The organism is Cryptosporangium japonicum (genome assembly GCF_039524755.1).
Taxonomy (GTDB): Bacteria; Actinomycetota; Actinomycetes; order Mycobacteriales; family Cryptosporangiaceae; genus Cryptosporangium; species Cryptosporangium japonicum.
Genome location: NZ_BAAAGX010000003.1, coordinates 114883 through 172222, shown reverse-complemented (window position 1 = coordinate 172222; position 57340 = coordinate 114883). Strand labels below are relative to the sequence as shown.

The window sequence follows — 57340 nt, the reverse complement described above, 5'->3', positions numbered from 1 at the left end:
GTTCCGGTTCCTGCGGACGCTCTACAACCTCGGCCCGGCCCCGGAGCCGAACCTCACCGTGCTCTGGTCGCCCGCGCTGCCCGAGGGCTTCAAGCGCTACTGCGCGCAGACCTCGATCGACACCAGCGCGATCCAGTACGAGAGCGACGATCTGCTACGCACCCGCTTCGGCGACGACACCGCGATCGCGTGCTGTGTCTCGGCGACCCAGGTCGGCAAGAGCATGCAGTTCTTCGGCGCGCGGGTGAACGTCGCCAAGGCTCTGCTGTACGCGCTCAACGGCGGCCGCGACGAGATGTCCGGTGAGCAGGTGGGGCCGGAGTCCGAACCGGTGGCCGGGCACGTCCTGGACTACGACGACGTGCGCGCCCGGTTCGACCGGATGCTCGACTGGCTGGCCGAGACCTACGTCGACGCGCTCAACGTCATCCACTACATGCACGACAAGTACGCCTACGAACGGCTCGAGATGGCGCTGCACGACCATCCGGTGAAGCGCACGATGGCGTGCGGCATCGCCGGGTTGTCGGTGGCCGTCGACTCGCTGTCGGCCATCCGGTACGCGACGGTGCGCCCGGTCCGCGACGAGACCGGGCTGATCGTCGACTACGTCACCGAAGGGGCGTTCCCGGCCTACGGCAACGACGACGACCGCGCGGACGCCATCGCCACCGAGCTGGTGCACGCGTTCATGCAGAAACTGCGCCGCCAGGCGACCTACCGAGGCGCGCTGCACACCCAGTCGGTCCTGACGATCACGTCGAACGTGGTCTACGGCAAGCACACCGGCAACACGCCGGACGGCCGGCGGGCCGGGGAACCGTTCGCGCCCGGTGCGAACCCGATGAACGGCCGTGACCGGCACGGCCTGACCGCGGCCGCGCTCAGCGTCGCCAAGATCCCGTACGACGACGCCCGCGACGGAATCTCGCTGACCGCCTCCACGGTGCCGGCCGGGCTGGGCCGGGCACCCGAGGAGCGGGTGCGCAATCTCGTCGGCGTGCTCGACGGCTACACCGACGCCGGTGGCTTCCACCTCAACGTCAACGTCCTGAACCGGGAGACGCTGCTCGACGCGATGGACCACCCGGAGAAGTACCCGAACCTCACGATCCGGGTCTCCGGCTACGCGGTGAACTTCGTCAAGCTCACCCGCGAACAGCAGCGTGACGTCGTCAACCGGACGTTCCACCAGAAGGTGTGAGATGACCACCGGTTCGGTCCACTCCTGGGACCTCTCGATCGGCGTCGACGGACCCGGCACCCGGCTGGTGCTGTTCCTGGCCGGGTGCCCGCTGCGCTGCCAGTACTGCGAGAACCCGGACACCTGGCACCGGCGCAACGGTGTCCCGACCTCGGTGGAGGACGTGATGGCGAAGGTGCGCCGCCACCGGCGGCTGTTCGACGTGACCGGAGGCGGCGTCACGATCACCGGCGGGGAGCCGCTCTTGCAGGCGCGGTTCACCGGCGAGGTGCTCGCGGCCTGCGCGGCCGAGGGCATCCACACCGCGCTGGACACGTCCGGCTACCTCGGGGTCCGGGCCCCGGACGAGATGCTGGCCGACGTCGGGCTGGTGCTGCTGGACATCAAGTCCTGGGACCCGGCCACCTATCGGAAGGTGACCGGGCGGGAACTGGTGCCGACGCTCGTGTTCGCCGAGCGGCTCGCGAAGCTCAGCCGACCGACGTGGATCCGGTTCGTGCTGGTGCCCGGCCTCACCGACGCCCCCGAGAACGTGGAGGGCCTCGCCGACCACATCGCGACGCTGCCGAACGTCGAGCGGGTCGACGTGGTGGCCTATCACCGGTTCGGCGTGCCCAAGTACGCCGAGCTCGGGATCCCCTACCGGCTGGAGGGCGTGCCGGAGCCGACCGACGAACAGCTCGAGCACGCACGCCGCACGTTCGCGTCCCGCGGGTTGATCGTCACCTGAGCGCGCCCGGCCGGAACCCCGGCCGAAAGTCCCGGCGGGCCGGGGCCGGCGCCTCTGCCTGCGCGGACGCCGGGGCTCTAGGAAGGAAGGTGGGCGGCGATCGCCGACACCTCGATCCGTTCAAGGAGGAACGATGTCCATCCGCATCGGAATCAACGGCTTCGGTCGCGTGGGACGCTGCTTCTACCGCATCGCCAGGGCCCGAGGCCTGGAGGTCGTCGCGGTCAACGACCTGACCGCACCGGCGACACTCGCCCACCTGCTGACCTACGACTCGACATTCGGCCGCCTGGACACCGAAGCGACCATGGCCGACCACGGCATCACGGTCGGCGACACCGGATTCGCGGTGACCGCCGAGCGCGACCCGGCCGCCCTGGACTGGGGCGCGTACGGGGTCGACCTCGTCATCGAGTCCACCGGCCGTTTCCGCACCCGTGACGACGCGGCCGTGCACCTCAAGTCCGGGCCGAAGAAGGTGCTGATCAGCGCCCCGGGCAAGAACGTCGACGCCACCCTGGTGCTCGGTGTCAACGAGGAGACGTACGACCCGGCACGCCACGACGTGATCTCCAACGCGTCCTGCACGACCAACTGCGTCGCCCCGATGGCCAAGGTGCTCAACGACGCCTTCGGCGTCGAACGCGGTCTGATGACGACGATCCACGCCTACACGAACGACCAGTCGCTGCTGGACGCCCCGCACAAGGACCTGCGGCGGGCCCGGTCGGCCGCGAGCAGCATGATTCCGACCAGCACGGGTGCCGCGAAGGCCGTCGGCCTCGTCGTGCCGGAGCTGGCCGGCAAGCTCGGGGGCGTCGCGGTGCGGGTGCCGATCGAGGACGGCTCGCTGACCGACCTCACGGTCGAGCTGCGCCGGGACGTGACCGTCGACGAGGTCAACCAGGCGTTCGCGGACGCGGCGGCCGGCCGGCTGAACGGCTACCTGCGCTACAGCACGGCGCCGATCGTGTCGCGCGACATCGTCGGCGACCCGTCGTCCTGCGTCTTCGACGCGCCGCTCACGCAGGCCGACGGCACGCTGGTGAAGGTGTTCGGCTGGTACGACAACGAGTGGGGCTACTCCGCCCGCCTCGTCGACCTGGCCGAGTACGTGGCCGCGCGGTTCTGACCGATCCAGTGGTGGGGAGGTCCCCATGTCGGACCGCGAACGGCTCCCGGCCGGACCGGAGAAGGCCGCCCTGCCGTGGTGGACGACGGGGGTCCGCTGGTGGTGATCCCCGCGGCGATGATCGCGTTGTTCTGGTTCATCGGCTGGAACGACTCCGCGCACGCCGTCTGTGCTGGCCGGAGCCGAGCCGATCACGACGGCGTGGAACCGGATGCGTGCCCGCGGCGAGGTGGCCCTGGTGATGGACGGGGCCGAGCACGTCGTCGGTCTGCTGGGCCTGCGGGAGGTGTCGGAGTGCTGGCCGGCCCGGCTACCGCTGCACGACGAGCCCACCGCCGGGGACGCGGTGCGGGCGTGCGGACGTGCCGCATCGCCCGCGAGCACGACGATCCGAGATGCCATTCGCGCCCTGATCACCGATCAGCGCGCCGCCGCGCCGGTGGTCACGACGGACGGCCGGGCACTCGGCGTGGTGACCGTTCTGACCTGCTGACCGCGCTCGGCCGCCCGGCCTGGCCCGGCGGTGCGAGCTCACCCGGAAGCCCGGCTCCGCCCCCCGGCCGGGGCCGGGTTCACGGTAGGCGGTGGGCGCTCAGCAGGTGGGCCCACCAGGGCCGTGAAACCTCATGAGGACGGGGTGCGCGCGTACCGCGGACGCTGAGCCAGCCGCCGGGACCCATCGACACCGGCCCCACGGCCGGTGTGCGGTGCAGGGCGCTGCCGAGCACCACCGCCGCGCCGGCCACGGCGACGACTCCGAGAACGAGTCGTTCGACGTCGACGGCGGGCCGGTAGCGGATCGTGCCGCCGTCGCGGACGTAGGCGCCGATCGTGCGCGTTCCGCGGCGGCTCGGCCGGTCGACGGGCAGCAGCACGGGTTCGTCCATGGTGACCTCCTCGAGTCCCTCCAGCCTGCGGGAGACCACGCGCACCGGGGGAGAGGCGGAGGCCCCCCAGGTCGGGACCTTCGACCGTTTCCGCTCCTCACCCGCCGTTCTAGCGTCGGAAGTACGAGGACAACCGAGGGAGGTGCGCACGTCATGACGTACGCAGCGGGAGCCCCGGTCACCGTTGGCGTGGACGGCTCCCCGGCCAGTCTGGACGCCGTGGCCTGGGCCGCGAACGAAGCCGGTCGGCGCGGGCGGGCGGTGAAGCTGGTCTACGTCAACAGCTGGCCGGCCTACACGTACGCGATGTGGCCCGCCTGGGGTCCGCCGGAGAGCCGCGACGGCAGGGAGGCCGGGCGGCTGGTCGTCGCGGACGCCGCACGCCACGCCGCGGTGTCGGCCCCGGCGACCCAGGTCGTGACGGAGGTCGTGGACGGGGGCCCGGCGAGCGTTCTCCTCGACCGCGCCGAACACTCGGCGCTGCTGGTCGTCGGTCGGCGTGGCGTCGGAGGCTTCCCGCAACTGGTGCTCGGTTCGGTGGCGTCGCAGGTGGCGATCTACGCCGGCTGCCCGGTGGCGATCGTGCCCGAGCACCCGGTCCCGCCGGCCGACGACGGTCCCGGCATCGTGCTGGGGGTCGACGGCAGCGACCAGTGTCAGGCGGCGATCGAGTACGCGTTCACCGAGGCGTCGCTGCGCGGCCGGAAACTCACCGCCGTGCGGTCCTGGTACTGGCCCGCCGACGACCCGGCCATCGTCGAACCCGCCCCGCTGCCGGCGCACCACCTTCTCGAGCAGCAACGGTTGCTCAGCGAGGCGCTGGCCGGATGGGCGGAGAAGTACCCCGACGTCGAGGTGCGCACCGTGATCGCGCACCACCGTCCGGCGCGGGCACTGCTGGACGCCACCGCGGGCGCGGAGGTGCTGGTGGTCGGCGCCCGGGGAAGCGGCGGATTCCGAGCCCTGCTGCTGGGATCCGTCGGGGAGACAGTGGCACGCCACGCGCACTGCCCGGTCGTGATCGCTCGAGCGTGACGAACCGTCGCCGGACGGGAAAATTGCCCTTCCGTCCGGCGGCCTCCTCTGTCTCACGGGGATGGCTCCCAGCGCACTCCCGGCGACGCCGTGCCTGGCTGATCGGCATGCCCGCGGTGCGGCGCGTGCCACCGGGTTCCTACCGCTCGTCGTCCGTCGCGGTCGGGTGAAACTCGACCGGGAACAGGACCTTCGCCCCTGTGCGCTTCGCGTGTGACGGACGAGGCTGGAAGTGCTTAAGGAGGTCCTGCGATGATCGCTCACCACACCACCTCGTCCGACCGCCCCGTCGTGGCCGCGCCGGAGGACGTGCTCTCGGCGCTCGCCGTCGAGGTGACTACCGACGGACATTTCGCGCCCGACGTTCCGGACCACGCCCGGCGTAGGGTGCGCGCCGCGCTCCGCCACAGCACCGTCCCGATCCTGCGGGCGTCGGTGCGGCTGGTGCGCCATCAGGATCCCGCACTGGCCGAACCGGTCGTGATCAGTGCGCTGCTCAGCGTCAGCGGGCGGCTCGTGCGGGTCAAGACCAGTGCGGTCTCCGCGCGGATCGGTCTGGACTCGTTGCAGCACGTGCTGCGCACCGCGGTCGAGCGACTGGACCGCCATCGCGACCGGCGCGGGCACCGCGGGCACCACGTCCGCGCGGGCGAGGGCCTGGACGAGGAGCACGAGATCCACCCGCACGGCACCTACGCTCCGACGTCGAGCACGGTGGACGAGGCGATCGCCGACCTGGACGTGCTCGAGCGCGAGTTCCACCTGTTCCACGACGTGGAGTCCGACGAGGACTCGCTGGTGTCCCGGGGTGGTCCGACGGGGTATCGGCTGGCCCGGGCGCGGAAAGGCCCGCTGGTCACGCCGCCGGCGACGCCGGTCGTCCTCGATCCGGACGACGCCCCGACGCTGAGCGTCGAAGCGGCGGCCGAGCGGCTGGCGTGCGGCGGAGAGCCGTACGTGTTCTTCGCTGACCCAGCCACCGGTCGCGGTGCGGTACTGCACGTCGAACGCAACGGCGACTACGGACTGGTCACGCTCGACTGAGCGATCGGCTGTGGCGGCAACGCGAAACCGGGTACCGGTGTCGCGGACCCTCCTCGGCCGGTCGTGTCGTGAACTGCTGCCGCACGACCGTGCCGAGGAGGCGGACCTCGATTCTCGCCAAGACTCCCGGTGGTGCCGCCTCCCAGGAAGAAGAAGCAGCCTTCGGTCTCGTCCCCGAACCGCGCCGCTAAGACGGCTCGGCGGCGCGGTGCGCGGCCACGAGAACCGGCCGGTGGGCGTGGTGCAGGGTGGCCATCGCGACGCTGCCGAGGAGCATCTCCCGCACCGGGGAACGCCCCCGGGATCCGACCACGATCAGGGCCGCACCTGACGCGCGGGCCGCGTCGCTGAGGGCTTCGGCGACGACTCGGCCGTGCGGCCCGATCGTGCCGGGGACCTCGAGTGTGGTCACCTTCGTGCCCTCCGGTAGGGCCGGAGCATCGGCGTCGACGTCGCCGACGGACACCAGGACGAACGGGCGGGAGGGAAAGAGCTCCCGGGCCGCGGCGAGCGCGTCAGCGGCACCGGGCGAGCCGTCCCAGCCGACGACGACGGCTCCGTCGGGGAGCGCGTCGTACTCGGCGGAGAGCAGCGGCTGCGGGATCACGAGCACCGGGCGGGGCGAGTAGTGCACGACCATGTCGGACACGCTGCCGAGGAAAGCCCGGGTCCCGCCCAGACCGCGCGAGCCGACGACGACCAGGTCGGCGTCGATCTCTCCGGCGAGCTGAGCGAGTTCGAGGCCGTTGCCGCCGTAGGCCGCCTCGAGGCGGGGCTCGGCGTCCCAGCCGGCGGCACGCGCCAGCTGGATCCCGGCCGCGATCAGCCGGGTGGCTTCCCGCGTGCCCTCCTGCTCGACCGCGGCTCGGAAAGCGTCGATGTTCTTCGCCCCGGCCCACAGCCGATTGCGGATCTCCTCGCTGGCGAACGGCGGTGTCCAGAGGTAGGCCAGCGTCGCTTTCGCCGCCGGGAACAGGCGCGCGCCGGCGTCGATGGCCGCGTTCGCGGCCGGCGAACCGTCGTAACCCAGCAGTAGGTGGGGGGCGGCGGGATCACTCATCGAGACTCCATTCGTCGGACTACTAGGGGTGTACCAGGATCTTGACCGCGGTGTCGTTGCGGTTGACCAGCGTGTCGATGCCTTCGTCGAGCAGGTCGTCCAGGGCGATCCGCGCGGTGATGAACGGCGCGAGGTCGACTTTGCCGTCCTGGACGAGCTTGATCGTCGCGGGATGGTCGTTGACGTAGGCGATCGTGCCGCGCAGGTCGATCTCCTTGAGGACGACCTTCTGCATGTCGATCGTGGCGGGTGCGCCCCAGATCGAGACGTTGACGACGACACCGGCCGGTTTCACGGCGTCGAGAAGCTGGTCGAGGACCGCGTTGACGCTGGTGCATTCGAACGCGACGTCGGCGCCGGCTCCGCCGGTGAGCTCGCGGACGCGGGCCACGACGTCGTCCGTGGCCGGGTCGAGGACGTGGTCGGCGACCCCGGTGGTGCGCGCCATGGTCTTCCGGGCGACGCTGGGCTCGGAGATGATCACGGTCAGGCCCTCGGCCTTGAGGACGGCGGCGAGGAGCAGTCCGATCGGCCCGGCACCGCCGACGAAGGCGACGTCGCCGGCTCGGGCGCCGCTGCGGACGAACGCGTGGTGGCCTACCGCCAGCGGCTCGATGAGGGCGGCCTGGTCGAGCGGGATGTCACCGACGGGGTGGACCCAGCGCTGGTCGACGACGACCTTCTCGCTCAGGCCGCCACCTCCACCGGCCAGACCGATGAAGCCCATCCGGGTGCAGAGGTTGTAGTTGCCGGCCGCGCAGAGTTCGCAGTCGCCACAGACGACGTAGGGCTCGACGACGACGCCGTCGCCGACGTTCAGGTCGGTGACGCCGGCGCCGAGGGCGGTGACCGTGCCGGAGAACTCGTGTCCCATCGTGACGGGCTGGGCTTCGCCGGTCAGCGGGTGCGGGTGACCGGTGGAGGGGATGAAGATCGGACCCTCCAGGTACTCGTGGAGGTCCGTGCCGCAGATGCCGCACCAGGCGACGTCGATGGCGACCGCGCCGGGACGCAGCTCCGGCGCGGGAACGTCGTCGATGGTGATGTTCTTGCGGTCGTGGAAGATCGCTGCCTTCACGGTGGTGCCCTCCGGAGGAGTGATGGAGTCGGCGAACATTCACCCCGGACGCTAGATCGATGGAGGCAGCGGCAGTAGGGACCTTGGACCCTGGGGCTACGGGGCTGCTGGACGGGCGACGACACGGCCGATGATCACCAGCCAGACAGCGAAGGTCGCCTCCGTGAGCGCGGTCAGCACCGGACCGACGATCCACGGATACGCGCCGATGATCTGAGCCGTCCCGGCGACGACTCCGGCGATCGCCCCGGCCGCCGGGCGCCGAACCGCCGACCCGAGGACGACGAGCGCCGCCCCGATGAGCAGTGACACCAGGTGTGCTCCTCCGTGGTACAGCGAGATCGTCAGCGCCACGGTCGCGGGGGCGTCGAGTTCGAGACCGAAGACGGGGTAGACGAGCCGCCCGTGAACGACGGCGAGAACCAGGATGACCGGCACCGCGGTGGCGAGAGCTCCGCACCCGAAGCCGACCCACGGCCTGGTGGCGCCACCCAGACGCTGGTAAAGGGCGAGCACTAACGGGATGAGCAGGACCGCCCCGAGGGCCATCGTCTCGTTGGTCAGCGCGAGCAACAGGTGATGGGAGTCCACCCAAGCCGGCAGGCGCGCCTGATCGGAGGGTGGCTGCCCGACGAGAAGATCGAGCCCGGCCTTGCTCAGGAACAACGCGCCGCAGATCGCGCCGACAGCTCTGGTCACCGCAGGCTCACCTCGGTGGCCGGGCGCCGGGGGGAGCGACGTGCGGCGCGTTCCGGGTAACCGATCCGGACCGTGGCCAGCACCTCGAGTTCCGGTCGCCCGACGATCGAGGCGAGTCGGGTTCCGAACCGCGACGACGGGCCCTCCCGGTCGATGCGTTCGGTGATCTGGTTCATGTGCTGCAGGCCGAGCCCGGCGACGGTGGCCGCCAAATGGAGCCGCTGCAGGAGTCGCCCGCCGGTCAGCTGGTGGACCGCGTCACGCGGGTCGGGCACGAGCACCAGCCCGTACGCGGCCGCGGTGCGGGTGTGCACCTCGCGCGTCTGCTCGACCCAGAACGCGTCGCCGTCGGCGCGTGACGTGGCCGGCATCAGCTTCGCCGCCGTGAGCATCACCGGCGACAACCCCTGGCCGTCGAGGGTCAGGCCGTCCCGATGGGCCTCGATCGCGTCCGCGTCGCCGCGGAACCACGCGAATCCGTCCCGGGACATCGCGTCGTCGGCGACGACGGCCTCGGCGGCGTCGACCATCAGATCACCGAGCTGCGCGCGGACGCGGGCGTCGGTGATCCACACCAGCGTGGCGGGGGCGAGTTCGCCGGTGACGGCAGTGAGCCGCTGGAGCCCAGACTCGTGCGCTGTTCCCGCCGATACGGGTCCACGCTGCGCATCACCCGCTCCGGGTCGGCCCAGAGCTCGATCCGTGAAGCGGACGCCCGGAACAGCCACGGCTGGGTGTTGTGCGGGCTCGCGGCGAGCACCGCGGCGGCGATCGTGCCGCGCGGGCCGTCGTCGTCACGCCACCGTCGCCACGCGTCGAACGCGGTGCCGCCGTCGGGGTCGAACACGCCGTTGTCGTAGGCGCGCCAACCGAGCGTGCCGCTGCCGACGACGGCGAGGCCGAGCGCCCCGCCCCCGGCCGTACGGAGCACGCGTCGCCGTGACCACCGCGGTGCCGCCGGGCGGTGGGGCCGCGGCACGGCCCCACCGTGCACGTGGGTAGCCATCACGCGTCCCCGCCGCCGAACTCCGGCCGGGCGGCTCCCGCGGCGGCTCCTGCTCGAACCGTCGTCCCGGCCTCACCACGCAGGATGGCGACGGCGTCCTCCACCGCCCCGATCGCCGACGGATTCCCGGTGGCGGCAGTGAAGACGCCGCAGGCGTCGATCTTCGGCCCCATCGATCCGGCGGGGAGGCCGAGCGCGGCCAGGTCCGCCACGTCGAGCGACGCGATCGGACGTGGGGACGGCGCCCCGAAGTCGCGCATCACCGCGGCCACGTCGGTCAGGATCAGCAGCCGGTCGGCGTGCAGGTCGACGGCGAGGAGCGCGGCGGTCAGGTCCTTGTCGACGACGGCCTCCACACCGGCCAGCCGGCCGTCATCGCACTCGACGACCGGAACACCTCCGCCGCCGCCGCAGACCACGACCGACCCGGCGCGCAACAACTCGTCGATCGTGTCCTTCTCGACGATGCGCCGCGGTCGCGGCGAGGGGACCACCCGGCGCCAGCGGGGTCCGTCGGGCGCGATCTGCCAGCCGCGTTCGGCGGCCAGCCGCTCGGCCTCCTCCCGGCGGTACACCGGCCCGACGAACTTCGTCGGTGCGGCGAAGGCCGGGTCGGCGGCGTCGACCACGGTGCGGGTCACCACGGCGAGCGCCGGTCGGCGCAGCCCGGCGTTCCCGAGCTCCTGGACCAGCCAGTAGCCGATCATCCCCTGGGTCTCGGCGTCGAGTACGTCGAGTGGGTAGGGGCGCGACAGCGCCGGGTCGGCGGCGCTCTCCAACGCGAGCAGCCCCACCTGCGGGCCGTTGCCGTGGCAGACGACCAGTTCGTGACCGGCGGACAGGCGAACGAGCGCGTCCGCGGCCCGCCGCACGTGCCGGCGCTGGACGGCGGCGTCGGGCTTCTCACCCCGTTCGAGCAGCGCGTTGCCGCCCAGCGCGACGACGATCCTCATGTCAGCGCTCCAGCGCCGCGACGAGAACGGCTTTGATCGTGTGCATGCGGTTCTCCGCCTGGTCGAACACGATCGTGCGGTCGGAGGTGAACACGTCGTCGGCGATCTCGGCGCCGGACAGGCCGAACCGGTCACGCAGCCGGCGCCCGACCGACGTCTCCGCGTCGTGCAGCGCCGGCAGGCAGTGCAGGATCTTCGTCGTGGGTTTCCCGGTGGCGGTCACCAGGTCGGTCGTCACCCGGTAGGGGAGCAGCCGGGGGACGCGGGTGTCCCACACGTCGTCGGGCTCGCCCATGCTCACCCAGACGTCGGTGTAGAGGAAGTCCGCGCCGCGAACCGCGGTGGTGGCATCGTCGGTCATCAGGAGCCGGGCGCCGGAGCCGGTCGCGGCCCAGCGCGCGGCGGACACCACGTCCGGCGGCGGCTGCAGCGTGAGCGGCGCGGCGATCCGGACGTCCATCCCGAGCAGCGCCCCGGTCACCAGCAGCGACCGGGCCACGTTGTTCCGGCCGTCGCCCAGGTAGCAGACGCTGATGTCCTCGATCGGTCCCGGGTGGTGCTCGATCATCGTGAGGACGTCGGCGAGCATCTGCGTCGGGTGCCACTGGTCGGTGAGGCCGTTCCAGACCGGCACGCCGGCGTAGCGCTCCAGCTCCTCCACGACCGACTGGTCGAAGCCGCGGTACTCGATGCCGTCGTAGAGCCGGCCGAGCACCCGGGCGGTGTCGCGGACCGATTCCTTGTGGCCCAGGTGGGAGCCGTCGGGACCGAGGTAGGTGACGTGGGCGCCCTGGTCGTACGCGGCGACCTCGAACGCGCACCGGGTTCGGGTCGAGGCCTTCTCGAAGATCAGCGCGATGTTCTTCCCGGTCAGGCGAGGTCCCTCGGTGCCCAGCCGCTTCTCCCGCTTCAGTTCCGCGGCGAGGCCGACCAGGTCCAGGAACTCCTTCTTCGTGAGGTCGAGTTCCTTCAGCAGGCTGCCGGTGGTCATGTCAGATCCCTTCTCGTTCGATCGGTCAGCTCATGCAGCGGGCGCCGCCGCGGCCGCGGCCGAGTTCCCCGCTCGGGATGGGCAGCACCTTGATGCCGTTCTCGGCGAGCATCGAGTTGGTGACCGTGTTGCGCTCGTAGCCCACGACGACGCCCGGTTCTAGAGCCAGCACGTTGTCGGCGTCGTCCCACTGCTCGCGGGCGGCCGCGCGGCGGTCCGTGTCCACGCACAGGACGCGGGGCCGGTCCGTGCCGAGCGCTTCGGCGATCGTGCCGAACAGGTCGTCGCGCGGGCGGACCGCGAGCCCGCCGTGGTCGGATTCGAGAATCTCGTCGAGCGACGCGGGGACGATCGACCAGTGCCGCAGGGCCTCCGGAGCGAGCCCCGGGTAGCGCAGGAACGTGTCGGTGTCGACCATCGTCAGCACCGTGTCCAGGTGCATGAGCGCGTGCGACTTCGGCAGCTCGACCGCGATCACCCGCGACGCCTGACCGGTGCGGAACAGCGACCGGGAGAGGATCTCGACGCCCTGCGGCGTCGTGCGCTCGCCCATGCCGATCAGGACGACGCCGCGGCCCAGGACGTGGATGTCCCCGCCTTCCAGCGTCGCGGGCTGGTGGTCGGCGTCGTCGTCGCCGTAGTAGATCGGGAACGTCGCCTCCCGGAACAGCGGGTGGTACCGGTAGACGGCCCGGCTGTGGACGGACTCCCGGCGGCGCGCCGCCATCGCCATCGGGTTGATCGTGACGCCGCTGTAGATCCAGGCCGAGTTGTCGCGCTGGAACAGCGTGTTGGGCAGCGGGGGCAGGACGAAGTCGTCCGGTCCGAGCGTCTGCCACCGCAGGCCGCCCGCCTTCAACCCCGACAGGTCGACGCGGGTGATGCCGCCGATGAGCAGCTCGGCGAGCCGTTCGGGCGGCAGGTCTTCGGCCAGCGCGCGCACCGACGCCGCCAGTGCCGCACCGAGGCGCGGCACGGTGCACACGCGCTCCAGGACGAACGCCCGCGCCTCGGCGGAGTGCAGGGTCTGGGCGAGCAGGTCGCCGAACAGGTGGACGGTGACCCCGTGTTCGCGCAGCACCCGCACGAACGCGTGGTGCTCGGTGCGTGCCTTGGCCGGCCAGAGCACGTCGTCGAACAGCAGGTCGTCGCAGTTGTCGGGGGTGAGACGGTCGAGTTCGAGCGCCGGGGTGTGGAGGATCGCCTGGTGCAGGCGGCCCACCTCGGAGTGGACGCCGAACGGGGTGCGGGTCATCGCGTCGCTCCGTGGGTGTGGTCGGTGATGGCGGCCGGGGTGTCGGGAACCGGCACGATCGGCACCAGTGGTTCGTCGCCCGTGTCCGCCGGCGCGGGAACAGCGTGGAGCTGCTCGCGGCGTGTCTTGAGGTAGGCGTAGATCGGGACCCCGAGCAGGAGCGCGATCATGGTCTGGTAGACGGCGGCGTAGCCGGCCGCGGCGGTCACCCACAGCGAGAACAGCCCGCTCGCGACGACGATCGCCAGGTCGCGGGCGAGGGCCCAGCCGGTGACGCGACGGCGCCGCGAGACCAGGTAGGCCAGCTGCGCGCAGGCCGAGAAGAAGTACGGGATCGCGACCGTGACGACCGACAGGCTGACCAGGTAGGTGAACACGGTCAGGCCGGTGTTGCCGCTGTAGGCGAACCCCATCAGCGCGGACGCCAGCGCGGTCGACACGACGATGCCGAACCAGGGCGCCCCGTCGTGGTTCTCCTTCGCGAACTGCGGCGGGAACAGGTCGTCCTTGGCCGCGGCCCAGGGCATCTCGGCGGTCACGAGCGTCCACCCGTTGAGCGCGCCGAGCCCGGAGATCACCGCGGTGGCCGCGACGAGCTTGCCGACCCAGGCGGCGTCACCGAAGATCGCCTCGAACGCGTTCACGAACGGGGCCCCGTTGTCGACCAGCGCACCGTGCGACACCAGCCCCATCACCGCGGCGGTGACCACGAGGTAGAGCAGTGCGCTCGCGGCGGTGCCGAGCACGGAGGCGCGCCCGACGTTGCGTTGCGGATCCTTGACCCGGCCCGCGGCGATCGCCGCGCACTCGACGCCGATGAACGAGAACAGCGCGACGCCGGCGGCGATGCTGATCCCGTCGTAGAGGCTGCCGCCGGTCGCGTTGAACGGGCCGAAGTTGGCCGTCTCGACGAAGAACCAGCCGACGATCCCCACGATCAGCAGCGGGATGAACTTCAGGACCACGGTGACGTTCTGCAGCCACGCGGTCTGCTTGACCCCGACGAGGTTGACGGCGGCCGGGATCCACAGCCCGACCAGCGCGATCCCGAAGTTCGTCCACGCGCCCGGGTTCTCGATGCCGAACAGCGACTCGACGTAGAGCACCCAGGACGAGACGATCGCGGCGTTGCCCGCCCAGGCGGTGATCCAGTAGCACCAGGCGGTCAGGTAGCCGGCGAAGTCGCCGAACTCGTGGCGGGCGTAGGCGTAGACGCCCCCGTCGCTGTGGGGGACGCGCTTGGTCAGCTGCCCGAAGAGCACACCGAGCAGGAGTGCACCGGCGGAGACGACGGCGAGGACGAGCAGTGAGCTGGTGCCGGCGCCGGCCAGCACGGCCGGCATCGTGAACACGCCGGTGCCGACGATGCTGCCGATCACCAGCGTGGTCGCGGAGAGCGGTCCTAACGCTCTGGTTCGGGGCGTGGTCATGGCGATCTCCTTTGATCCCGTACCGACACCTCGAGACTCCGTCCGTCCCACCTGTCCCCGGCAGGGCCATGGGGTGCGGTGTGTCCGGGCCGAAGGTCCCGAGGTGGTGACCTTCGGATCTACGACGCGCCGCCGATCGGTGCTGCGCTGGAACGATGGAGAGGTTGCGAGCGGCAGACGTGATCAACCTGGCGGCGGAGGCCCCCGGGGTGCCGATGCACATGACCGTGGTGGCGGTCCTCGACGGTGCCCCGCTGTGCGATCCGGCCGGGCGGTTCCGGCTGGACGCGATCCGGCGCACGGTGTCGGCCGGAGTCGGGTCGGTACCGCGCCTCCGGCAGGTGCTGCACGAGCCCGGCCCGTTCGCCGGGCGGCCGCTCTGGGTCGACGCCGCGAGTTTCGACGTCTCGAAGCACGTCGGCCGGATCGTGGTGCCGGCGCCGGCCGGCGAGGACGCGCTGCTGGAGCTGGCGGCCCTGGTGATGGTCCGTCCGCTCGACCGTCGGCGTCCGCTGTGGCGGATGGTGTTCGTGACCGGTCTCGCGGAGCAGCGGATCGGGCTGATCATGCGCTGCGGCCGATGGTCTCGCCCACCCCTGGGTCGCGTCCGACGTCGCTGAATCGGCCGGTCGGCCCCGTCGCCGGATCGGTGTCGTCCGACTCGATCTCACGGAGGCCGAGCGCGTCGCCCACACCTCGGGCGGAACGGTCAACGATCTGGTCCTCCATCTCGCCACCGGCGGCCTCCGTGCGCTGCTGCAGAGCCGCGGCGAGCGCGTCGATGCCCTGGTCGTCACGGCGTCGGTTGCGGTCTCGCTCCGTGACCGCAGCCACGAGGTCGACGTCGGCAACCGCACCGGGGCCTACCTCGTGCACGTCGTCGAGAGCGATCTGACCGGCCCGGCCGCCCCGATCAGCGTGTTCGGTGCCAAGGTGCGCACGGTGATCCCGATCGGATCGCTGGCCGGGAACGTGCCTATCTCGGTGCTGGCGCTCTCCTACGCCGGTGAACTCGTCGTCGCGATCCAGACGGACGCCGACGCGGTCCCGGACGCCGAGATCCTGGTCGAGGGTGTCCGTGCGGAGTGGAAGGCCTGGCACGGGACGAACGACCCTAGGCGCGGCGCCGCCCCGGCGACACCCTGAGGCCAACCGTCCGAAGGAGGCGCTGGATGACGTCGTCCGATGTCGTCACCGAAGAAGCCGATGCCGAGCGGGTCGCGCCGCCGGTGCTCCGATGCCGTGATCTGCGGAAAAGCTTCGAGGGCACGGCGGCGGTGAATGGTCTCTCGTTCACGATCGCCCCGGGGGAGACGTACGGCCTGCTCGGCCCCAACGGAGCCGGAAAGAGCACGACCATCCTGATGGTCGCCGGGGTGCTGGCCGCCGACGCGGGGCAGATCGACGTCGGTGGGCGGGCGATGACGGTCCGGTCGGTCCGCGCCAAACGCGCGATCGGGTACGTCCCGCAGGAGACCGCGCTCTACCCGGAGCTCTCCGGCCGGGAGAACCTGCGGTTCTTCGCCGGCCTGTACGGCCTCGGTCGCGCCGAGGGCCGGGCCAGGGTCGAGGACGTGCTGGACATCGTCGGGCTGGCCGACAAAGCGAGCGCGACCGTCAAGACGTACTCCGGGGGGATGCAGCGTCGGCTCAACATCGCCGTCGGGCTGCTGCACCAGCCGGAACTGCTCATCCTCGACGAGCCGACGGTGGGCGTCGACCCGCAGAGCCGCAACGCGATCCTGGAGAGCATCGAAGCGCTCAGCGCCGCCGGGATGGCCGTGCTCTACACGACGCACTACATGGAGGAAGCCGAACGGCTCTGCGACCGCGTCGGCATCATCGACCGCGGCGCACTGGTGGCGGAGGGCACGACCCGCGAGCTGACCGGCCTGGTCGGCGAAGCGGACCACGTCCGGCTCGACGCCACCGGAGACCTCGCGGCCGCAGCGGAGGCACTCCGAGGGCTCCCGACGACCCGCACCGTCACCGTCGGACCGGACGGTCTCGACATCCTGGACGCCGACGCGCGCACCGCGCTGCCCGACCTGTTGGCCGTGGCGGCGGGCGCCGGTGCGGTGGTGCGGTCGGTCGCGGTCGAGGAACCCGACCTTGAAGCGGTCTTCCTGCACCTGACCGGCAGCCGGCTCCGGGACTGACGATGCGACCCGTGCTGCTGATCGTCGGCAAGGACCTGCGTGAGCGTCTCCGCGACCGCTCGCTGTTCCTGTTCGCACTCGTCGTCCCGCTGGTGCTGGCGTTCGTCTACAACCTGGTGCTCGGCAAGGCCTCCGACCCGGATCCGTTCCGCTACGCCCTCGTCGACCTCGACGGCGGACCGGTGGCGGCGGCCTTCGCCGACGACGTCCTGGGCCCCCTCGTCGGCGACGACGTCGTCACGATCCGCCGTGTCGCCACCGCCGAGGCCGCGCGGACGCTGGCTCGCGACGGCGACATCGACGCCGGATTCGTCCTACCCGCCGGCTTCAGCGCGTCGGTCGCGGCGGAGAAGCCGCTCGGGGTCGCGGTGATCGGCAACGTCGACGCGCCCACCGGTACCCAGGTCGCCACGGCGATCGCGGACGCCTACGCCGGGGAGCTGGACACGGTGCGGGTGACCGTCGCGGCAGGCGGGGACACGCGGGTTCTGGAACGGACCGCGCCGCTCACGGTGGCCGGCGCCCCGGCGTCGATGAGAGTGTTGGACCAGACCACGTACATGGCCGCCGCGATGGCGATCCTGTTCCTGTTCTTCACCGTCCAGGCCGGGCTGTCGTCGCTGATCGACGAACGGTCGGCCGGGACGCTGCGCCGGATCCTCGCGTTACCGGTGCCGCGCTGGACCGTGTTGGCCGCCAAGGCGGTGACCAGCGTCGTCATCGGCGTCGTCGGCACCGGCGTGCTCGTCGTCGCGTCCTCGCTCCTGATGGGAGCCGACTGGGGCGACCCGGTCGGGGTCGCGTCGCTGGTCGTCGGCGGTGTGCTGGCCGCGACCGGGGTCACCGCCGCGGTCGTCGCGACCGCCCGGACCGCCGAGCAGGCCGGGAGCCGTCAGGCCGTGGTCGCGATCCTGCTCGGCATGCTCGGCGGAGTGTTCTTCCCGATCAGCCAACTGGGTGGGGTGGTCACGACGGTGAGTCTGGTGACGCCGCACGCCTGGTTCCTGCGCGGCCTCGGGGAGCTGGCCGGGGGCGGCGGGGCGTCGGCGGCACTTCCGTCGGCCGCCGTGCTGGCCGCGTTCGGGTTGGTCACCGGCGCGATCGCGCTCGTCGGCCTGCGTCGGGAGGTGGCGTCGTGAAAGCGCTCGTGATCGCCGGGACGAACCTCCGCCGCATGTTCCGCGACCGGACGACGGTCTTCTTCGTCGGGGTGTTCCCGCTCCTGCTGATCCTCGTTCTGGGGTTGGCCTACGGCGGCGACAGCGAGCCGCGCGTGGGGGTGCACGTGGCCGGACGGACGCCCCTGGCGGCGGAGTTGGAGAAGCGGCTCCGTTCCGCCGACGGATTGGACGTCCGGACCGCCGACGAGTCCGACGCTGTGGTGCACGCGGTGGAACGTGGGCAGCTCGAGGCCGGTGTTCTCGTGCCGGCCGGCTACGAGCGGGACGTCGCGGCCGGGAAGAGCGTGACCGTGCGGGTGATCGTCCCGCCGGGCCTGGCCGGTCAGCAGACCCAGGCGTCGCTGCGCGCGCTGGTGGGCCTCGAATCCGACCGGCTGCGCGCGGCCCTGGCGCTGGACGCTCCGCTGCCCGTAGCCCTCGCGCGCGTCGACGCGGCCGGGCGGTCGGTGCCCGGTGTGCCGGTGCGGACCCGCACCGAGGGCGACGCCGACTTCGGCACCGGCACCGGCCGGTTCGACGTCGGAGCGAGCTCCCAGCTCGTGCTGTTCGTGTTCGTCACGTCGATGAACGGGGCGGCCGCCCTGATCGAGACCCGGCGGCTGGGCGTCTCCCGGCGCATGCTCACCACCGCGACGCCGGCCGGAACGATCGTGACCGGCGAGGCGCTCGGGCGGTTCGCGGTCGCCGCGACGCAGGGAGCGATCATCATGGCCGGCTCCGCGTTGCTGTTCGGCGTGCGCTGGGGTGATCCGGTCGCGTCGGTGGTGTTGATGCTGGTGTTCGCACTGTTCGCCGCCGCGGCCGGCATGCTGCTCGGCACCCTCGCGCGCAGCGTCCAGCAGGCCACCGCGGTCGGGCTGCTCGCCGGGCTCGGGCTCGCCGCGCTCGGCGGGGCGATGATGCCGCTGGAGTTCTTCTCCCCGGTGATGCGGCTGGTCGCGCACGCGACGCCGCACGGCTGGGCGGTCGAAGGCTTCGGCACGTTGCTCCGTCACGACGGCACGCTCGTCGACGTCCTGCCGCAGCTGGGCGTCCTGGCCGGCGGCGCCGCGGCGGCGTTCGCGCTCGCCGCGTGGCGGTTCCGCGCGGTTCTGACCCGTTGAGCGGAGACCCCGATGAGGCACCGTACGGTTGGACCGTCCAGGACAGAGATGTGCCGTTGGGTAAGGGCCGCGCGGAATCCGCCGCTTCTGGTGTCGGTCTTCTGGAGCGCGAAGATGCTGGTCGGGATGTGGCTGATCGTGTCGTCGAGGTAGTCCCACGGCCGGTAGCGCCAGGTCGGTGACGATCAGCTGGTTCGCGCGGAGCAGGCCGCGAGGGGAGAGCCTCGCGGCCCGATGGCTCACCGCGTGTCGGACGCCGTTCCGGTGACCGCGGCGCGGCCGGCCTCCAGCCGCGCGATCGGCACCCGGTACGGGGAGCAGGACACGTAGTCCAGCCCGGCGTCGTGGAAGAAGTGCACCGAGTCCGGGTCGCCCCCGTGCTCACCGCAGACCCCGATGTGCAGATCCGGACGGGTGGCCCGGCCCTCGTCGACCGCGATGCGGATCATCCGGCCGATGCCCTTCCGGTCGATCGACTCGAACGGCGACACCCCGAAGATGCCCAGTTCCAGGTAGCGGGAGAAGAACGCGCCCTCCACGTCGTCGCGGGAGAAGCCCCACCCCATCTGGGTCAGGTCGTTGGTGCCGAACGAGAAGAAGTCCGCGGCGTGCGCGATCTCGCCGGCGGTGAGCGCCGCGCGCGGAACCTCGATCATCGTGCCGATCTTCACCGGGAATCCGGCGGTCAGCTTCTCCGCCTCGGCGCGCACGGTCTCCAGCTCCTGCACGGTGCCGACCAGCGGCACCATGATCTCCGGCCGCGGATCGCCACCGGCCTCGCGGTGCGCGATCGCCGCCCGGACGATCGCACGGATCTGCATGGCGAACAGCCCCGGCACGACGAGCCCGAGACGCACACCGCGCAGCCCGAGCATCGGGTTGGCCTCGTGCATCCGCCGCACGGCCGCGAGCAGGGCCAGATCGGTGCCGGGGTCCTGTCCCAGCGCCTGGGCGACACCGACCTTCACCGCCAGCTCCTCCAGCGAGGGCAGGAATTCGTGCAGCGGCGGGTCGATCAGCCGGATCGTGACCGGCAGACCGTCCATCTCGCGGAACAGCTCCTCGAAGTCCGCCTGCTGCAGCGGCAACAACGCCGCGAGCGCGGCGTCGCGCGCCTGATCGTCGCCGGCCAGGATGAGCCGCTCGACGAGCGCCCGGCGGTCGCCGAGGAACATGTGTTCGGTGCGGCACAGCCCGACGCCCTCGGCCCCGAACCGGCGGGCCCGGGCGGCGTCCGGACCGGTGTCGGCGTTGGCGTGCACACCGAGCCGGCGGCGCTCGTCGGCGTGCCGGAGCAGCCGGTCGACGGCGGCGACCAGCCGGTCGGCGGTCGGGGCGAGAGAGCCCTCGAAGTACCGCACGACCGGCGACGGAACCACCGGGACCGCACCGAGGTAGACGTGCCCGGTGGTCCCCTCGATCGAGATCACCTCGCCCTCGGTGAGCACGCGCCCGTCGACGGTCAACTCGCGCCGCTCGACGTCCACCTGCAGGGCGTCCGCGCCGCAGACACAGGTCTTGCCCATGCCGCGGGCCACCACCGCGGCATGGGACGTCTTGCCGCCCCGGCTGGTCAGGATGCCGTGCGCGGCGATCATGCCGGGCAGGTCGTCGGGGTTGGTCTCCCGGCGGACCAGGATGACGTCCTCGCCCTCGGCGGCGAGCGCGGTGGCACGACGCGAATCGAAGACGATCCGCCCCACGGCGGCGCCGGGGGAGGCGCCGACACCGTGCGCGAGCGGGCGGGTGGCCGCCCCCACCTCGAACATCGGGAACATCAGGTGCGCGAGCTGCTCACCGCTGACCCGGGCCAGGGCCTCGTCGGCGTCGATCAGCCCCTCGTCGATCAGCTGGGACGCGATGACGAACGCGGCGGCGGCGGTGCGCTTGCCGACCCGCGTCTGCAGCATCCAGAGCTTGCCGTGCTCGATCGTGAACTCGATGTCGCAGAGGTCGCGGTAGTGCGCCTCGAGCGTCGCCATGTGCCCGAGCAGTTCGGTGTACGCGGCCGGGTCGATCCGCTCCAGGTCCTGCAGCGGCACGGTGTTGCGGATCCCGGCGACGACGTCCTCGCCCTGGGCGTCCTGGAGGTAGTCGCCGTAGACACCGCGGGCTCCGGTCGCCGGGTCGCGGGTGAACGCGACGCCGGTGCCGGAATCGGGTCCGAGGTTGCCGAACACCATCGCCATCACGTTCACCGCGGTACCGAGGTCGGCGGGGATGCGCTCCTGGCGGCGGTAGAGCACCGCGCGCTCGGCGTTCCACGACTCGAACACGGCCCGCACCGCGAGGTCGAGTTGCTCCCGCGGATCCTGCGGGAACGGCTGGCCGGTGTGCTCGGAGAAGATCTTCAGGTAGGCGGCGACGAGTTCCTTCGGATCGTCGAGCAGCAATTTCACCGAGTCGAAGTCCGCCGACGGGACACCGCACACCGTGCGGCCGAACATCTCGATCAGACGCCGGTAGGAGTCCCAGGCCGAGTGTTCGCTCTCGCCGCGCTGAGCCGCCAGTCCGACGACGCTCTCGTCGTTGAGACCGATGTCGAGGATGGTCTCCATCATCCCCGGCATCGAGAACGCGGCGCCGGAGCGCACCGAGACCAGCAGCGGGTCGGCGGGGTCGCCGAGGCGGCGGCCCATCCGGCGTTCCAGGTCGGCGAGTTTCTCGGTGATCTGAACGGCCAGTTCGGACGGCTCACGCCCGGTTCGCAGGTAGGCCCGGCAGGCCTCGGTGGTGATCGTGAAGCCGGGCGGCACCGGGAGACCGATGGCGGTCATCTCGGCCAGGTTCGCTCCCTTCCCGCCCAGCAGTTCCTTCATGTCCTTGTTGCCTTGGGTGAAGTCGTAGACGAACGTGGCCATCGGAGCATCTCCTTCAGGATTGGCCGGGGAACCCGAGCGCGTCCGAGTTCGGACGACGGGCCGTCCGGGGTGGCGCCGCCGTGTCGGCCGGAACGCCGATCCGCAGTGCGACCGCCGGGTGGTCGCTCCCGCCCAGCAGGGTGTGCAACGCACGCCGGGCCGAGGAGACCTCGACGACCTCGCTGATCGGCGACGCGACGAGCCCGTGGCCGGTCAGCGTCAGCCAGACGTCGGACAGGGCCTCGCCGGCCCGCAGCCAGGAGCGGCGGTCGTCGCGTTCGGTGAGCAGGACGCCGTAGACGGTGCCGCCGTCGGTGCCCGACCCCAGCGGCTCGCGGTCGCGGCGGAAGGTGCGCGTGGGCACCGTCCGCCAGGTGTCGGGCACGACGGTGCGGCCGGGCAGCCCGTCGCGCTCGTCGGCCGGGCGGGAGGTCCAGGTCCGCAGATCACGCAGGAGCGACGGCTCGGCGTGTTCGACGATGTCGGCCACCTCGGCGATGTCGGCGAACGACGGGAGTTCGTCCGGCGTCAGGAAGCGCAGCCGGACGTCGTGCCGCGCGGCGGCGGCACGCAGCGCGTCCAGGTCGGCGGTCGCGGGTGGCTTCTCCGCGAACGGCCGGCGATCGGTCTGGCGACGGTAGATCGCGTCGTGGTTGCGCGGGTCGGCCGCGCAGCGCGCACCGAGGCCCAGGCGGGCCACCAGATCCGGCCGGGTCTCGTCCGGCAGACGCTCGACGCTCCCGGCGTAGCCACCGGCGCGCAGCGCGGTCACCGCGTGATCGAGCGCGGTGCCGCAGCTGATCAGCAGCAGGCGACCGTCGGGATCGAGTGCGCGGAGCCGGCGGTCGGCGTCGAGCCGGAGCTCGGCGGTGTCGCCCAGGAAACTCCAGCGCCACGGCTGGGTGTTGAGGACCGACGGAGCGCGCAGCGCCGCCAGAGTCGCTTCGGTCAGCTGGTCGATTGCCGCACGGTCGGACATCGTCGGCTCCCTTCGTCGTTGACGGGTCCCTCTTCTACGGTCGTCGCCCCGGGCGGGCCGCAGTAGGGCCGGGAAGGCCCTGCGACTGCGACCAAAGACCCGGTTCCGGCCCCGGTCAGTCCGGGACGACGACGGCGCGGCCCGGCACGGTGCCGGCGGCGACCGCCGCGTACGCGTCGGTGGCGGCGCTCAACGGCCACGTGCGCACCTGCGCCCGCACGTCCCCGCGCGCGGCCAGCCGCAACACCTCGTGCAGCTCCGGGCGCGTCCCCCAGTAGGTCGGCGTCACCGAGACGCCGTAGGGCGTACCGAGCAGCGACACCGGAAGCACCCCGCCGCCGAGCCCGACGATCAGGATCTGACCGCCCTTCGCGACCGACTTCGCCGCGATCGCCAACGTCGCGTCCGAGCCGACGAGGTCGACGACGGCGGCGGCACCCGCGCCGCGGGTGAAGTTGCGGACGGCGTCCTCGGCGCAGGCACTGGCGTGCACCAGGTGGTCGGCACCGCAGGCCTTGGCCAACTCGAGCGCGTCGGGCTTCGCGTCGATCGCGATGACCTCGGCGTCGGTGGTCGCGCGCAGGATCTGCACGGCGAGGTGCCCGAGTCCGCCGATGCCGATCACCACCGCGGTGGCGCCCGGCGTGAGCAGGGGCCGCGCCTTGGCGATGGCGTGGTAGGGCGTGAGGGCCGCGTCGGTCAGTGGTGCGGCGTCCACGGGCGACACCCCGTCGGGTAGCGGAACGAGGAACCGGGCGGAGGGCACCAGAAGGTACTCCGCCATCCCGCCGTCGGCGCCGAGACCGGCGACGGTCCAGGTGCCGGGCACCGCGGCGCAGTAGTTCTCGGCGCCGGTGGCACAGGTGTGGCAGCTTCCGCAGCCCCACGGCCCGTACACCGCGACCGGTAGCCCGGGCTCGAGGTCGACCCCGGCGCCCACGGTGTGCACCCAGCCGGCGTTCTCGTGGCCGAGCGTGAACGGCACCGGCCAGTCCAGCAGACCGGGCGGGAAGTCGTGCAGCAGGTGCAGGTCGGAGTGGCAGACGCCGGCACCGCCCATGCGGACGAGGACCTGGCCCGGTCCCGGCTCCGGAACACCGACGTCGGCGAATTCGGGGTCGTGGTGCCAGTCGACGAGACGGAGCGCGCGCACGAGGATCTCCTCACGAAATCGGCCCGGCCCTCGAGGGCCGGGCCGTTGCGGGCAGGTGGGGTCGGGACCGGCTCACGTGAGCCAGGGGAACTTCTGGACCAGTGCGGTGCGGCGCCACCAGGTGCCCAGCCCGAAGTAGTTGCCGGCGCCGACGAGGGCGAGGGTGGCGACGATCAGGGCACCGAGAATGTGTTCGTCGGTGATCGGGTTGTTCTCCGGGGGCAGCGCGACGGTCCACATGAGCACGTAGAGCAGGCTGCCGCTGACTCCGGCGATGCGCATGCCGATGCCCAGCGTCATCGCGACGCCGATGCCGAGCAGACCGAGCATGAACGCCCAGTCGGCGAACGCGGTCCCCGCGAGGTCGTGGTAGAGGCCCTCGAACGGGCCCTTGGCGGCGTTGCCCAGGAAGCCCTGCGTCGGCGAGCCACCGTCGATCCAGCCCTTGCCGTCGGGCGTGGCGTAGCCGAGTCCGAACAGCTTGTCGATGAAAGCCCAGAGGAACGTCCAGCCGACGACGATCCGGGTGGCGGCCAGGACGGCGCGGGTGACGGTGGCGGTGCGGGTGTTCGGCGCGTCGAAGAGCGCGGCCGGGCTGTCGGGCGCGGTCAGGTGCAGCGAGTCGAGGATGTGGGGCCTGTGGGTGGTGGCCATCGTGAGTCACCTCATCGGTAGGGGGTGTGCTCCGTGCACGTTCAGATTCCGCCCGCGACGACACCGTCGGCAGAGGCAGAGGTCCCGGCCGGTCGGGCCGGTTCCCGGGACTTTGGTCCCGAGCCCGTGCGTCCACCGGCACTGCCTCGGCGCTCCGCGCGCGAGGAGCGTGAGCGTCGACGAACAACCGGAGAGGTGACGAGATGCTCGACACCGGGGCCACCGTGCTGTGGTTCGACGACCTGTCGGTGTCCGACGCCGCGATCGCGGGTAAGAAGGGCGCCAATCTGGGGGAGCTGACGCGAGCCGGTCTGCCGGTCCCGCCCGGCTTCGTCGTCAGCGCGCGGGCGTATCGGACGGCGATGGAAGCCGCGGGGGTGCGCGAAACGCTCGTGGCGACGAGGACGACTGACGATCCGCTCGCGGAGGGCCTGCGGAAGGAGATCGCGACCGCACCGCTGTCGCCGGCGATCGCCGACGAGACCCTCGCCGCCTACCACCGCCTCGGTGACGGCACTCCGGTCGCGGTCCGATCGTCGGCCATCACCACGGACGACCTGTCGTTCGCGGGCATGAACGAGACCTACACGAACGTCCGGGGCGACGAGCAGCTCATCACCGCGGTGCGTGCCTGCTGGTCGTCCCTCTACAGCGCCAGGGCGATCGCCTACCGGGCCGCGCGGGGCGTCACCGAGGAGCCGGCCATCGCCGTGGTCGTGCAGCGCATGGTGCGCGCCGATCGGGCAGGCGTGATGTTCTCCGCCGACCCGGCCTCCAACGACACGTCACGCGTCGTCGTCGAGGCGGCGTTCGGGCTCGGTGAGGTCGTGGTCAGCGGTCAGGTCATCCCGGACACCTACGTCGTGCACAAGAACGGTCCGACCGTGCTCGAGGTCGAGATCGGCCGCAAGACCCACCAGATCGTCACCGGGCCCGACGGAGCCGACCGGCGGGTCGACCTGGACCCGGCCCGGGCCGCGACCCGCGTGCTGGACGACGACGAGGTGCTGGCGCTGGCGAGGCTGGCGATCCGCGTCGAGCAGCACTACGGCTCGGCGCAGGACATGGAGTGGGCGATCGAGAACGGCCGGGTCTTCCTCGTCCAGACCCGGCCGATCACGACACTCCCGGCGAGAGCTCCGGCGTATCCCGGCGGTCGACGCTTGACCTCCGGGCAGGGATCGGCGCCCGGCCGGGTGTCCGGCCCGGTGCGGCTCCTGGGGTCGCCGACCGAAGCGCACCGGTTCGCCGCCGGTGACGTCCTCGTCGCCGCGTCGACGTCGGGGGAGTGGATGCCGATCCTCCGCCGGGCCGCCGCGCTGGTCACCGACGAGGGCGGCATGACCTGTCACGCCGCGATCGTCAGCCGCGAACTGCGCATCCCGAGCGTCGTCGGCACGCGGACGGCCACCGCGACGCTGCGCGACGGCGAGATGGTCACGGTCGACGGTCGGCTCGGAGCCGTGTTCGAAGGAGTGATCTGAGCCGTGAAGGTCATCGAGGAGGGCCACCCACCGGTGGTCGTCGGCGACCCGCGGGAGAACCTGCAGGCCTTGCTCCGCGACCTCCGGGCCCGCCCCGCGGGGTTGAGCGCGGAGGAGGCCGCCCGGCGACGCGCCCAGTACGGCCCGAACGCCCTTCCCACCACGGGCGGCCCGAGCTGGGTCAGCGCACTGACCCGGCAGCTGATCCACCCGCTGGCGCTGCTGCTCTGGGGAGCCGCGGTACTGGCCTGGCTGTCGGGAACTCCCACGCTGGCAATCGCGATCGTGGCCGTCGTGCTCTCAACGCCGCGCTGGCGTTCTGGCAGGAGCAGCAGGCCGAGCGATCGGTCGAGGCGCTGGCGGCCTTCCTCCCACCGCACGCCCAGGTGCTGCGCGACGGCCACGTCGTCGAGGTGGACGCCGTGGAGATCGTTCCCGGTGACGTCGTGCTGGTGGACGAGGGCGCGACCGTTCCGGCCGACGCCCGGCTGCTCGACGGGGCCGTCGAGGTCGACATGAGTGCGCTGACCGGCGAATCGGTTCCGGTGATCCGCACCGCGGGGGAGACCGACCCCGGAGCTCAGCTGCTGCACGTGCCCGACGCGGTCTTCCGCGGCACGCTCTGCACCGGTGGCGCCGGCCGCGCGGTGGTGTTCGCGACCGGCGCGGCGACGGAGATCGGGCGGATCGCGACGCTGTCGCACGGCGTCGAACGCAAGGACAGCCCGCTCGAACGTCAGGTGCGCCGGGTGGCCTGGCTGATCGCCGGCGTCGCGGTCGGCGTGGGCGTCGCGTTCCTTCCGCTGGGTCTGGTCGCGGGGCTGTCGCTGTCGGCGGCCCTGGTCTTCGCCGTCGGGCTGCTCGTGGCGAACGTCCCCGAAGGACTTCTTCCGACGATCACGCTGGCGCTCGCGGTGGGTGTCCGGTCCCTGGCGAGAGCCGGAGCGGTGGTCAAGCGGCTCTCCGCCGTCGAGACCCTGGGGTCGACGACCGTCATCTGCACCGACAAGACCGGCACGCTGACCGCCAACCGGATGCAGGTCCACCAGCTGTGGACACCGCACGCCGACCTCCGCGACGCCGCGGACATCCCGGCCGGGGACGGTCACGTCGCGGCCCTGGCCGAGGTGCTCGCCCGGTGCACCGAGGCGACCCTGGACGGTGACCACGGCACCGGTGACCCGACCGAACTGGCGTTGCTCCGGTTCGCCCGGGAGCACGTTCCGGCCCGGGGGGCCCTGCGCATCACCGTGCACCGCTTCGATCCGCGGCTGCGCCGGATGTCGACCGTCGACCGGGGCACCGAGCGTCGCGAGGTCTCCTGCAAGGGTGCGCCCGAGGCGGTGCTCCCGCTGTGCCGGCTGGGCGACGCCGAGCGCGCGACCGCCGAGAGCGTCGTCGCGCAGCTGGCCGGTCGCGGGCTGCGTGTCCTCGCGGTCGCCCACCGGCCCCTGGGTGAGAGCGTGCCGGCCGACCGGGACGCCGTCGAACGTGACCTGCGGTTGTGCGGCCTGGTCGGGCTGCTCGACCCGGCTCGCCCCTCGGTCGCGCCCGCGGTGGAGACCTGCCACCGGGCCGGGATCCGGGTGCACGTGGTGACCGGCGACAACCCGCTCACCGGCGCCGCGATCGCCCGCTCGGTCGGCATCGGTGACGACGACTCGGCGGTGATCACCGGCGACGAGCTGGCGTCCATGACCGACGAGGAGCTCGCCGAGCTGCTGCAGGCCGACGGGGAGGTCGTGTTCGCGCGCACCACCCCGGAGGAGAAGCTCCGGATCGCCGACGCCCTGTCCCGCCGCGGCGAGGTCGTCGCGATGACCGGGGACGGTGTGAACGACGCACCGGCACTGCGCCGGGCCGACATCGGCGTCGCGATGGGACGGTCCGGCACCGATGTCGCCCGCGAGGCCGCCACGATGGTGCTCACCGACGACGATTTCGCGACCATCGTCCGCGCCGTGGAAGCGGGACGGCGGGTCTACGACAACGTCCGCAAGTTCATCCTCTACATCTTCGCGCACGCGATTCCCGAAGTGGTCCCGTTCCTGCTGTTCGCGTTGTCCGGCGGGGCGATCCCGCTGCCGCTGACCGTGTTGCAGATCCTCGCGATCGATCTGGGCACCGAGACGCTTCCCGCGCTGGCGCTGGGACGGGAGCCGGCCGAGCCCGGCCTGATGGACCGTCCACCGCGGCGCCGCTCCGAGGGGGTGGTCAGCCGGCGCATGCTGATCCGGGCGTGGGCGGTACTGGGCCCCGTCTCCGCCGCGCTGGCCCTGCTCGCGTTCTTCTCCGTGCTCTGGCGCGCCGGCTGGTCGCCGGGCGCCGACGTCTCTCACGACGTCCACGTCCGGGCCACCACCGCGACCTTCGCGGCGATCGTGTCGTGCCAGATCGGCACGGCGTTCGCCTCGCGGACCGAGCGGGTGTCGCTGTTCACGGTGGGCCTGTTCACCAACCGCCTGCTGCTGGTCGGCATCGCGTTCGAAGTGGTGTTCACCGGGGCGCTGATCTACCTGCCGCCGCTGCAGGCGGTGTTCGGTACGGCCGCGCTGGACGGCTGGACGCTGGCGCTGCTGGGCACGTTCCCGCCGGTGGTTTGGGGCGTCGACGAGATCTACCGCTGGGTGGTGCGCCGTGGTTGAGACCCTCGCGGCCGTGGCCGAGACGCACACCGGTGTCGTCGTCTTCGTCGGGGACCGCGCGTACAAGCTCAAGAAGCCCGTCGACCTCGGTTTCGTCGACTTCCGCACGGCGGAGTCCCGGCGCACCGCCTGTCACCGGGAGCTGGAACTCAATCGGCGGTTCGCGCCGGACGTCTACCTCGGCGTCGCCGAGGTGCACGACCCGGACGGGCGACCCTGCGACTGGCTCGTCGTGATGCGCCGGATGCCGGCCGACCGGCGGCTCTCGACGCTGGTGCGGTCCGGCGAGAACGTCGACCGGCCGCTCCGGGCGCTCGCGCGGATGCTCGCCGCGCACCACGCGGCCGCGCGGAGATCGCCGGCCATCGACCGCGAGGGCACGGCGGCCGCGCTGCGGCAGCGCTGGCGGGACAACCTGGCCGGGCTCGAGCCGTACCGGGGAACGCTCGCCGACCCCGCCACGCTCGACGAGATCGCCGACCGCGCGCTGCGCTACGTCGACGGCCGCGTGGACCTGCTCGCCGACCGGGTCGCCGCCGGGCGGATCCGCGACGGCCACGGCGACCTGCTGGCCGACGACGTGTTCAGTCTGCCGGACGGCCCGCGCGCACTGGACTGCCTCGAGTTCGACGACACCCTGCGCGCGGTGGACGGCGTCGACGACGCCGCCTGCCTGGCCATGGACCTGGAGCGGCTCGGTGCCCCGGCGGAGGCCGCACGCTTCCTCACCTGGTTCGCCGAGTTCGCCGGGGGTCCGCGGGTCCCCACGCTGGAACACCACTACGTCGCCTACCGCGCGGTCATGCGGGCCAAGGTCGCGTGCCTGCGCTGGCAGCAGGGCGTCCCCGACAGCGCGGCCACCGCCGCCCAGCTGCTCGGCCTCGGCGTCACCCACCTGCGCGCCGCCGAGCCGCGGCTGATCCTGGTCGGTGGCCTGCCCGGCGTCGGGAAGTCGACGCTGGCCGGAGGCCTCGCCGACACGCTCGGCGCGGTCCTCGTCCGGTCCGACCGGGTCCGCAAGGAACTGGCCGGGATCTCACCGCAGGTGGAGCGACGGTCGTCGTGGCGGGCCGGGCTCTACGCGCCGGACCACACCGCGGCGGTCTACGACGCGTTGCTGCGCCGGGCCCTCGAGCTGCTCCGGCACGGCGAGTCGGTGGTCCTGGACGCCGGTTGGGCGGACGCGTCGGCACGGGACGCGGCGCTGGTGATCGCGTCGCGGGCCGGTGCGACGCCGGTCGAGCTGCGCTGTGTCGCCCCGGCGGCCCTCGCCGCCGAACGGATGGCGGGCCGGACCGGGGATCCGTCCGACGCCACCCCGGAGATCGCCGCCCGGATGGCGGCGGAGTTCGCGTCGTGGCCGACCGCGTCCGAGATCGACACGACCGTGGCCCCGGCCGAGGCGGTGGCGGCGGCGCTGCACCGCGTCGAGCAGGTCGGGACGAACGTCCCGTCCTAGCGGTCCACCGGCACTGCTGCCGGGTCCCGTCCGGACCGCACGCTGAGAACAGGAACCACCGAGACCAAGGAGGTCGTCATGGCCGCCACCGCCACACCCCGGCCGCTCCAGGCGGTCCTCGACGTCGCGGCCGCGGCCGCGCTGCGTGCCCCGTCGGTGCTCAACACCCAGCCGTGGCGCTGGATCGTCCACGAGCGGTCGCTCGACCTGCGTGCCGATCCGGACCGACAGCTGACCGCCGTGGATCCGGAGGGCCGGATGCTGGCCGTGAGCTGTGGGGCCGCGCTCGACCACGCGGTGATCGCGCTGCGCACCGAGGGCTACGACGCCCGGGTGGACCTGCTGCCCGACCCTTCGGACCCCGAACTCCTCGCGACGGTCCGTCCGGGCGCCCACCACGCGCCGATCGCCGAGGATTTCCGCCGCTACCAGACCACCCTGCGCCGGCACACCGACCGACGGCCGTTCGGACCGGAACCGGTCACCGAGGACATGATCGCCGGGCTGGCCGAGGTCGCGCTCGTGCACGGGGTACACGTGCACGTCGTCCGGGAGGACCAGGTGCCGACGCTCTCCGCGCTGGCCTCCACCGCCGCGAGCACGGAGCTGGCCGACCCGGCCGAGCGCGCCGAACTCGCCCGCTGGACGCGCCGCGCACCGCACGCCGCGGACGGTCTCGCCACCGACGTGACCGTCCAGGGCTCGCCGCGCCGGGTGCCGTTGCGCCCCTACGCCGAGGACGCCGCCGGGCTGCTCCCGGGCGGACCCGGGAACGACAGCGGCGCCCGGTACCTCATTCTCTGGGGCAACCAGGACGGCCGCCGTGCCTGGCTCCGCGCCGGGCAGGCGCTCTCCGCGCTCCTGCTGACCGCCGCCGAGTCCGGCCTGGCCACCTCGCCCATGACCGACCTCGTCGAGGTGGCCGAGACCCGGGTGGCGCTCCGCCGCCTGCTGTCGTGGCAGGGGCACCCCTACGCGGTGCTCCGCGTCGGGGTGGCCGCCGCCGACCTCGGCGTGCCCGCGGCGCACCGGCGTGGCCACGACGAGGCCGTCGAGATCGACCGGCCGTCGTCATGACCACCCCCGGGGTCAGCCTCCTGGACGCCGAGCGGTTCGCCGACCTGGTGGCGCTCGGCACACGGGCGCCCTCGCTGCACAACACCCAGCCGTGGCTGTTCCACCGGCGGGGCGACGCGGTCGAACTCCTCGCGGATCCGGCCCGGGTACTCCCGGCCACCGATCCGTCCGGCTGGGGCCAGCGCATCGCGATCGGCGCGGCCGCGTACAACGTGCGGCTGGGCTACGCGCTCCTCGGCTGGCGGGCCGAGACCGAGCCGTACCCCGAGCCGGGGGAGAGTCACCTCCTGGCACGCGTGCACCCGGTCGCCGAGCACCGGATCACCCCGGCCGAGCGGATCGTGGCCGACGCGATCCCGCGGCGGCACACCAACCGGCGGCCCTATCTGGAGGCGCGGGTGCCGGACGAGACGCTGGCCGCGCTGGTCCGAGCCGCTGACGAGGAGTCCTGCCGGTTGAGCGTGCTCGACGCACAAGCCGTCGGTGAGGCGTCCGAGCTGATCCGGGACGCCGACGAAAAACTCGAACGCCGGAGCGGATACGCCGAGGAACGGCACCGCTGGAGCCGCGAGGCCGGCGGACCGGCGGACGGCGTCCGCTGGGACCGGCTGACCGGCCGGTCGCACCCCGACGAGCGGTTGCGCCGGCGTGACTTCGGCGCGCCGGCCACCAGCTCCGATCGCCGCTACGAGAGCGATCCCTGTCTCGCGGTGCTCACCAGCAGCGGCAGCAGCCGCTACGACGAGCTGCGCGCCGGGCAGGCCCTCCAGCACGTCCTGCTGCGGGCCACCGCGGCCGGCCTGACCTCGTCGCTGTACTCGCAACCGATCGAAGTCGACGCGGCACGGCAGAAGCTCAGCTCCGTGTGCGGGGGCGGCACCCCACAGATGGTCGTGCGGGTGGGGTACGGGCTCGCGCACGGCCCCACGCCACGACGTCCGGCCGACGAGGTGATCCGGTGAACAACGTCGAGGCGCTGCTCGCCGACGGAAGCGTGGTCCTCGTCCGGCCGGTCGTCCCCGCGGACGCCGACGGACTGCGCCACCTGCACGTCGACGCGTCCGGCACCAGCCGCCGGATGCGGTTCTTCACCGTCGGTGACGTCACCGCCAAGATGTACGCCGACCACCTCGCGTATCCGGACGACGAGCACCTCGCCCTGGTCGCCGTCCGCGACGGCGAGCTCCTCGGGGTGGCGTCGGCCGAACCGGTCGGAACCGACCCGGCCGTGGCCGAGGTCGCGCTGATGGTCACCGACCGGCTCCACCACGCCGGTATCGGCACGCTGCTGCTCGAACACCTGGCGGCCGCCTCGCGCCGGGCCGGGATCACGCGCTTCACCGCGGACGTCCTGTCGGAGAACCGCGCGATGATGACGGTCTTCGCCGACGCCGGGTTCACGGTGTCGATGGCCCGTCCGGAAGCCTCCACGGTCAGCGTCAGCGTCGACCTCACCGGCACCGCGGTCCTGGCCGCCGCGGTCGCCGACCGGGAACGACGGGCCGATGCCGCCTCGCTCGCACCGGTCCTGGCGCCGTCGTCGATCGTGGTCGTCGGGGCCGGACGCCACCCCGGCGGCGTGGGCCGCGCCGTGCTCACCAACCTGCTCGCCGGTGGCTTCGCCGGTCGGCTGGCCGCGGTCAATCCCCACGTGGGGCCCGGCGCCACGATCGGCGACGTTCCGGCGTACCCGGCCGTGGCCGACGTCCCCGGCCCGCTCGATCTGGCGGTCGTCGCCGTCCCGTCCGGTACGGTCGCGGCCGCGCTGGCCGAGTGCGGCCGAGCGGGCGTGCGCGCCGCCGTCGTGCTGTCGTCCGGCTTCGCCGAAACCGGCGGACGCGACGCCGAGCGGGAGCTCGTCGCGGTCGCCCACCGCTACGGGATGCGGCTGGTCGGGCCGAACTGCCTCGGCGTCGTGAACCTCGATCCGGCGGTCCGGCTGAACGCCACGTTCGCGGACCTGCGGACGAGCCCGGCACCCGAGGGCGCCGGAACCGGACTGGCCTCGCAGTCCGGCGCGCTCGGCATCGCCGTGCTGGACGCCGCCGCGCGGCGCGGCATCGCGGTGTCGCAGTTCCTGTCGCTCGGCAACAAGGCCGACGTCAGCGGGAACGACGCGCTGCTCTACTGGGAGGACGCGCCGGGAGTCCGCGTGATCGCGCTGTACCTGGAGTCCATCGGCAATCCCCGCCGGTTCCGGCGCATCGCCGCACGCATCGCGCAGCACAAGCCCGTCGTCGCGCTGCGCAGCGGCCGCTCGGCCGCCGGCGCCAGGGCCGGTGCCTCGCACACCGCCGCGGCCGCCACCCCGGACGCCACCGCGACCGCGCTCTTCCGCGACACCGGCGTGCTGGCCGTCGACACCACCGAGGAGCTCCTCGACGTCACCGCGCTGCTGGCCGCTCAGCCGGTTCCGGCCGGGACCCGGATCGGCGTCGTCGGCAACGCGGGTGGCCCCGGTGCCCTCACCGCGGACGCCGCGGCGGCGGCCGGCGCGCGCATCCCGGAGTTGAGCGACGCGACCACGGCCGCGCTCCGCCGCGAGCTGCCCCGCGCGGCCGCGGTGTCCAACCCCGTCGACCTCGGGGCCGAAGCCACCCCGGGCGCCTACCGGTCCGCGCTGGCCACCCTGTTCGCGTCCGGCGAGGTGGACGCGGTCGTCGTCCTGCACGCGGTGACCCGCGCGCAGCCGGTCACCGCGGTCGTCGACGCCGTGCGCCGGGCCGCCGACGCGCACCCCGGTGTCCCGACCGCCGGCGTCCTGCTGGGGGCGGAGCCACCGCGTGGCGGCGCCGTGCCGTGGTTCCCGTTCGGTGAGTCGGCGGCGCGCGCGGTCGCCCGGGCCGGGCACCTCGGAGCGTGGCGTGCCCGGCCGCACCTCCCGGCGGCGGTGCCGGGCTTCGACGAGGCGGCCGTGACCGACCTGCTGGCCACCGCTCCACGGTCGGCCGGCGGGTGGCTCGGCGCCGAAGCCGCCCAGCGGTTGCTCGAGCTGGTCGGTGTCCCGACCTGCTTTACCGTGCCGGTCGCCGGGGCCGACGCCGCCGTGCGCGCCGCCGCGGAACTCGGTGGGCCGGTGGTCGTCAAGTCCGCGGCCCTCGGCCTGGTGCACAAGACCGAGCGCAACGCCGTCGCGGTCGGCCTGACCACACCGGCCGACGTCGCCGCGGCCGCGACGGCGATCAGCCGCAGTACCGGCTCGGACGCCCTGCTCGTGCAGACGATGGCCACCGGCCGCCTCGAGCTGACCGCCGGACTCGTCGCGCCGGCCGGGGGCGCCCCGGTCGTCCTCGTCGGAGCGGGCGGCGTCCACGAGGAGGTGCTGGCGGACAAAGCGCTGGCCACCTGCCCGCTGGACGCCGGCGCGTCGGTCGCTCTCCTCGACGAACTGCGGTGCGCGCCACTGCTCCGCGGCCACCGCGGCAGCCCGCCGCTGAACCGCGCCGCGGTCGCCGACGTGCTCGACCGGCTGGCCCGGCTCGCTGCCGTCGCACCGCAGATCGCCGAACTGGACCTCAACCCGCTCCTGCTGGACGAGCACCGTGTGACCGCCGTGGACATCGCGGTGCGGTGCCACCCGTCCACCCCCGACGGCCGTCCGCCGCACCGCGACCCGGTGGCGGACGACTACGCCCGCGCGCTGGGCTGAGCCCTGTGCGTGAATCACCCCTCGAGAAGGAGGCCGCCATGCGCGCCGCTGTCGTCCCTGCCCTCGGTGCTCCGCTGGAGATCCGGGACCTGCCGGTCACCCCGCCCGGTCCCGGCCAGATCCTGGTCCGGATCGAGGCGTCCGGCCTCTGCCACACCGACATCCACGCCGCCCGGGGCGACTGGCCGGTGAAGCCCACCCCGCCGTTCGTCCCCGGCCACGAAGGCGTCGGTGTCGTCACCGGGATCGGCTCCGGGGTCACGTCGGTCGCGTGCGGCGACCGGGTCGCGCTGCCCTGGCTCGGCCACGCCTGCGGGCACTGCCGGTACTGCGTCTCCGGCCGCGAGACGCTCTGCGCCGCACAGCAGAACACCGGCTACTCGATCGACGGCGGCTACGCGGAGTACGCGATCGCCGACGCGGCCTTCGCCGTTCCGGTGCCCGAGGGCGTCGACCCGATCGACGCCGCGCCGCTCACCTGCGCCGGCGTCACCACGTACAAAGCGGTCAAGGTCGCCGGGATCCAGCCGACCGAGCTGGTGAGCGTCGTCGGCGTCGGTGGCCTCGGGCACCTGGCCGTGCAGTACGCCTCGATCGTCGGCGGCACCGTCATCGGCGTCGACGTCCGCGAGGACAAGCTGCAACTGGCCAAGGACCTGGGTGCGACCTACACGGTCAACGCCGCGACGACCGATCCGGTCGAGGCGATCCAGCAGCTCGGCGGCGCCGATGTCGCGATCGTGCTGGCGGCGTCGTCCGCGGCCGCGAGCGCCGCGCTGGCGTCGCTGCGTCCGGGCGGCCGGCTCGTGCTGGTCGGGCTCCCGAAGGACGGCGCGATCGAGCTGCCGATCTTCGACACCGTGCTGCACGGCAAGCAGGTGATCGGGTCGATCGTCGGCACCCGCCAGGACCTGACCGAGGTGTTCGCGCTGCACGCGCTGGGCCGGACCCGGGTCATCACCCAGGCCCGCGCGCTCGACGAGGTGAACGAAGCCTTCGACGAGGTGCTGGCCGGCGACGTACCGGCGCGCCTGGTCTTCACCCGCTTCTGACGGCGGGTGTCCGGACGTCCCGCGCCGCACCCCGAGACTCCGCGGCGCGGGACCTTCGACCCTGGGAGAACGGGGTGATGGCGCTCGACACTGGGCCGATGCATACCCCGCCCCGGACTCTCGTCGCGCTCGATCGGGACGAGAGCCTCGCCCTGCTGAGCAGCGTGCCGGTGGGGCAGGTGGTGTTCACCCACCGGGCGCTCCCCGACGTCCTGCCGGTCAACTTCCGGCTGGACGGCGACGGGGTGGTGATCCGCGTCGCGGCCGGCTCGACGCTCGCGCGGGTGGCGGACGGTTCGGTGCTCGCGTTCCACGTCGACCGGGTCGACGAGGCGGCGCACACCGGCTGGAGCGTCACCGTGGTCGGGCGCGTCACCGAGGTGACCGATCCCGCCGAGCGCCGTCACCTCGAGGAGCTCCCGCTGCGCTCCTGGATCGGCGACACCCGCGATCACTTCCTCCGGATCGGGATCGAGCGGGTGACCGGCCGCCGCCTGGTCTGACGTCGGGGCCTCGGGCGCCGCCTCGGTGGTCAGGCGTCCGGGCCGAGCAGTTTCGTCGCCAGGATCGCCGCCTGGGTGCGCCGCTCCAGCCCCAACTTGCTCAGCAGACTCGAGACGTAGTTCTTGACCGTTTTCTCGGCCAGGAACATCTGCTCGCCGATCTGCCGGTTGGTCAGTCCGTGCGCGATCAGTTCCAGGATTTTCCGCTCCTGCGGCGTGAGCCGGGCGAGTTCGGACGGGGTGTGCTCGCTCCCCTCCCGGATCCGGTTGAGCACCTGCTGGGTCACCGCCGGGTCGAGCAGGCTCTGCCCGGCCGCGACCCGCCGGATGCCGTCGACCAGGTCGGTGCCGCGGATCTGCTTGAGCACGTAGCCGGCGGCACCGGCCATGATCGCGCTGAACAGCGCCTCGTCGTCCTGGTACGAGGTCAGGATCAACGCTTTGATCGTCGGGTCGGCCGACCGGACGTCGCGGCAGACGTCGATGCCGTTGCCGTCGGGGAGGCGGGCGTCGAGCACGGCGACGTCCGGGCGGAGCGCGGGGATCCGCCGGGCGGCCTCGGGCGCGGAGCCGGACTCGCCTATCACCTCGATGTCACCGCTGGACTCGAGCAGCGCGACCAGACCACGACGGACGACCTCGTGGTCGTCGAGGAGGTACACCCGGATCATGCGTCGTTCCTACACCCCCTGCGTCGCCGATGCGGCCGGGTCGGCCGACATCGTTCGCTACGCTCCGAGCGGCGGTAGGGGTACGGGCGCGGGGAGCACGCGGTGACCGACATCAACGAGGGAGCGTCGCTGCCGAGGTTGCGGCTCGACACGTTGCTGCGTGAGCTGATCACCCGCGCGGAGGACCTGCTCGACACCCAGTCCCGGCTTCACCGGCTGCTCGACGCTGTGGTGTCGATCGCCAGCGATCTGAGCCTGCCCGACACGCTGCGCCGGATCGTCGAGCTCACGGCGGAGCTGGCGGGGGCGCGGTACGCGGCGCTCGGCGTGATCGGGCCGGAGCGTCTGCTGGTCGAGTTCATCACCGTCGGGATGGACTCCGAGACGCGGACCGCGATCGGCGACCTGCCGCACGGCAAAGGCATTCTCGGCCTGCTGATCAACGAACCGAAACCGATCCGGCTGCACGACCTCTCCCAGCACCCGGAGTCGTACGGGTTTCCGCCCAACCACCCGCCGATGACCTCGTTTCTCGGCGTCCCGATCCGGGTGCGCGGCACCGTGTTCGGCAACCTCTACCTCACCGAGAAACGTGGCGGGGAGGACTTCAGCGAGGAGGACGAGGACGTCGTCGTCGCGCTGGCCGCCGCGGCCGCGATCGCGATCGAGAACGCGCGGCTGTTCGAACAGACCCACCGGCGCGAGCAGTGGCTCGCCGCGTCGACCGACGTCACCGACCGGCTGCTCCGGGGTGCGGACGTCACCGAGACCAGCGCGCTCATCGTGGCGAAGGCTGCCGAAATCGCCCAGGTGGACGCCGCGTTCCTGCTGCTCCGCGACGGTGGCCCGGACGACGATCCACGGCTGGTCGTGCGGGCGGCGTTCGGCGAGGGTGCGCATCACTTCGTCGGCGCCTCCTACGGCGTTCCGTCCGTGCGGACGGAACTCCTCGCCGGTGACGGAAGCCCGTACCGGTTCGAGGGTGACGGTGCCCACCCGTTCGTTCCGCTCGACCCGGACCCGGTGCCCGATCGGTTCCTCGGGCCGGGCGCGATCGTGCCGCTCTCCTCGGGCGGCCAGGTGCTCGGTGTGATCACGGTGGCTCGGCACGAGGGACGTCCGCCGCTGGGCGAGGCGGACGTCCGGATGCTCCACGCGTTCGCGGGGCAGGCCGCACTCGCCCTCGAATTCAGCCGCGCCGCCACGGATCGGCAGCGGCTCGCGGTCTTCGAGGACCGCGACCGGATCGCCCGTGATCTGCACGACCTGATCATCCAGCGGCTGTTCGCGGTCGGCCTCGGGCTGCAGGGCGTCAGCATGATGGTCGGCAGCCCGGAGGTGACCGACAAACTCAACGCGTTCGTCGACGATCTGGACGACACGATCCGCGACGTCCGCAAGACGATCTTCTCCCTGCAGGAGCCGGTCGACCGTCCCAGCGGGCTGCGCGGCGAGGTGCTGCGCATCGTCTCCGGATCCGCGGAGACGCTCGGCTTCGAGCCCCGGCTGCGTCTCGACGGCCCGATCGACTCGGCGGTGCCGGACGAAGTCCGTCCCGATCTGCTGGCCGTGCTGGGGGAGGCACTGACGAACGTGGCCCGGCACGCGCGGGCGGCCAGCGCCGAAGTGGAGCTGAGCGTCGACACGGACGCCGGCCGGGTGACGCTCGTGGTCACCGACGACGGGGTCGGCCCCGGCGCCGACGTCACCCCGGGCCACGGCACGGTGAACATGGCCGCGCGCGCCCGCCGGTACGGCGGCGACTGCACCCTCGAGCCGCACGTCCAGCGCGGCGCCCGGCTCTGCTGGTCGGTACCGCTCTAGTCCCGGCGTGTTCGGGACTTCGGCCTCTGCTCCCGCCCTCATCGTCGTCCGACGATGAGGGTGAGAGCACCGGGGATCGCGGGATCCGCCGGTGGGGACGCGCGGCGGGAGCCGCGCCGGCAGAGGAGTCCACGATGACCCACCGTCACGTCAGGGACGTCATGACGACCGAGGTGCGCACCGTCTACATCGGAGCGCCGGTCAAGGTCGTCGCCGAGGAACTCGAGGCCGGCCGGGTCAGCGCGCTGCCGGTCGTCGACGACGACCGCCGTGTCGTCGGGATCGTCTCCGAGGCCGACCTGCTGCACAAGATCACCTACCAGGACGACGTCGACGACTGGCCCCGGCTGCTCCGCCGGCACCGCACCGACCGGGCCAAGGCCGAGGCCGCGTCCGCCGGGACGCTGATGACCTCGCCGGCCGTGACGATCGGACCGGGAGCCTCGGTCGTGGAGGCCGCCGCGCTGATGGAACATCGCAACGTCAAACGGCTTCCGGTGATCGACGACACCGGCGACCTGATCGGCATCGTCAGCCGGCGTGACCTGGTCCGGCTCTTCACCCGCAAGGACGAGGATATCCGCACCGAGGTGGAGCACGAGGTGTTCGGCCGGGTGCTGATGCTCACGCCGGGCACGGCGTCGGCGTGGGTGGCCAACGGTCACGTCACGCTGCGCGGACGCTTGCAGCGCAAGAGCGAAACCGAGATCGCCGCCGAGCTGACCCGCCGGATCGACGGCGTCGTCGGCGTCGCGAACTCGCTGACGTTCGGCCAGGACGACACCACCTACCGCGCGCTCCGCGAGGACGTGGCCTCGCGCGGCATCTTCTACTGAGATGGGCCGCTACTCGCCGATCCGCCGGACGCTGCGGCGGATCGGCTTCGGGCGCAGTCCGCTCCGCCGCGGCGTCGATCGCGCGGACGAGGTCGTCGGGCTGCTCACGACCGCGCTGGCCGTCGGCCTGGTGATCACCGCGGCCGTCCTCGGGACGACGTCGTACCGGGTGGCCGCCGATCAGCGCGCGCGGGAGCTGACACATCGGCACGTCGTCACCGTGGAGTTGCAGGCGGACACGGTCTCCCCGCCCACGGCCACGAACGCGCCGGTGTACCGCCAGCGCCTGCCGGTCGAGGCGCGCTGGACCGATGCGACCGGAGCGGTCCGCCGCGGCGACGTCTATCCCTGGTCAGCCGGGTACAAGGGCGACCGGACGCCGGTGTGGTTCGACGAGTCCGGCACCCCGGTGCGCCCGCTGACGAGTACGGGCGACCTGCGGGCCCGCGCGTGGACGGGCGCGCTGGCGGCCGTCGGGATCGGCGGGCTGGTGCTGTTCGCCGTCTACTCCACCGCCCGCGCCGTGACCGATCGCCGCCGGTACGCCGCCTGGACAGCCGAGTGGACCGCGGTCAGCGGGCACTGGCGCCACCGGATCTGATCGAGGGCGGCCCGATCGGGCCGCCCTCGACGCGACGTGTGGTCAGCGGACCACCAGCACGGGCGCGTCGGCGTGGTGCACCAGGCGGCGTGCGACCGAGCCCAGGACCATGCCGGCGAAGCCACCCCGGCCGTGGGAGCCCACCACGACCAGCCCGGCGTCGCTGGACAGACTCAGCAGCATCCGGGCCGGCTGTTCGCGTTCCATGACGGTCCTGACCTGGACACCCGGGTATTTGGTGCGCCACTCGGACACCTGCCGCGTCACCAGCACGTCGGCGTGATCTCGGGCCTCGATCCAACTGGGCGCCACGGCCGCGCCGAACACACCGAGCAAGGTGACGTCGCTCCAGGCGTGGGCGACGATCAGTGGCGCGCCCCACCGGTCGGCTTCGGCGAAGGCGGCCTCCAGCGTGGCCGAGTCGTGGTCCGAACCGGCGATGCCGACGACCACCGGCGCGTCCGGACCGGGCCGACGATCGGCGCGGACCACGACCACCGGGCAGTCCGCGTGCGCGGAGACAGCGGTGGACACCGACCCGAGGACCACCCCGACGGCCGGGTCGAGCCCTCGGCAACCGACGACCACGAGCTCGCTGAACGTCGCCGCGTCCAGCAGCGCGCGCACGGCGGGCTCATCGCTGATCCGGCCCTCGACCGGCAACGTCGGCACCGCCGCGCGGACACGTGCCAGCACGCGGTCGAGGGTGGTCCGGCCGTCGACCCGGGCGGCGTCCTTCAGCTCGGCGAGGCGATATCCCCCGTAGAGCGGCCGCTCACCGGGCCACCCGACCGCGACGAGCACCTCCAGGGACACGTGGCGGGCGTTCGCGTAGCGGGCCGCCCAGTCGAGCGCGGCCAGTGACGGCGCCGAGCCGTCGACACCCACGGTGACCACAGTCGTGTCTGACATGTCTGCCTCCTCTCTCCTCCTCTCAGGGTTCGGTGCGGCGGGGGGTCGCGGCAGAGGCGGAGGTCCCGGCGGAAGACCCGGTCCCTTCGGGACGTCCGGCCCTGCCGCGGTCGCGGCGCCGAGCCGAGTCTGGAGGGGGGCCGACCGGATGGCGCAGCCCGACGAGGTGGCGACGCTGATCTGCCGCGGCGCAGCGGCGGCGCCGTGTCGACCCTGCGAGGGCGGCTGGACCGCCTGACATCGAAGAGGTGGGTGCGATGACACTCGAGACTCGGCCGACCGGACTGCGCCGGGCACTACGCACCGGGGCGGGTTTCGGCATGGGTACCTGGCAGGGCCTCTTTGAGGCCCTCACCATCGGCGGCCCGTCTCGGGTGATCTCCAGCATTCGTGCCGAAGAACGCAGCCAGCTGCCCGAGCTCGCGCAGGAGCTGGACACCGGCCGCTGGGTCAAACGCCACGACGACGCGACCGCGGTCCTTGTCTACCCGTACACCGAAGGTGCCTGGTGAGCAAGGTGACCGCCCTCGACCTTGCCACCGGCGCGTTCGCGGTGGAATAGCAGCGACAGCTGGCAGGGGTAGTTCCGGCCGCAGTCGGTCGGAAATCCTGCAGGGTGAGGGTGCGCAATGCCTCAGCGGCCCTGCCGGTCAGCGGGCCACGGCCGGGAACGGCACGTGGGTTGGGTGAAGCACGTCCGGCGACGAGATGACCAACGACGATCGCTTGTCGGCCTAGCCGCCGCTCGACCGACGAGTGTGCCGACGCACGAGCTATTTCCAGCATTGCCAGGAGCTCGGCTTGCGGTAGTCCGCCGGCCGATCGATCGCGTCCTCACCGTAGAAGTCCTGGCAGGCTCGCCATGTGTCGATTGGGCTGACCGTTCTACCACGCACGCACCGCCAGTCGTAGGCGGTGGTTCCGCGTAGCTCGGCCCTCGCGTAGCCGACCGACTGGCAGGAGGCGTTCAGGTTCAGGTCGCCGGCGAGGCCTTCGGTGATCCAGCAACCCCATGAACCCCAGATGCGAAAGTCGTCAAGCCGGTCGATCGCCCGGTTGCCGTGCTCGCGACGGCAGGCGTCGGCCATGTCGATACGCGCCGAGGCGCCCGGCCTGGCACACCACCAGTCGTACGCGTCACCCCCGCGGTATATCCCCGCGGTGTAGCCGATGCTCTGGCAGTAGTGGATCACGTCCAGCTCGACTGTGCTCGCGGCCCGCGCACTGCGTGCCGCCGGACCGAGCAACCCGCCGATCACCAGCACCAGAACGACGTATATCGGTCTAAAACTCACGCGACAAGAGTAAACCGGCAGAGCGAAAGACGAACGCGGCGACACTGCGCCGCTGGCCGTCGACTGCGGCAAGATCTTTTCCCCGATCGGCGCGCTCGGCCAGGCCGAGGCTGTGCCCATGTCCGTTGATCGAGATCTGGCCGTGGATCTACGGGCGAAATGAGGACTCACCTATCCGCCGCGGTGTTCACGCACGGGGCGGTAATCACCGTCGTGCCAGTAGCTGACCTCGATGTTCGGAAGCTCGTCCTGGAGTTGGTAGGCCAATTGCCGCCCTTCGGACCGCCATCGTTCGGCGTCCTCGGGAGTGGGGAACTCGAAGTTCGTGAGCGGTAGCCGGCTGAACTCTGTGTTCCAGTCGCGCAGTCGCTGGACGAGTGGCTGGCTGATGCCTAGTCGTTCGAGGCGGATGGGGCCGTCCGAGTCCCAGACCGGGTCATCAGTCATGTAGTCGCCCATCAACCTGACCGCCCGATCGGGCCAGAAGATGTCGGAGTCGTACGGCGGGTTCCAGTCGCCGGTCGTCACGACATGGCCGATGAGGCGCAGAGCCTCGGGAAGGGCGATGGTGTCTTCAATGGAGTACTCGTTCCCGACACCGTCGGCGCGGATGAGAACGACGCGGTCCGCACCGCGGGTCTGGCGCTCGTAGGCGACCTCGTCCGGAAAGCCGGCCTGCTCCCGGCGCGTGACCCGGGCTCGTACGCCGTTCGTGATGAGCCCGAGTTCACGCCCCGAGGACGCGGTGAGCCGGATTTCCGTCTCTCCGCGAGCGATCAAGCCGTTCAGCGACTTCTGGATATCACCGGTCTCAACCCTAGTTCCGTCGCCGAACCACCAAGTCTCTGTCGCCAATGAATCGGTCCGTTTCGCGAGATCGTCCGCTTGCTTGCAGCCAGATAGTGCTTCCGCGGCCGGCCCAGCAGCCCGTCGGACAGCATCTCGTCCGCACGCGTGCTCGGTCTCGGCCTCAGTTCCTGCCGACCGGACCTGACTCATCGGGCGGCCACCAGAAGAGATCCGATTCCGCCGTCGGCGTCAGATTGCCAGTCATCACTATCTGGCTGATCAGCCCAACCGCCTGGGTTATGTGGATCGTTTCGGCCACCGGATACTCGTACTCCTTGCCATCGGCACGCTGGAAAACCGGCATCTCGGGACCGGCGGCGATCTGGTCGTAGGCGACCCGCTCGGGCGTGTGCGGTCCGTCGCGGCGCAGAAGCCTGGCTCGGACGCCGTCGGTGATGAGCCCGAGCGAGCATGCAGAGGTGCTCGTGAGCCAAATCTCTGCTCGGCCGCGCGCGATCTTGCGGTGAATCGCTCGCGCCACGGAGCCGGGGGACACTCGGTCTCCGTCGTCGAACACCCACTGCCCCATTGCGGCTACCTTTTCAGTGCTGGCGTGCATCTTTGACCGTGTATAGCTGGCGGAAGTTGCCGCGAGGACTCTGGCTGCATCGGGCTTACGCTGAGCCGTAGGTCCATCGCCCGACCGAATCGCCCGGTCGGCTCGGGCGTGAACGATCCGCAGCCGGATGCCCGCCCCAGCCGCGGCGATGTCATCGGGCGTTGTCGCAGTCAGCATGAATGCGAACGGGTCGGTGAAGAGGGTGTCGCACGCCGGCCCGGTACTCCGTTGACAACCTGCGCCTCGTAGCTTTCACTCGTCGATGGGGACGAAACGTCCCGTACCGGGTGAAAAAGGAGGGGTCCCATGCGGCTCACGGTGAAGAAGCCCAAGGAAGAGAAAGTCGACTTCGCCGTTCTCTACGGCGGCAAGACTCTCTAGCAGAGCGGTCCGAGGGGGCGTCGAATCGGCGCCCCCTCGTCGACACGCGCGGGTGACGACTCCACGGGACGCGGTGATGACGGATTTCGACGCTCCACATTCTTCGCCGGTCTCCTTCGGCGTCGTGAAACAGATTCTTCAGTACTTCGGATTGACCCCGGACAACCGCGACCCGCTGATCACGCCGAGCCTTCGCCTCTTTTATCCGCTGGACGATCAGCTCGCCGCGTTCGTGCGCGCCGGCGCGATCAGCCTGACCGATGCGGCGACGTCGGCCGAGCAGATCCGGTTCTTCCAGCAGCGGCGGGCGGACCGGCACCACGTCAAAGTCAGCGAGTTGATCGCGTCCACGCACGGTCCGGTCACGATTCGGATCGGTAACTGCTCGGCGATCGACACGCCGAGCCGTGCGTTTCTGCAGTTGGCCGCCGCCGTCGCCGGCTGGACGGTGACGTACACCGAGGAGCCGACCGGAGCGGTTCCCGCGTCCCCGTCGGCGGCGGAGACCCGGCTTCTCGACGCGGTGCACGAACGCCGGATCCGAGCGGAGGCGGATCTGGTGTGGAGGTCCGCGTTCGAGTACGTGAACGTCGGCGATGCCTGGACGGGCGTGAATCTCGGGCGTCGGCTCGCCGCGGTCGAACCGTCGGCGCGGGTCTGGAACCTGCTCGCGCTCAGCTTCGCCATGCTCAACGAATCCGAGAACGCGCAATTTTACTACGACAAATGGGCCGCCGACGGCGACGATGTCGACGAGATCCGAGCGCTGTACGGGAAATCGATGCTCTACGCCAGACATCATCCCGACGGGCTCCGGGATCTGGACGAATGCGCGCGGATCCTCGATTCCGCCTACGCGATCATTCAGCGACTGGATCCGGCCACGCGGGCGGAGGACACCATGGTGTTCGACGAGGTGTTCAATCGCAACGGCTACGCGCTGGTCCTGTACCGCCGCGGCGAGGTGGACGAGGCGCTCGCTCTCCTGGAGAACGGAATCGGCCGCTTGACGCAGACCGGCGAGAAGGTCGCGATTCATCGATCGGTTCTGATCTACAACCTGGCGCAGTGTCACAAACAGCTCGGCCGGATCGACGACGCGATCGCGACCTATCAGCGTCTGCTCGACGTCGACCCGTTCATGCCCGAATACCACCTCGAGTCGGCGAAGTGCCTGGCGGCTGCCGACCGGTACGACGAGGCCGTGGCCGCCTGCCGCACCGCCATCGACCTCGACCGGACTCTCCCGGTGGCGTGGACCCTGCTCGGCCTGTATCTCGGCGAGTCCGAGCACTTCGCGGACGCCGCGGCCGCCTATGAACGCGCCGCCGCTCTGGACCCCGCCCACCGACCGGTGCGTATCGACGCCGCCTACTACTGGATCCTCGCGGAGGAGGTCGAGAAGGCGTCGGCGGCGCTCGACTCCGTGCCCACCGACCGTCTCGCCGATTCGGAGTTCGAGCGGTACGCGTCGCTGCTCGCCGAGGTGCACCTGCGCCGCGGAGACGACGAACTCGCGGTCGAGACGCTGACGTCGGCGTTGAAGCGCCTGCCGGACTCGACGACGCTCCGCGAGAACCGTGCCGTGTTGGCCCCTGCATGAGGCAACCGCTCGACCTCCGCGTCCAACTGGGCGTCTTTTCGGTCTTGTTCGCGTCCGGTATGTGGATGTCGAAGATCGCCCAGCCCCTGCACTTCGCCCGGGCTGACGCGCTGGTGGCGTTCGGCGTCGGGTACGCCGTGATGGCGGTCGTCGGAGGGTTCGCATTCGCCTGGGGAGCCGTCGCGGACCGGATCGGTGGCCTGAACGCCGTACGACTCGGCGCCGGCGCGTACGCCGTCGGTATCGCGGGCCGGATCTTCACCGACGTCGGCCCCTCGGTCGCATTCTCCGCTCTGGCCGGTGCCGGGGCGTCGATGGCGCTCGTCGGAATTCGGCCCTGGATCCGGTCCCGGCTGAGCGACTCCGAGATTCCTCGCGTCGTCGGCGCCCGGAACCTGGGCAACCAGATCGGGGTGTTCGCCGGAACGCTCGGAGCGGCCGGAATCTTTGCGTTCGCGCCGCACGGCGACAGCGGCACCCGGGGGGCACTGCTGATCGCGCCGCTTCTCGTGGTGGCCGGCGTCGTGTGGCTGACGTCGGCGGCGCCGACGCGCGCGTTGCCACCGGCCGTGGTGGAGGCCGACGCCCCACCTTCCCGGCAGCAGTACCAGGTCCTCTCGGCCAAGCTCGCCGTCATCGGGGTCCTGTCCGGCTTCTACGTCAGCCTCGTGACGCCGTACCTGCCGGTGATCCTCGTCCGGAGCGGCCTGCCGGAGGCGGGTGTCGCCGTGCTCGTCGCGGCCATGAGCGCAGCTCAGATCGGGGTCACCGCCGTACTCACCCATCGCGGGACCCGGGAGCGGCCGTTCGGGCTCTTCCTGGTCGCGGAGGCGACGACCGGCGTGCTGACGCTCGCCGTCGGCCTGGCGATCGGCTTCTCGGTCGTCGTCGTCGCCGTCCTTCTCGTCCTGCGTGCGGGGTTCGTCGCGGTGGCGATCACGGCCGAGGAGACCGTTCAGTACGCGGTGATCCCGGCGAACGCGGTCGGCTTGGTGTTCGGCATCTCCCAGACCGCCTTCCTGATCGGTGACGCGCTCGGCGGCGCGGCCGGGGGGACGCTCTGGGCGGTCATCGGCCCGACCGGGCTGGTGACGATCGCGGGGCTCGCCACGCTGCTGAACGCGGTGCTGCTCCCCACCCTGCTCCGGCCCCGGACCCTGGTGGCCTCCGTTGCCCATTGAGACGATCTTCGGGGAGGACCACCTGACGCCGGTCGCCTGCGTCGCCGGTGAGCTCTGGTACTTCAACGACGTGAGCGGCACGCTCCACGCCGGAGCGCCGCGTTACACCGAGATGGCGATCGACCATCTCGCGGCGCCGTTCCTCGTCCCGGGCGACGGGAGGATCCTCGACCTGGAGATCGCCGGCGGCGCGCTGTCCGTACGCAACCACCTGCTCGCCCCCGGCCCGAGCCTGACGCGTGGACCCGCGACGAGCCACCCGGCCGGCATCGACGACGGGTGTTCCGTGGACGGCGTCGTGCCCGGGCCGGAGCGGACCCGGTTCGCGGTGGTCACGTCGTCGACCGGACCCGGCGTCCGCCTCGTCTGCCTGCGGACCGGGCGGACGCTCGACGCCGACCTGCCGCCCGGCGCGACCGTGCACGCCGTTCTGTCGGGCCCGGTCGTCCTCGCCGACGACGGAACGCGCTACACGATCCTGGGCCCCGAAACGTCCACCGGCGGCGAGGGGGCCGTCGTCAGCGTCAGCGGTGACCGGTTCGTCGTGTCCTCCGACCCCAAGGGCGAGCGGGCTTTCGACCTCGTCACACCGACCGGCGCGCATCGGCTGCGCGCGCCGTCCGGCTGGTCGCCCGTGCAGGTCACGGTGTCCGCGGACGGACTGGACGCCGTCTGTCTCCACCGCGAACACGGCTACGGCGTCTGCTCGCTCGACGGCGACGTCGAGCCGGTCCCCGGCACCGCCCAGCTCTTCGACCTGGGAGAGCACCACCCGGCGATCCGGGTCACCGGGCTGGCGTCCGGCTCCACCTGGCGCTGCGGCGCCGCCCGCTTCGCCGGGATCGCCGGCCCCCGGCCCGCCTACCGGGTGTGTCCGGAGATCGTCGAAGGCCTGCCCTGCGTCCACGTGCGCTCAGGAGACGCCGCCGACCGACTGCTGGTTGCCCTGCACGGCGGCCCGGACAGCCACGAGTGGGACGACCTCCGGTACGGCGGCGCGTACCGATCCCTGCTGGACGGCGGGTTCGACCTCGCGCTGGTCAACTTCCCCGGATCCCGCGGTTTCGGCCCGGAGCTGCAGCAGTCGGCCTGGAACGACTGGGGCGAGGCGGCCTCCACGACGGTCGCCGCGGTCGAGCGGCTTCGCACGCGACGTCCGTACCGCTGTGTTGTCGTGCTCGGGGTCAGCTTCGGTGCCTGGTTGGCCACGCAGATCGCCGATCGCATCCGGGCCTGTGGTGTCGTCGCTCTGTCGCCGATCCTCGAACTGCGCCGCCATCTTGATCACCATGCTCGGGGCGACACCCGGTTCGCGCAGTGGGCGAGAGATCGGTTCGGGCCGGGGTTCGCTGCCGCCGCCGACGGGGACGCCCGGGTCCGGGCCTGCACGACGCGGGTCACCGCGCTGATTCCCGCTGACGACGAACGCGTCCCATCCGCGGCGTCCGCCGCGTTCGCGACCGGGCAGGGATGGTCGACGGTTGTCGTCCGGGGGAGCCACTACCCGTCGACCGAGGCCGACGCGGACGCCCGGTGGGAAGCCCTGCTCCGGGCGGTCGACTCCGCGGCGGCCTCACCGCATGAGCACGCGCTCTGATATCCGCGCCGCGGCGACGATCGGAAGGCCTCAGCCGGGCGTTCAGGTCGGTGCCGTATCGGCCGATGAGACCGGCGGCGTAGGTCGCTCGGAAGCTCAGGGAGCCTCGATGAAGAGCCTCGCCGCGAAGACCCAGCTCATCCGCGCCGGCATCATCGTGGCGACGTTCGGTCTGCTCGGAGGGGTTCTGGCCGGGATTCGTTGGTGGAACCTGCGACCCACCCGGCCGCTGAGCGCGGAAGAACGCCGAAAGCGCCAAGACCGGTCGACGCGGAGGTCGACTGACCCCATGGCGGGCCCGGCGTGCTGAGATTGATGAGCGACTACTTCTGTGGATTCCCGGTGTGGGACGACCTCGGCCTCACCACGTCACCGGAAGCGCTCGGTGTGTCGACCCAGCTGGCCGCGCGACTCTACGTCTGGCAGGAACTCTAGGGAACTCAAGAGGGAAATCGAGGTCGATCTCTGGCCCGTGGCCGACTGCCCTCCAGAGACCTAGACCTCCACGCACACGAGGCTCAGGCTGACCCGTACGTCCATGGACCGACCTCGATCGATGGAGGCAGCACAGGGTCCGGGTTCGGGCTGGTCGGGTCCTGGCTGGTTCCGGTCTCCTTAACTCGCTCCAGGCCGACGATCTTCGCCCTCACAGCAGGCCGGTCTTCGCTCGACGAAACATCGGCGGACCCTTCAGTGGTTTCCACGTCTGCCCTCTCGTCGCCCCGCCCGAGCAGGTCATGCTCTGACGTGCTGCAGCTCCTCACTAGCGTAAGATAGTAGGGCTGTGTCCGAAAGATCGTTTTTGGGAGGCGATCGATCGCCGCGGAGGGACCACACCCAACGCCGTTCGCGCTGGAGGTCAGTGCTCAGCCCGATCTCACAGCGCGTCGAGGGCGTCGCGCGGGCCGGCCCGGGAGGAGACGCCCGGCTCGGGGAAAACGCCTTGTTCAGCCAGCTGCTGCGAAGGCCGAGGTGGGTGCGGCGCCGGCACGGCGGGTCACCACCGTGCCGTCGCGCGTCAGGATCAGCGTGGGCACCGCCTGGATCGTGAACCGCTCGGGCCGGTCGGGCTCGGCTGCTGATCGGGATGGTCCGGGCCAACCGCCCGGGGCGCGCTCTCCTGGGCCTGTCCAAGCTGCTCGTCGGCGCGTTCGGCTCGGCCGCGATCGCGCTGACCAACTCCAGCGTCTGGCGGCTGGGTGAGGCTCTCGGCCCACTCCGGCTCACCGTGATCATGCTTCTCGGGCTGACCGCGTTGGTGACCTGGTTGATCGTCGCGCACGACCTGTGGGAGAAACCCGACCGGGACACCTCGGCTGAGCTGGCCCGGTTGTTCAACCAGGGGACAGTCCTCACCCTCGCCCTGGCCACCACCCTCTCCTACCTGCTGCTGTTCGCCGGAACGGTGCTCGCCGCGGCACTGTTTATCGACACCTCCGTGCTGGAACAGACCCGGCAGCGGCCGGTCGACCTCACCGACTACGTGACGCTCGCCTGGCTCATCAGCTCGCTGCCACCGTCGGTGGCGCGATCGGATCCGGGCTGGAGGACGAGGAGACGGTTCGGGCGGCCGCGTACGGCTACCACCCCGAACCCGACGGCTGGCAGGACGAGCGCGACGACTGAACCCGGTGGTACTCCGGCTCCGGCGGCGGTCAGCCGACCGGAAGGTCCATAGTGGTCGGGTTTCAGGCACGCAGGAGAGCATTCGCTGCGAGACGGGATGGATCCGTCTGTTCTCCGTTCTGGAATGGGTCAGCTTGGCGCTGATCTCCGGTGCCGGAATCGCCTGGCTGGTCATTCAGCGGCGACGCTCGGGAGCGGGACGGCCGGGCGCGAGGCGTCGGACGCACTAGCGAGTGTCCTGTAAGTCATCGGAGCCAGAGCACGATCGCGGCGATGACGAGTTCTGACTGTTAGTAGGCCATCCGTTTGGCGTAGCGGGTGGCCAGGTCGCGGAACTGCTTGAGCCGGTTGAAGCAGCGTTCGACGACGTTGCGCTGCTGGTAGCGGATCCGGTCGAAGGCCGGCGGCCGGCCACCGGCTCTGCCTTTGGCCGCCCGCCGGGCGGTCTGGTCGGCTCGTTCAACGGCAGCAACTGCGGATTGTCACCGGCCTGACCGGGCGTGAGCAGGATCCGCATCGGCAGACCACGCCCGTCGACGGCCAGATGAATCTGGGTGCTCAACCCGCCGCGGGACCGCCCGAGCCCTTCACTCTCGACGCTGAAAGCTTCGACGTCGATCCCGCGGCCCGACTCGGTCCCGCAGCCCCCTTTTGCGGGCCCCAGCGGCGTGCTGGTGGGCCCGGACCACCGAGGAGTCGACGCTGATGATCCACTCCACCTCACCGACCGCATCGTTTGACGATCACGTGATCGAGGATCTTCTGCCAAGTGCCGTCCGCGGTCCACAACCGCAACCGCTCATGCGCGGTCTTCCACGGCCCGTAGCGTTCGGGCAGGTCACGCCACGGAGCACCGGTCCGCAGCTTCCACAGAATCGCGTTGATGACCTGCCGGTGATCACGCCACCGACGCCCTCGACCCGACGTCGGTAACAACGGCTCGATCCCCGCCCACGCCCGATCAGTCAGCTCTCCACGACCCACCACGCCACACCAATACCAAAAGCCGCAGCTCAACTACTTACAGGACACTCGCTAGTCAGATCTATCGGTTTAGGCGATTTCACGCGGGGAAGCCGCACGTCACTTGGCGTGCTTCAGGCCGCCGCGGACCGGGACGCCCGGCCGGGTGCAATCCGATATCGGAGGCTATCCGTGACTCGACTGGAAATCCGAGAGGCAGCAGAGACCAGGCCGGACCCGGTGCAGCGGCGCGGCCGCGGCCTCGGCTGGATGAGCCTCGGCCTGGGCGTGGCCCAGCTGGTGGCGCCGAACGCGGTGCGCCGGATCAGCGGCGTGGACGACTCCCCGACGTCCCGGGTGGTGGTCCCCCTGGTCGGGGCGCGGGAACTGGTCCACGCGGCCGGGCTCTTGACGAGCCGGCGCAAGGGTGCCTGGGCCTGGACCCGGGTGCTGGGCGACGCGATGGATCTGACCGCACTGGGTGTGGCCATCGCTCACCGCGGCGGCCGTCGCCGGCGGCGCCTGCTGGGCGTCACCGGGGCGATCGTCGGGATCACCGTGGTGGACGTCCTGACGGCAGTGCAAGCCACGAGGAGGAAAGGGAACGCTATGGAATTGACAGCGACGACCACCATTCGCAAATCCGCGCCGGAGGTGTACACGTTCTGGCGCGCTCTGGAGAACCTCCCGACGTTCATGGCGCACCTGGAGGAGGTGCGCACCACGGGCGGCCGGACGAGCCATTGGACCGCCGGCGCCCCGTTCGGCAAGAACGTCGAGTGGGACGCCGAGATCGTCGACGAGACGTCGGGGGAGAAGATCGCCTGGCGCTCGACCGGGGACGCGGACGTGCCGAACTCCGGCACGGTCCGGTTCGTACCCGCTCCGGACGGTGAGAGCACCGAGGTCCACGTCGCCCTCACGTACGACATCCCGGGCGGCACGGTCGGCAAGGCGGTCGCCAAGTACTTCGGCGAGGAGCCGCACCAGCAGCTCGACGACGACCTGCGCCGGCTCAAGCAGGTCCTGGAGACCGGCGAGGTGGTCCGGTCCGACGGTGCCCCGTGGGGCAAGCGGGCCCGCAAGGAGTTCCCGCAGCGTCCGGCCCAACCGTTGTCGGACGAGGAACTCGCGAAGGGAGCGGACGCATGAGGGCGAACACCTGGGCCGGCCGCAACAAGGTCAAGGTCCGTGACGTACCGGACCCGAAGATCCTGAACCAGCGCGACGCGATCGTGCGGATCACCTCCACCGCGATCTGCGGCTCCGACCTGCACCTGGTCGACGGATACGTGCCCACCATGCAGGACGGCGACGTCATGGGCCACGAGTTCATGGGGGAGGTGGTCGAGGTCGGGTCCGGCGTCCCCGCGGAGAAGCTGCGGGTCGGCGACCGGGTCGTCGTGCCGTTCCCGATCGCCTGCGGCGCGTGTGCCGCGTGCGCCGCCGAGCTGTACTCGTGCTGCGAGAACACCAACCCGAACGCCGGCATCGCGGAGAAGATGTTCGGCCACCCGGTGGCGGGGATCTTCGGCTACTCGCATCTGACCGGTGGCTTCGCGGGCGGTCAGGCCCAGTACGCGCGGGTACCGTTCGCCGACGTCGGCCCGCTGAAGATCGAATCGGATCTGAGCGACGAACAGGTCCTGTTCCTGTCCGACATCCTGCCCACCGGCTACATGGGCGCCGAGATGTGCGATATCCAGCCCAGCGACGTGGTCGCGGTGTGGGGCGCCGGTCCGGTCGGCCAGTTCGCGATGGACAGCGCCCGGGTGCTCGGCGCCGCGAAGGTCATCGCGATCGACAAGGAGCCCTACCGGCTGGAGATGGCCGCGAGTGCGGGCCACATCCCGGTGAATTTCGACGAGGTCGACGTCCGCTCCCGGCTGTTGGAGCTGACCGGTGGCCGAGGACCCGACAAGTGCATCGACGCGGTCGGCCTGGAGGCCACCCACGGCAGCGCCCACATCGGCGCCTACGACCGGGTGAAGCAGGCCGTGCGGTCGGAGACCGAACGCCCGCACGCGCTGCGCCAGGCGATCCTGTCGTGCCGCAGCGGCGGCGTGGTCTCGGTGATCGGCGTCTACGGCGGCTTCCTCGACAAGTTCCCCGCCGGTGCCTGGATGAACCGATCCCTGACCCTGCGGACCGGGCAGTGCCACGTGCAGCGCTACATGAAGCCGCTGCTGGCGCGCATCGAGCGCGGCGAGATCGACCCGACCCGGATCATCACCCACACGCTGCCGCTCGACGAGGCCGAACGCGGCTTCGAGATGTTCAAGAACAAGCAGGACGAGTGCGAGAAGGTCGTGCTCAAGCCCTGAGCACGGAGTGCTCCGCGACGGCCGGTCAGCGAGGCGGAAGGGGGCCTCGCTGACCGGCTTCTTCGACAAAGTTCGCGCCGCCGCGAATGAGAGTCCAGGCGCGGGGAAGGCGCGGTCATGGCCAAAGAAATGGAAGGCGACAACCGCAAACGGCGCGCACTCGCCCGCGAGGCACGCGCGGAGGACAGGAGTCCCAGCGAAAGCGGAGTGACGCTCGGCTCCTCCAAGCAGCGCGAGCACACCCGGACCGGCCGGAGGGACGGTCCGCCGCCGGCCGGTGCGCACAAGCCCGGGGCGCACGCACCGGTCACGCACCGGCCGCACGACGACACGGAGACCAGCGTCGCCGCAGCTCGCCGACTGCTCACCCGCGCACGCCCAGCGTCGCGCCCAGGCGGTGTTCGCCGCGGCCCGGGCGTACGCGCTGTGCTCGTCGGTGCCCGCGATCAGATCCTCGACCAGGTTGCGGCGTAATGCCCGGACGGTGGCGGCCCGGTTCGAAATCGGTGCGGCCCTCGTACAGGTGCAGGTCCGAGCCGCAGATGTTCGACGAGGTGATCCGTACCAGGACGTCGGTCGGCCGCTCGATCCTCGCGTCCAGCACGTCAGTGACACCGACCTTCCGCGGCCCTTCGTAGACGACTGCCTTCACGGTTCCTCCTCGTCGCTGATCCCACCAACGCGCCTGGCGGCTCCATTACACGTGACCGCTCCCTTTGGGCGGTATTGGCAGAAATGCCGAGTGGCCGGATGGTGTTCGGGTCGACGCGCGGCGGTCCCCACCCTGATCTCCGGAAGGATCGTCGCGACCGCCAGCACGGCCAGGATGACGCCGACGACCAGCGGTGCCCGCAGGCCGAAGCCGTCGATGACCGACGCGCCGATCGCCGAGCCGAGCACGATGCCGGTCGTGATGAACGACGAATGCACCGTGTTGACGAGCGGCCCGGTGTTCCCGGCCCGGTGCACCCTCGTCACCATGGCCGGGTTCATCGTCACCCCCACCAGCCCGACGCCCAGCAGGAACCCCAGTGCGAGCGGCTTGCTGCCGGTGAACACCGCCAGGCCGGCCAGGAAGACGGCGTTCAACGCGGTACCGACCAGCAGCGTCGGGATCGTCCGCCGGTCGGCCAGCCGGCCCACGACGAAGTTGCCGATCACCGTCGCCGCGCCGTAAGCCAGCAGGAGCAACGGCACCGTCCCCGGGGCGAAGCCGGTGACCCCGGTGAGGATCGGGGCGACGAAGCTGAAGGCGGAGAACGTCGCGCCGATGATGAGCGTGCTCGACACCAGGGCGAGGATCAGACGCGGGCGGCGGAACACCGACGCACCCGCGGCGCCCGACTCCGGGGCGGCGTCCGGATCCGGTACGAACTCGATCGTCAGCACCCCGGCGATCGCGGTGAGCACCGCGATCGCCCAGAACGCCGCCCGCCAGCCGAAACGCTCGCCCACGACGGTAGCGAAGGGGAGCCCGAGAAGTGTGCCGACCATCAGGCCGGTCATGACGACGCCGACCGCCCGGCCGCGGACCTCGGGGGCGACCGCTCGCACGCACAGGGAGATCGCGATGCCGAAGAAGGCCTGCGACGCGGCCCCGGTGACGATCCGGGCGACGATCATCGTCCAGTACGTGGGCGCGAGCGCGGCCAGGAGGTTGCCGGCGAAGAAGATCGTCAGCACGATCAGCAGGGCGCGCTTCGGCGCCACCCGTCGCAGCCGCAGCACCAGCACCGGCCCGCCCACCGCCATCGACACGGCGAACACCGTGACGAGGTAGCCGATCTGTGCGATGCCGGTGTCCAAACCGGCGCTGAGCTGCGGCATCAGCCCGGCGACGACGAATTCGCTGGTGACCATCGCGAAGATCCCCGCGGCGAGGACGTAGATCGATCGGGGCACGGACCGGGCACCTTTCTGGGACGACCTGTACAGAATTAAGACAGCGCGCCGCGGTCAGGCGAGGCTGCGCAGGGCGCAGGCGGCGATCGCGCGCAGGGTGTCCGCGCCGGCCCCACCACGAGAGGCGACCCGGATGCCGACGATGGTCGCGTTGACGAACTCGGCGTACGCGGACGCGTCGAGGGCGGCGTTGATCTCGCCGGTCGCCTGCCCCAGCCGGATGCACGTGGCCAGCGCCGCCAAACGCGCCCGGGTGTCCCGGTTCACCTGGTCGACGACCGGCGCGTGGGCGGGGTCCCCGGCTAGTTCCACCAGTGTGTTGACGGCCAGGCACCCGGTCGGCTCGCCGTCGGCCTGCCGCCGCGACTCCTGCTCGACGGTGCCTTCCAGCAGCGCGGCGACCTTGTCGAAGGCGCTGAGCCCCGGGGCGCCCAGCACGGCCTCGAAACCGGTGCTCGCGTCGGCCAGGTACGCCGACAGGCACTCGGAGTAGACCACGTCCTTCGTGCCGAACGTGTTGTACAGGCTGCTCCGCCCGAGCGCCGCGGTGGTGCACAGGTCTTCGGTGCTGGTGCCCCGGTAGCCGTGACGCCAGAACTGGCGCACGAGGGAGCCGAGGGCCTGATCACGATCGAAGCCGGGGGTGCGCGCCACACGAGTCAGGCTAGTGATTCTGTATGGACAGGTCCATACAGAATTTCCGCCCCGGAGACGCGGCGGTCGCGAGGGCTCGGGGCCACGATCCCGACGACCACGACCGTGGCGGCGACAGGTGCCGTGCGGCGTCTGGCCCTGCCTCCCCGCTCTGGGGGTCAACGAGCGCGGGCGACCCGAGGCCCGACGAGAGCCTCCGCCTCCGCCAGGCGGTACCAGCCTGCGCCGCTCAGCTCGGACTCCTGGAAGCGGCCGATGTCGCCGCGCCTAGTGGTGAACGAGTAGCCGAAATCGAGATGGAAGTGGGCGGGTTCCGGTATCTCGGGCCGTGCCGGCACCAGACCGACCTCGGCCTGACCACGGACCAGCAGTGCGCCGGCGGTGGCGTGCATCGGGTAGGTCATGCGAGGCGAAGCCCCGGCCCCGCCGGAGCAGCTCCATCGGTTCGGACAGCGGGCCGGCCTCATCCGGGTGGCCGGCGACGTAGGCCGAGAGAGTCCGGGAGAGGATCTCGTCGCTGATCGCCATCGGCTGCCTCCCGGGCGGATCGATCAGTTGCCGTCGGTCAGGCGGTCGCGGAGGCGGACCTCGGCGCCGTTCCGCAGGAACGACTGGTGGCTGACCTCGACCGCGGTGGCCGATGCCTTTCTGTCCGCGGGGAATGCCGATCGAACCTCCGCCGATCCCGACCTTGACGAAATCCGCGCCCGCGCCGGCCAGATACCGGAAGCCGTCGCCGTTTCGGCCAGACGGAGTAGCCGTCGGAGAGTCGATGCACAGGAGATCCGCGCCGGCCTCCACCAGCGCCGGGATCCGCTCGCGGGTGTTGACCCCGGCGCCGACCGTGAACTGTTCTGGTCGTCGATGGACTCGTCGCGGGACTTCTTGTGCAGCTCGTAGTCCCGCCGCAGCACGCGGCGTCGCGCTCGGAGGCGGCCAGCAGCGCGCTGACCTCGCCGAGGGTGGCGGAAGGCTGGACGTTGACGTCGGAGTGCCGGAACCCGGCCTGGTGTCGTTTGACCGCGCGGACCATGTCGGATTGCTCGTCGACGGAAGCCGTAGCGCCATCCCGGCCGGAGACGCGCGGCGCTGTTCGGGT

The 57340-nt window shown here is 71.7% G+C and carries 51 protein-coding genes and 4 pseudogenes (1 of these 55 cut by a window edge); 30 read left to right on the top strand and 25 right to left on the bottom strand.

Annotation, left to right across the window (positions count from 1 at the left end; translation table 11 throughout):
- From pflB to ABD437_RS02655, 4 genes are all read left to right on the top strand, one after another.
- On the top strand, positions 1-1204 hold the 3' portion of the coding sequence (pflB, locus tag ABD437_RS02670; RefSeq protein ID WP_344647102.1) for a formate C-acetyltransferase. 1049 nt of this gene lie to the left of the window's left edge; the window shows 1204 of its 2253 coding nt (coding positions 1050-2253); the start codon falls outside the window, past its left edge; the stop codon is at positions 1202-1204.
- A gap of 1 nt (position 1205) precedes the next feature.
- Positions 1206-1934, top strand: a complete 729-nt coding sequence (gene pflA, locus ABD437_RS02665) for a pyruvate formate-lyase-activating protein (RefSeq protein ID WP_344647101.1) — start codon at positions 1206-1208, stop codon at positions 1932-1934.
- Positions 1935-2067: 133 nt separating this feature from the next.
- Positions 2068-3066: a type I glyceraldehyde-3-phosphate dehydrogenase gene (gene gap, locus ABD437_RS02660; protein WP_344647100.1), complete on the top strand. Its 999-nt coding sequence runs from the start codon at positions 2068-2070 to the stop codon at positions 3064-3066.
- A 169-nt stretch (positions 3067-3235) separates the two neighbouring features.
- Complete coding sequence (locus ABD437_RS02655; RefSeq protein ID WP_344647099.1) at positions 3236-3559, top strand: CBS domain-containing protein; 324 nt, start codon at positions 3236-3238, stop codon at positions 3557-3559.
- Positions 3560-3638: 79 nt separating this feature from the next.
- Here the strand turns inward: ABD437_RS02655 and ABD437_RS02650 are convergent, their stop codons facing one another.
- A complete protein-coding gene (locus ABD437_RS02650) occupies positions 3639-3953 on the bottom strand; it encodes a hypothetical protein (protein WP_344647098.1) in 315 nt (104 codons plus the stop codon).
- 153 nt (positions 3954-4106) lie between these two features.
- On the opposite strand from ABD437_RS02650, the gene ABD437_RS02645 reads away from it, so the two are divergent.
- Together ABD437_RS02645 and ABD437_RS02640 are read left to right on the top strand one after the other, a co-directional pair.
- Positions 4107-4988: a universal stress protein gene (locus tag ABD437_RS02645; protein WP_344647097.1), complete on the top strand. Its 882-nt coding sequence runs from the start codon at positions 4107-4109 to the stop codon at positions 4986-4988.
- Positions 4989-5240: 252 nt separating this feature from the next.
- Positions 5241-6032 carry a sigma 54 modulation/S30EA ribosomal C-terminal domain-containing protein gene (locus ABD437_RS02640; protein WP_344647096.1) on the top strand — a complete coding sequence of 264 codons (792 nt, stop codon included), beginning with the start codon at positions 5241-5243 and terminating at the stop codon, positions 6030-6032.
- 187 nt (positions 6033-6219) lie between these two features.
- Here the strand turns inward: ABD437_RS02640 and ABD437_RS02635 are convergent, their stop codons facing one another.
- The 9 genes from ABD437_RS02635 to ABD437_RS02595 form a co-directional block, all read right to left on the bottom strand.
- Positions 6220-7092, bottom strand: a complete 873-nt coding sequence (locus tag ABD437_RS02635) for a universal stress protein (protein ID WP_344647095.1) — start codon at positions 7090-7092, stop codon at positions 6220-6222.
- 22 nt (positions 7093-7114) lie between these two features.
- A complete protein-coding gene (locus ABD437_RS02630; RefSeq protein ID WP_344647183.1) occupies positions 7115-8170 on the bottom strand; it encodes a 2,3-butanediol dehydrogenase in 1056 nt (351 codons plus the stop codon).
- Between the two features lie 96 nt (positions 8171-8266).
- On the bottom strand, positions 8267-8869 hold the full coding sequence (locus tag ABD437_RS02625; protein WP_344647094.1) for a hypothetical protein: 603 nt from the start codon (positions 8867-8869) through the stop codon (positions 8267-8269).
- Entirely contained in the window at positions 8866-9444 is a 579-nt protein-coding gene (locus ABD437_RS02620; protein WP_344647093.1) for a hypothetical protein, read from the bottom strand. Before ABD437_RS02620 ends, ABD437_RS02625 begins: the two co-directional genes overlap by 4 nt.
- A complete protein-coding gene (locus ABD437_RS02615) occupies positions 9399-9875 on the bottom strand; it encodes a hypothetical protein (protein ID WP_344647092.1) in 477 nt (158 codons plus the stop codon). The genes ABD437_RS02620 and ABD437_RS02615 overlap by 46 nt, the downstream gene beginning before the upstream one ends.
- Complete coding sequence (locus ABD437_RS02610) at positions 9875-10828, bottom strand: carbamate kinase (RefSeq protein ID WP_344647091.1); 954 nt, start codon at positions 10826-10828, stop codon at positions 9875-9877. Before ABD437_RS02610 ends, ABD437_RS02615 begins: the two co-directional genes overlap by 1 nt.
- 1 nt (position 10829) lies before the next feature.
- Complete coding sequence (argF, locus tag ABD437_RS02605) at positions 10830-11819, bottom strand: ornithine carbamoyltransferase (protein ID WP_344647090.1); 990 nt, start codon at positions 11817-11819, stop codon at positions 10830-10832.
- A 25-nt stretch (positions 11820-11844) separates the two neighbouring features.
- Positions 11845-13074 carry an arginine deiminase gene (locus ABD437_RS02600; RefSeq protein WP_344647089.1) on the bottom strand — a complete coding sequence of 410 codons (1230 nt, stop codon included), beginning with the start codon at positions 13072-13074 and terminating at the stop codon, positions 11845-11847.
- Positions 13071-14504: an APC family permease gene (locus ABD437_RS02595; protein WP_344647088.1), complete on the bottom strand. Its 1434-nt coding sequence runs from the start codon at positions 14502-14504 to the stop codon at positions 13071-13073. The genes ABD437_RS02600 and ABD437_RS02595 overlap by 4 nt, the downstream gene beginning before the upstream one ends.
- A gap of 155 nt (positions 14505-14659) precedes the next feature.
- Here ABD437_RS02595 and ABD437_RS02590 point away from each other — a divergent pair, with 155 nt between their 5' ends.
- From ABD437_RS02590 to ABD437_RS02570, 5 genes are all read left to right on the top strand, one after another.
- Complete coding sequence (locus ABD437_RS02590; protein ID WP_344647087.1) at positions 14660-15124, top strand: wax ester/triacylglycerol synthase domain-containing protein; 465 nt, start codon at positions 14660-14662, stop codon at positions 15122-15124.
- 250 nt (positions 15125-15374) lie between these two features.
- Positions 15375-15650, top strand: coding sequence for a WS/DGAT domain-containing protein (locus ABD437_RS02585; protein ID WP_344647086.1), 276 nt, complete (start codon positions 15375-15377; stop codon positions 15648-15650).
- Between the two features lie 26 nt (positions 15651-15676).
- Positions 15677-16663: an ABC transporter ATP-binding protein gene (locus ABD437_RS02580; protein ID WP_344647085.1), complete on the top strand. Its 987-nt coding sequence runs from the start codon at positions 15677-15679 to the stop codon at positions 16661-16663.
- Positions 16664-16665: 2 nt separating this feature from the next.
- Positions 16666-17802 (top strand): ABC transporter permease, encoded by a 1137-nt coding sequence (locus ABD437_RS02575; RefSeq protein WP_344647084.1) that lies wholly within the window; start codon positions 16666-16668, stop codon positions 17800-17802.
- On the top strand, positions 17799-18947 hold the full coding sequence (locus ABD437_RS02570) for an ABC transporter permease (RefSeq protein WP_344647083.1): 1149 nt from the start codon (positions 17799-17801) through the stop codon (positions 18945-18947). Before ABD437_RS02575 ends, ABD437_RS02570 begins: the two co-directional genes overlap by 4 nt.
- Positions 18948-19186: 239 nt before the next feature.
- Here the strand turns inward: ABD437_RS02570 and ppdK are convergent, their stop codons facing one another.
- The 4 genes from ppdK to ABD437_RS02550 all read right to left on the bottom strand — a co-directional run bounded on the left by ppdK (position 19187) and on the right by ABD437_RS02550 (position 24594).
- Positions 19187-21808: a pyruvate, phosphate dikinase gene (gene ppdK / locus ABD437_RS02565; protein WP_344647082.1), complete on the bottom strand. Its 2622-nt coding sequence runs from the start codon at positions 21806-21808 to the stop codon at positions 19187-19189.
- Positions 21809-21821: 13 nt separating this feature from the next.
- Positions 21822-22787, bottom strand: a complete 966-nt coding sequence (locus tag ABD437_RS02560) for an Acg family FMN-binding oxidoreductase (RefSeq protein WP_344647081.1) — start codon at positions 22785-22787, stop codon at positions 21822-21824.
- A 115-nt stretch (positions 22788-22902) separates the two neighbouring features.
- Positions 22903-23940: an NAD(P)-dependent alcohol dehydrogenase gene (locus tag ABD437_RS02555; RefSeq protein WP_344647080.1), complete on the bottom strand. Its 1038-nt coding sequence runs from the start codon at positions 23938-23940 to the stop codon at positions 22903-22905.
- Positions 23941-24012: 72 nt separating this feature from the next.
- Positions 24013-24594, bottom strand: a complete 582-nt coding sequence (locus ABD437_RS02550) for a hypothetical protein (RefSeq protein ID WP_344647079.1) — start codon at positions 24592-24594, stop codon at positions 24013-24015.
- A 203-nt stretch (positions 24595-24797) separates the two neighbouring features.
- Between ABD437_RS02550 and ABD437_RS02545 the strand changes: the two genes are divergently transcribed.
- The 8 genes and pseudogenes from ABD437_RS02545 to ABD437_RS02510 all read left to right on the top strand — a co-directional run bounded on the left by ABD437_RS02545 (position 24798) and on the right by ABD437_RS02510 (position 36463).
- A complete protein-coding gene (locus ABD437_RS02545) occupies positions 24798-26078 on the top strand; it encodes a PEP/pyruvate-binding domain-containing protein (protein ID WP_344647078.1) in 1281 nt (426 codons plus the stop codon).
- 3 nt (positions 26079-26081) lie between these two features.
- A pseudogene (locus ABD437_RS02540) lies at positions 26082-28723 on the top strand (cation-translocating P-type ATPase).
- Entirely contained in the window at positions 28716-30182 is a 1467-nt protein-coding gene (locus ABD437_RS02535; RefSeq protein ID WP_344647077.1) for a bifunctional aminoglycoside phosphotransferase/ATP-binding protein, read from the top strand. The pseudogene ABD437_RS02540 and the gene ABD437_RS02535 overlap by 8 nt, the downstream one beginning before the upstream one ends.
- A 78-nt stretch (positions 30183-30260) precedes the next feature.
- Positions 30261-31259, top strand: coding sequence for an Acg family FMN-binding oxidoreductase (locus tag ABD437_RS02530; RefSeq protein ID WP_344647076.1), 999 nt, complete (start codon positions 30261-30263; stop codon positions 31257-31259).
- Positions 31256-32221 (top strand): Acg family FMN-binding oxidoreductase, encoded by a 966-nt coding sequence (locus ABD437_RS02525; RefSeq protein ID WP_344647075.1) that lies wholly within the window; start codon positions 31256-31258, stop codon positions 32219-32221. The genes ABD437_RS02530 and ABD437_RS02525 overlap by 4 nt, the downstream gene beginning before the upstream one ends.
- Positions 32218-34908 carry a bifunctional acetate--CoA ligase family protein/GNAT family N-acetyltransferase gene (locus ABD437_RS02520; RefSeq protein ID WP_344647074.1) on the top strand — a complete coding sequence of 897 codons (2691 nt, stop codon included), beginning with the start codon at positions 32218-32220 and terminating at the stop codon, positions 34906-34908. Before ABD437_RS02525 ends, ABD437_RS02520 begins: the two co-directional genes overlap by 4 nt.
- Positions 34909-34946: 38 nt before the next feature.
- Positions 34947-35960, top strand: a complete 1014-nt coding sequence (gene adhP / locus ABD437_RS02515) for an alcohol dehydrogenase AdhP (protein ID WP_344647073.1) — start codon at positions 34947-34949, stop codon at positions 35958-35960.
- Between the two features lie 98 nt (positions 35961-36058).
- Positions 36059-36463 (top strand): pyridoxamine 5'-phosphate oxidase family protein, encoded by a 405-nt coding sequence (locus ABD437_RS02510; protein ID WP_344647072.1) that lies wholly within the window; start codon positions 36059-36061, stop codon positions 36461-36463.
- Between the two features lie 29 nt (positions 36464-36492).
- On the opposite strand, the gene ABD437_RS02505 is transcribed toward ABD437_RS02510, so the two are convergent.
- On the bottom strand, positions 36493-37134 hold the full coding sequence (locus tag ABD437_RS02505; RefSeq protein WP_344647071.1) for a response regulator: 642 nt from the start codon (positions 37132-37134) through the stop codon (positions 36493-36495).
- Positions 37135-37236: 102 nt separating this feature from the next.
- Between ABD437_RS02505 and ABD437_RS02500 the strand changes: the two genes are divergently transcribed.
- From ABD437_RS02500 to ABD437_RS02490, 3 genes are all read left to right on the top strand, one after another.
- Entirely contained in the window at positions 37237-38958 is a 1722-nt protein-coding gene (locus ABD437_RS02500) for a sensor histidine kinase (RefSeq protein WP_344647070.1), read from the top strand.
- Between the two features lie 134 nt (positions 38959-39092).
- Positions 39093-39794 (top strand): CBS domain-containing protein, encoded by a 702-nt coding sequence (locus tag ABD437_RS02495; RefSeq protein ID WP_344647069.1) that lies wholly within the window; start codon positions 39093-39095, stop codon positions 39792-39794.
- A 1-nt stretch (position 39795) separates the two neighbouring features.
- Positions 39796-40395 carry an Rv1733c family protein gene (locus ABD437_RS02490; RefSeq protein WP_344647068.1) on the top strand — a complete coding sequence of 200 codons (600 nt, stop codon included), beginning with the start codon at positions 39796-39798 and terminating at the stop codon, positions 40393-40395.
- A gap of 42 nt (positions 40396-40437) precedes the next feature.
- Here the strand turns inward: ABD437_RS02490 and ABD437_RS02485 are convergent, their stop codons facing one another.
- Positions 40438-41307: a universal stress protein gene (locus ABD437_RS02485; RefSeq protein ID WP_344647067.1), complete on the bottom strand. Its 870-nt coding sequence runs from the start codon at positions 41305-41307 to the stop codon at positions 40438-40440.
- Positions 41308-41564: 257 nt separating this feature from the next.
- Here ABD437_RS02485 and ABD437_RS02480 point away from each other — a divergent pair, with 257 nt between their 5' ends.
- A complete protein-coding gene (locus ABD437_RS02480; RefSeq protein WP_344647066.1) occupies positions 41565-41819 on the top strand; it encodes a hypothetical protein in 255 nt (84 codons plus the stop codon).
- Between the two features lie 261 nt (positions 41820-42080).
- Here ABD437_RS02480 and ABD437_RS02475 read toward each other — a convergent pair whose 3' ends face one another.
- The 3 genes from ABD437_RS02475 to ABD437_RS02465 form a co-directional block, all read right to left on the bottom strand.
- A complete protein-coding gene (locus ABD437_RS02475; protein ID WP_344647065.1) occupies positions 42081-42602 on the bottom strand; it encodes a hypothetical protein in 522 nt (173 codons plus the stop codon).
- 171 nt (positions 42603-42773) lie between these two features.
- The gene (locus ABD437_RS02470) at positions 42774-43457 is read right to left on the bottom strand and encodes a hypothetical protein (RefSeq protein ID WP_344647064.1); all 684 of its coding nucleotides are present in this window, start codon (positions 43455-43457) and stop codon (positions 42774-42776) included.
- Positions 43458-43572: 115 nt separating this feature from the next.
- Positions 43573-43980: a hypothetical protein gene (locus ABD437_RS02465; RefSeq protein WP_344647063.1), complete on the bottom strand. Its 408-nt coding sequence runs from the start codon at positions 43978-43980 to the stop codon at positions 43573-43575.
- 535 nt (positions 43981-44515) lie between these two features.
- Between ABD437_RS02465 and ABD437_RS02460 the strand changes: the two genes are divergently transcribed.
- From ABD437_RS02460 to ABD437_RS02440, 5 genes are all read left to right on the top strand, one after another.
- Positions 44516-45994, top strand: coding sequence for a tetratricopeptide repeat protein (locus tag ABD437_RS02460; protein ID WP_344647062.1), 1479 nt, complete (start codon positions 44516-44518; stop codon positions 45992-45994).
- A 65-nt stretch (positions 45995-46059) separates the two neighbouring features.
- Positions 46060-47175, top strand: a complete 1116-nt coding sequence (locus ABD437_RS02455; protein WP_344647061.1) for an MFS transporter — start codon at positions 46060-46062, stop codon at positions 47173-47175.
- On the top strand, positions 47165-48772 hold the full coding sequence (locus ABD437_RS02450) for an alpha/beta fold hydrolase (RefSeq protein ID WP_344647060.1): 1608 nt from the start codon (positions 47165-47167) through the stop codon (positions 48770-48772). Before ABD437_RS02455 ends, ABD437_RS02450 begins: the two co-directional genes overlap by 11 nt.
- 109 nt (positions 48773-48881) lie before the next feature.
- Positions 48882-49082: a hypothetical protein gene (locus ABD437_RS02445; protein ID WP_344647059.1), complete on the top strand. Its 201-nt coding sequence runs from the start codon at positions 48882-48884 to the stop codon at positions 49080-49082.
- A 777-nt stretch (positions 49083-49859) separates the two neighbouring features.
- Positions 49860-50450, top strand: coding sequence for a hypothetical protein (locus ABD437_RS02440; protein WP_344647058.1), 591 nt, complete (start codon positions 49860-49862; stop codon positions 50448-50450).
- 238 nt (positions 50451-50688) lie between these two features.
- Here the strand turns inward: ABD437_RS02440 and ABD437_RS02435 are convergent.
- Positions 50689-51385, bottom strand: a pseudogene (locus ABD437_RS02435) (IS5 family transposase).
- 168 nt (positions 51386-51553) lie between these two features.
- Here ABD437_RS02435 and ABD437_RS02430 point away from each other — a divergent pair.
- Complete coding sequence (locus tag ABD437_RS02430) at positions 51554-52513, top strand: SRPBCC family protein (RefSeq protein WP_344647057.1); 960 nt, start codon at positions 51554-51556, stop codon at positions 52511-52513.
- Positions 52510-53685 carry a zinc-dependent alcohol dehydrogenase gene (locus ABD437_RS02425; RefSeq protein WP_344647056.1) on the top strand — a complete coding sequence of 392 codons (1176 nt, stop codon included), beginning with the start codon at positions 52510-52512 and terminating at the stop codon, positions 53683-53685. Before ABD437_RS02430 ends, ABD437_RS02425 begins: the two co-directional genes overlap by 4 nt.
- Before the next feature lie 487 nt (positions 53686-54172).
- On the opposite strand, the pseudogene ABD437_RS02420 reads toward ABD437_RS02425, so the two are convergent.
- The 5 genes and pseudogenes from ABD437_RS02420 to ABD437_RS42950 all read right to left on the bottom strand — a co-directional run.
- A pseudogene (locus tag ABD437_RS02420) lies at positions 54173-54337 on the bottom strand (aldehyde dehydrogenase); the annotation flags it as partial.
- Positions 54334-55587, bottom strand: a complete 1254-nt coding sequence (locus tag ABD437_RS02415; RefSeq protein ID WP_344647055.1) for an MFS transporter — start codon at positions 55585-55587, stop codon at positions 54334-54336. The gene ABD437_RS02415 and the pseudogene ABD437_RS02420, both read right to left, overlap by 4 nt.
- A gap of 54 nt (positions 55588-55641) precedes the next feature.
- Entirely contained in the window at positions 55642-56241 is a 600-nt protein-coding gene (locus ABD437_RS02410) for a TetR/AcrR family transcriptional regulator (RefSeq protein ID WP_344647054.1), read from the bottom strand.
- A gap of 158 nt (positions 56242-56399) precedes the next feature.
- The gene (locus ABD437_RS02405) at positions 56400-56645 is read right to left on the bottom strand and encodes an NUDIX hydrolase (RefSeq protein ID WP_344647187.1); all 246 of its coding nucleotides are present in this window, start codon (positions 56643-56645) and stop codon (positions 56400-56402) included.
- Between the two features lie 214 nt (positions 56646-56859).
- A pseudogene (locus ABD437_RS42950) lies at positions 56860-56976 on the bottom strand (IMP dehydrogenase); the annotation flags it as partial.
- Positions 56977-57340: the final 364 nt, after the last annotated feature.

Bases quoted from the DNA above. Each gene is read 5' to 3' on its own strand.
- pflA (WP_344647101.1), top strand. From the start codon at position 1,206: ATGACCACCGGTTCGGTCCACTCCTGGGACCTCTCGATCGGCGTCGAC.
- gap (WP_344647100.1), top strand. From the start codon at position 2,068: ATGTCCATCCGCATCGGAATCAACGGCTTCGGTCGCGTGGGACGCTGC.
- ABD437_RS02650 (WP_344647098.1), bottom strand. From the start codon at position 3,953: ATGGACGAACCCGTGCTGCTGCCCGTCGACCGGCCGAGCCGCCGCGGA.
- ABD437_RS02645 (WP_344647097.1), top strand. From the start codon at position 4,107: ATGACGTACGCAGCGGGAGCCCCGGTCACCGTTGGCGTGGACGGCTCC.
- ABD437_RS02640 (WP_344647096.1), top strand. From the start codon at position 5,241: ATGATCGCTCACCACACCACCTCGTCCGACCGCCCCGTCGTGGCCGCG.
- ABD437_RS02635 (WP_344647095.1), bottom strand. From the start codon at position 7,092: ATGAGTGATCCCGCCGCCCCCCACCTACTGCTGGGTTACGACGGTTCG.
- ABD437_RS02615 (WP_344647092.1), bottom strand. From the start codon at position 9,875: ATGGCTACCCACGTGCACGGTGGGGCCGTGCCGCGGCCCCACCGCCCG.
- ABD437_RS02610 (WP_344647091.1), bottom strand. From the start codon at position 10,828: ATGAGGATCGTCGTCGCGCTGGGCGGCAACGCGCTGCTCGAACGGGGT.
- argF (WP_344647090.1), bottom strand. From the start codon at position 11,819: ATGACCACCGGCAGCCTGCTGAAGGAACTCGACCTCACGAAGAAGGAG.
- ABD437_RS02600 (WP_344647089.1), bottom strand. From the start codon at position 13,074: ATGACCCGCACCCCGTTCGGCGTCCACTCCGAGGTGGGCCGCCTGCAC.
- ABD437_RS02595 (WP_344647088.1), bottom strand. From the start codon at position 14,504: ATGACCACGCCCCGAACCAGAGCGTTAGGACCGCTCTCCGCGACCACG.
- ABD437_RS02590 (WP_344647087.1), top strand. From the start codon at position 14,660: ATGGAGAGGTTGCGAGCGGCAGACGTGATCAACCTGGCGGCGGAGGCC.
- ABD437_RS02580 (WP_344647085.1), top strand. From the start codon at position 15,677: ATGACGTCGTCCGATGTCGTCACCGAAGAAGCCGATGCCGAGCGGGTC.
- ABD437_RS02575 (WP_344647084.1), top strand. From the start codon at position 16,666: ATGCGACCCGTGCTGCTGATCGTCGGCAAGGACCTGCGTGAGCGTCTC.
- ppdK (WP_344647082.1), bottom strand. From the start codon at position 21,808: ATGGCCACGTTCGTCTACGACTTCACCCAAGGCAACAAGGACATGAAG.
- ABD437_RS02560 (WP_344647081.1), bottom strand. From the start codon at position 22,787: ATGTCCGACCGTGCGGCAATCGACCAGCTGACCGAAGCGACTCTGGCG.
- ABD437_RS02550 (WP_344647079.1), bottom strand. From the start codon at position 24,594: ATGGCCACCACCCACAGGCCCCACATCCTCGACTCGCTGCACCTGACC.
- ABD437_RS02545 (WP_344647078.1), top strand. From the start codon at position 24,798: ATGCTCGACACCGGGGCCACCGTGCTGTGGTTCGACGACCTGTCGGTG.
- ABD437_RS02530 (WP_344647076.1), top strand. From the start codon at position 30,261: ATGGCCGCCACCGCCACACCCCGGCCGCTCCAGGCGGTCCTCGACGTC.
- ABD437_RS02525 (WP_344647075.1), top strand. From the start codon at position 31,256: ATGACCACCCCCGGGGTCAGCCTCCTGGACGCCGAGCGGTTCGCCGAC.
- adhP (WP_344647073.1), top strand. From the start codon at position 34,947: ATGCGCGCCGCTGTCGTCCCTGCCCTCGGTGCTCCGCTGGAGATCCGG.
- ABD437_RS02510 (WP_344647072.1), top strand. From the start codon at position 36,059: ATGCATACCCCGCCCCGGACTCTCGTCGCGCTCGATCGGGACGAGAGC.
- ABD437_RS02505 (WP_344647071.1), bottom strand. From the start codon at position 37,134: ATGATCCGGGTGTACCTCCTCGACGACCACGAGGTCGTCCGTCGTGGT.
- ABD437_RS02495 (WP_344647069.1), top strand. From the start codon at position 39,093: ATGACCCACCGTCACGTCAGGGACGTCATGACGACCGAGGTGCGCACC.
- ABD437_RS02490 (WP_344647068.1), top strand. From the start codon at position 39,796: ATGGGCCGCTACTCGCCGATCCGCCGGACGCTGCGGCGGATCGGCTTC.
- ABD437_RS02485 (WP_344647067.1), bottom strand. From the start codon at position 41,307: ATGTCAGACACGACTGTGGTCACCGTGGGTGTCGACGGCTCGGCGCCG.
- ABD437_RS02480 (WP_344647066.1), top strand. From the start codon at position 41,565: ATGACACTCGAGACTCGGCCGACCGGACTGCGCCGGGCACTACGCACC.
- ABD437_RS02465 (WP_344647063.1), bottom strand. From the start codon at position 43,980: ATGGGGCAGTGGGTGTTCGACGACGGAGACCGAGTGTCCCCCGGCTCC.
- ABD437_RS02455 (WP_344647061.1), top strand. From the start codon at position 46,060: ATGTCGAAGATCGCCCAGCCCCTGCACTTCGCCCGGGCTGACGCGCTG.
- ABD437_RS02445 (WP_344647059.1), top strand. From the start codon at position 48,882: ATGAAGAGCCTCGCCGCGAAGACCCAGCTCATCCGCGCCGGCATCATC.
- ABD437_RS02440 (WP_344647058.1), top strand. From the start codon at position 49,860: ATGGTCCGGGCCAACCGCCCGGGGCGCGCTCTCCTGGGCCTGTCCAAG.
- ABD437_RS02425 (WP_344647056.1), top strand. From the start codon at position 52,510: ATGAGGGCGAACACCTGGGCCGGCCGCAACAAGGTCAAGGTCCGTGAC.
- ABD437_RS02405 (WP_344647187.1), bottom strand. From the start codon at position 56,645: ATGACCTACCCGATGCACGCCACCGCCGGCGCACTGCTGGTCCGTGGT.